Source organism: Rhodococcus quanlei (assembly GCF_055231015.1).
In genome coordinates this window covers 1-57,105 of sequence record NZ_JBUYWD010000001.1, presented here as the reverse complement: position 1 = coordinate 57,105, position 57,105 = coordinate 1, and the positions used below count along the sequence as shown (strand labels likewise).

Genomic DNA, 57,105 nt, shown 5'->3' with positions numbered 1-57,105 from the left:
TTCGAGTGCGTGGCCGCCCTTGCGGTCGGCGTTGTTGATAACAAGGTCGAGCACTGCCATGCGCTGCAATCTCGGGTCATCGGCATGAACGAGCGCCACCTCCGAACCGTCCATGTCGGTGGCCTGGAGAATTTCGAAGAATCCCGGCGGCACGTCGTCAGCCGGGCAGATGTCGACGAGATCGAGGCCCACGGCGGCCTCGGAATGGCGGTCCGGGGTGTCGACCCACTCCTGGACCATCCCGAGCCCGAACGGGCCGTCCCGGAGCACGGTACGAGGCACTACTCCCCAGCCAAGCTGCTCGGAGATCAGATATGCAGCACGCTCGCGTCCGGCCAGGGTTCCGTCCGGGAAGTCCCACAGCGGTTGCTCGCCGCGAATCGGCTTGTAGACGCACCGAAGGGTGCTCTCGTCAGTGGCGGCTTCGCACACGATGGTGGCATTGCTCGCGTGCGCGACCTGACCGATCAGGGTCAGTTCACCGTCCTCGAGTGCGTCGACCGGCAAGCCCGTCACTCCTCTTCGTCTGCGTCCGGTGCGAGGAGACCGAAACTCTGACCTCGACGATATCCGTTGGTCCGAATGCACATATGACCTTCGGGAGCCAACGGCTCGCCGCACAAGGGGCACGGTGCACGTCCGGCCGCGATGACCCGTTCCGACCGGAGCGAGAAGTCTCGCGCCTGCAGCGGGGTGAGGAACACGCGGACCGCGTCCGGCCCCTCCTCCGAGTCGTCGAGCACCACTGATTCGTCGAATTCGGTCTCGCTGACGGCCAGCAGTTCCACCACGACAGCCTCCGCGTCGGCGTCCCAGCCGAGCCCCATCGTGCCGACTCGGAACTCGGCATCGATCGGGGTGACGAGAGGACTGCTGTCGTCGAGTTCGACACCCTCGGGTGGTACGTCCGTACCGAACCGTCGGTGCACCTCCTCGAGCAGTAATCCCATGCGATCTGCGAGCACCTGCACCTGCTGTTTCTCCAACAAGACGCTCACCACACGGGCCTCGTGCACCGCCTGCAGATAGAACGACCGGTCGCCTGGCTGACCAACCGTGCCCGCAATGAATCGATCGGGGGTGCGGAAAACGTGTATCGCGCGTGACATTGCACCTCCTCAACTGAAACGGGCACCGAGGTCACCATGCTCCCCGTCCCGTGTCCATTATCCGTCAACATTCATTCGTCGATGGTCGCTACGGCCACCTGTCAATACTCACAGTCACACCTCTCCGCCGGGCACCGATTGAGGCACCACGTGTCGATCACCACTCGAGTGCTGCCCGTTCAGCCCGGAGAGATCGCCGCCGGTGTCGTTCATTCGGAGCACGAAAGGTCGGGTGTTCGTATACCGAACGACGCTGATCGACGCCGGCTCCGCGACGATCCTCTGGAACCCGTCCAGATGCGAACCCAGCGCATCCGCGAGAACCGACTTGATGACGTCGCCGTGGCTACACGCCAACCACACCACGTCCCGGCCGTGTATTTCCGCGAGCCTGGCGTCGTGCTCGCGGATCGCGGCCACCGCCCTGGCCTGAACGGTGGCCAGGCCTTCACCGCCGGGGAAGACGGCCGCCGAGGCATGTTGTTGCACCACCGTCCAGAGCGGCTCCTCGAGCAGCGATTTCAGTTCACGACCGGTCCAGTCGCCGTAGTCGACCTCGACGATTCGGTCCTCCACCGACGCCACCAGACGACGGTCAGCCGCCAATGGCTCGACCGTCTGCGCGCAGCGGAGCAACGGAGACCTCACGATCGCCTCGAGGCGCACACCGGCGAGCCGATCCACGACTCCGTGTGCTTGCTCCCAGCCTTTGTCGTCGAGACCCACACCTGGTGTACGCCCCGCGAGCGTCGCTGCGGTGTTGGCCGTGGACCGGCCGTGACGCAGAAGAACCACTGTCATTGATCCAGCCTAAACGTGAAGACGTGTCGGATGCCGTCAGGTTGCCGACACGACACCGGTGCCAAGCAGCACGAGCACGATCACGCCGATGACGATGCGGTATCCGACGAACCAGTACATCGAGTGGTTGACGACGAACTTCAGCAGCCAGGCGATCGATGCGTACCCGATCACGAAAGCAATCGCCGTCGCCACGAACAGCTGGGGACCGCTGGCGTTGAGCCCGGCTCCTGCCGGCGCGAAGGCGTCCGGAAGGCTGAACAATCCGGCGGCCGTTACGGCCGGAATCGCGAGCAAGAACGAGTAACGCGCCGCCGCTTCACGTGTCAGCCCGAGGAACAGGCCGGCACTGATGGTCCCGCCCGACCGTGAAACACCGGGAATCAGCGCAAGCGCCTGTGCAGAACCCATGATGATGCCGTCGCGTGCTTTGAGGTCTTCGATGGGCCGTGCCTTGCGTCCATAGTGTTCAGCCGCCGCGATCACGAGCGCGAAGACGATCAGCATGGTGGAAATCAGCCACAGGTTGCGGGCACCGGTACGGATCTCGTCCTTGAAGAGAAAGCCCAGGACACCGACCGGGATCGTACCGATGATCACGTACCAGCCCATGCGGTAATCGAGGTCACCTCTGTGTTCCGCGTGGAAGAGCCCACGGAACCACGCCACGACAATTCGTGCGATGTCGCGCGCAAAGTAGAGGAGCACCGCCAACTCCGTGCCGAGCTGAGTCACCGCCGTGAACGATGCCCCCGCGTCGTCACCGAAGAAGATTTCGGAAACGATCCGCAGGTGCCCGGACGACGACACCGGCAGAAATTCCGTCAACCCCTGCACCGCACCCAGCACGATCGCCTGGAGCCAGGTCATGGCCTCGCCCATCATTCACTCACCTTCGTGCCGTTCACGCCGGCGCGAAATCCGGTGTCCATTTCGGCGCGAAGGCGCCAATCATCCGCATCGAGTCCATATTTCACCGGCGCTACGGTACCGGGAACCGAAGTTCGCATCAGAACTCGGCGTGGCAGGGCAACCAGAGACACCCCGCACCACTACTGTGCCCCGTTATGGAACAGAGAACGGTGGGTGCGAGCGGGCTCCGCGTGTCGAGACTCGGGCTCGGAACACTGACCTGGGGACGAGACAGCGACGGGGACGAAGCGGCCGCACAGATCTCGGCGTTCGTCGACGCCGGTGGAACTCTCGTCGACACGTCCCCCGCCTATGGCGACAACGCGGCGCAACGCGTGCTTGCCGAACTCCTCGGTGACGTCGTGCCACGAGAAGAACTTGTCATCAGCTCGAGCGCCGGAATCCGGGCAGGCCGAATCGACTGCTCGCGTCGCGGACTGCTGGCGCAACTCGATTCCACGCTGCGCGAACTGGGCACCGACTACCTGGATGTCTGGCAAGTGGCCACCTGGGATCAGTCCACACCTGTCGACGAAGTGGCCGCCACGTTGGATTATGCCGTTTCGAGCGGACGCGTTCGGTACGTCGGTGCCCGTGGCTACCTCGGGTGGCAGCTCGCCACCGCCGCAGCTGCGGCGCGCAACAACGATCTGGTGGCCACTCAGGTCGAATACTCCCTCCTGGCGCGCGGCGTCGAAGAAGAACTCGTACCGGCGGCGGTACATCACGGGATCGGAATGTTTGCGGTACTCCCGCTGGCAGGCGGGGTACTGACCGGCAAGTACCGCAACGGTGTTCCCGCAGACTCTCGCGGCGCGGACGAGTCCTACGCGGAGGTAGTGCAGGGTTACCTGGGCGATTCCGCCACGCGCGTTGTCGACGCGGTGGTCACAGCTGCGGACGGTCTCGGAACGTCACCACTCGCTGTCGCGCTGGCCTGGGTGCGCGATCGGCCCGGGGTGTCCAGTGCGATCGTCGGCGCCCGTGATATCGCACAGTTGACAGGGGTTCTCGTTGCGGAGGAACTCGAACTTCCTCCTGCGATCGCCGCGGCGCTCGACGACGTCAGCGCCTAGCCGAGACAACAGGTTGTGTGCAGGACAGGCTAACCTGGTGCACGAGAGGGGACGCCTGCACTGTGAGGAGCACCATGACTAGCCACACCCCCGTCGCCACGCGTCGCGGCGAGGACTCCGGATTCGCCGAGCGGGTCAAGGCCGGAACCGATGCAGCACACCGCGAGACCGAGCAATCGCGTTTCGTGAGTGCGCTCCTGCGCGGCGAGCTGAGCTCCGAGGCCCACGCCGCGCTCCTGGCGCAGACCTACCTCGTGTACACGAAGCTGGAGGAGGCCGGCCGCACCCACGCAGACAATGCGCTGGTCGCACCCTTCCTCGCCGACGAACTCTTGCGCGTACCCGCCCTCGAGGCCGACCTCGAGTTCCTGCGCGGGCCGAACTGGCGTGAGACCGTCACTGCCCTGCCGTCGACCCAGAAGTACATCGAGCGTCTCGACGAGGTGGCCTTCGACTGGCCTGCCGGGTTCGTAGCGCATCATTACATTCGCTACTTGGGTGACCTGTCGGGCGGACAGATCATCCGTCGCATGCTCGAGCGCGCCTATGGGTACCGTACCGACGGTCTCCGTTTCTACATCTTCGACGGCATTCCGAAGCCGAAGCCGTTCAAGGACTCCTACCGGGCAAAGCTCGATTCTGCGCCGTTGTCCGAGCAGGACCAGCAGCGGCTCATCGACGAAGTCAACCTCGCGTACAGGCTCAACGGACAGTTGTTCGCAGACCTCGAGGCTGACATCGAGAGCTACATCGTCAAATGAAAATCCGTATCGCAGCGGTCGCAGTGGCGTCCGCAATGGCGTTGGTCGGCGTCAGCGCATGCGCTTCGAGCCAGGACACCGACGTGGGACCGTCGGCGAATGCGCGAACCGCGACGCTCGCCGACCCCAACCCGCAACCGATCACCGACAATCCCGAACCGCAGTTGCCGGTCACCGTTCGCAGCTTCGACGGCGTCGACGTCACCGTGACGGATGCAAGCCGCATCGTCGCCGCAGACCGATACGGAACCCTCACCGAAACTGTGTTCGCACTCGGGCTCGGTGACAACGTGGTCGGACGCGACATCGCATCCGATTTCCCCGCTGCCGCCGACATTCCCGTCGTCACCCCGGGTGGACAGACCCTCAACGCCGAAGCGATCCTCGATCTGGCACCGACCGTGATCCTGACGGACACGAGCATCGGCCCCAAGGGCGTTCAAGATCAACTGCGTGCCGCCGGTGTTCCCGTGGTCTTCTTCGACCCTGCACGCACCCTCGAGGGTGTGGCGCCGCAGATCACAGCGGTCGCGAACGCACTCGGTGTACCGCAGGCCGGACGTGACCTAGCAGCTCGCACCGAGGCCGAAATTGCGGCCGCACGCGAAAAGATTCCCGAGAACACCGAGCCACTGAAGGTGGCGTTCCTCTACATGCGTGGGCCCGCGTTGACGATGATGGGCGGCCCAGGATCGGGCGCCGATGCCCTGATCACCGCCCTCGGCGCAGTCGATGCGGGCACCGCGGCCGGTCTGACGCAGCCGTTCGCACCCATCACCAGCGAGGCGATGATCATGGCCGCACCGGACGTGTTCCTGATGATGACAAACGGACTCGAGTCGATCGGCGGAGTGGAAGGCCTGGCGACGATTCCCGGTATCGCCCAGACGCCGGCAGGCAAAGATCAGCGGGTCGTCGACATGGCAGACGGGGTCTTGCTGAGCTTCGGGCCCAACACGGGACGCGTCCTCACCGCTCTGGCCGAGGCGATATACCCCTCCCCAGCTACGTGAGCGCCGGGATAGATCTCGGCTCGGGCACCAAATCGACCAGCCGAACAGTCGTTGTCGTCACCGGCCTGATCATCGCAGTCGCCGTCTTCGCCGTGTTGTCCGCCTGTATCGGGCAGGTCCCGACGGGCGCGTTCGAGGTGGTCGGCAGCATCGCACACCGCCTCGGCCTCGACTTCGGCCCGATGCCGGCCCATCCGGCCGGCGACGTCACGCTGTGGGAGGTTCGTTTCCCGCGGGTCGTGTTGGCCATTCTCGTCGGCGCCGCACTCGGATGCGCCGGTGCACTCCTGCAGGGGGTATTCGCAAACCCGCTCGCCGAACCGGGTGTCATCGGTGTCTCGTCGGGCGCGGCGGTCGGTGCAAGTGCTGTGTTCGTGATCGGCGGAACATTCGCCGCAGGGTGGTCGGTGGCTGCGGCCGCCTTCGCTGCCGGTCTCGTCACCACCATCGGCGTTTATGCACTCGCCAGACACGAGGGCCGCACCGAGGTTGTCACCCTCGTGCTCACGGGCATCGCGGTGAATGCCTTCGCGGGAGGGCTGATCGCCTACTTCACCTTCGTGGCAGACCCTGCGGCCCGAGACCGAATCGTGTTCTGGCAATTGGGAAGTCTGAACGCGGCGACCTGGGATTCCGTGGCGGTAGTTGCACCCATGGCAATCGTGGGAATCGCCGCGACAATCCTCATCGCCCCGAAACTCGATCTCCTCGCGCTCGGTGAGAACGCCGCACGTCATCTTGGGCTCGACGTCGAACGACTACGCCAGATCGCCGTCCTCATCGTCGCGGTCCTGGTCTCGTCGAGCGTGGCCTTCACCGGGATCATCCTGTTCGTGGGACTCGTCGTGCCCCACCTGATGCGCATCGCCGTCGGCCCCGGTCACCGCGCACTCATCCCCGCGAGTGCACTGTGTGGAGCGTTGGTGTTGCTTCTCGCAGACCTCGGTGCGCGCACTCTCGTCGAGAACGCGGACCTTCCGTTGGGGATGCTGACCGCACTCGTCGGCGGGCCCTTCTTCTTCTGGCTCCTACGGCGCACACGGGCCAGTCAGGGCGGTTGGGCATGACCTCTGATCAACCGAAGGGCGGAACGCTACGCGACACTTTCCGGCGCATCGAACGGCTGCTGTCGCCGCGTCGTCTCGACGAGGTTCCGCCACCGACACACGGCGGCGAGGTGACCCTCCGGTCGATCGGAATCGATGTCGACCGCGGATCCCGTCGCATCCTGCGTGGCCTTTCGGTCGAGGTGCGGACCGGAGAGGTGCTCGTGCTCGTAGGACCCAACGGGGCGGGCAAGTCGACGCTGCTGTCGGCACTCTCCGGCGACCAGCACGTCAGCGCCGGACGCGTCGAACTCGCAGGACGTGCCCTACCGGAATGGTCCCATCTCGAGATGGCGCAGCGTCGATCCGTACTCCCCCAACAACACACCGTCGGGTTCTCTTTCACTGCACATCAGGTTGTGGCCATGGGACGCTCCCCCTGGAGACGAACGCCACGCGCAGAACTCGACGACACGGTGATCGACGAGGTCATGCAGATCTGCGACGTCGCGAGATTCGCCGACAGACCGTTCACCGCGCTGTCCGGTGGTGAGCGCGCGCGTGTGGCGCTGGCTCGGGTGCTGGCGCAGGAAACGGAGACCATTCTGCTCGACGAACCCACGGCAGCCCTGGACCTCGGGCACCAGGAAACGGTGATGACCGTTGCGCGCGACCGCGCCGGGCGAGGTAAGGCTGTCGTCGTCGTACTGCACGATTTGGCCCTCGCCGCCGCCTACGCCGATCGCATCGTCGTACTCGACGACGGTGTCGTCGCCGCGGACGGGCCGCCTGCCGACGTCTTGTCCGAGGAACTCCTCACTCGCGTGTACGGGCACCCTGTGGAGGTGATCGCGCATCCGCGGACCGGTGCCACGCTCGTGTTACCCAAACGAAACGGTGTCGATCACCGCGCCAACTCGTGATCGGACACCGCGTCACGGACCACGGCGCCGATGCTGCGCTCGTCGGACAGATCGATTTCGGTCACCGACCGGCGTACCGACGCGATGACGTCCTGCTGGCCCGGCACCGCCGTCGCCGGACCCTCACGATAGATTTCGACCACCACGCAGCGCCCCCGCACCCGAAACGAGTACGGGTTGCCGCCGTCGGTCATGCCGAAACCATGCGCATGTACACCTGCAGCGATGTAATCGAGGGTGAATCGCGAGCCGAAACGCTCCACGCTCTCTCCTTCCATGAGCGGCCTCGATGGCCAACTGCCGAGACCAACCTTCCGGCGTCACGCAGACCCGACACCCGAAAACCGAGGCGCCTGCTGCCGCATCCGGTCGATCAGGGATGCTATTGGAGTCGAAGACTAGACGCACTGCGCACGAATCTGTCACGAACCGGCAAAATCCGAGGGAGCACCACATGCAACGTCCGGGACTACGCGTGGCGGCTGCGCTCGTCGGCGCTGCTCTACTGCTGACAGGATGTTCTTCGGGCGACGACCAGAACGACATCTCGACGATCGAACGCGCCACTGCGGCGGACTCGCCGCCTGCATCTTCCGACCCCGCAGGAACAGTGCAATCTCTTGGTTTGTCGATCGACTCCACCACATTCGATCCGGTGACACGAACCGTGATCGTCACCGGCGACGACGGCCGGCAGGTGTTGCTGTCGAGCGCGGACGATCCCGCCGCACCGCCCCGCGTCGTCGATGTTGATACGCCAGTTCATCAGGTCGTACCCGTCGGTGACGGGACAGCACTGCTGGCCATGGACGAGCAGGTCGGATCACTCGATCTGCGTTCGGACGAAGTGACGCCGATACCCGTCGACGGCACCGTGCTCTCCGCCGCACGACTTCCGGACGGCCGAATCGCCGCCGGAACGGACGACGGTGAGATTCACATCATCGATCTGGAAGCGAATTCGACCCAGACCGTCACCGGGTTCGCGTCGGTGGATGCCCTGGCAGTCGTCGCCGACACACTGACGGCACTCGACCGAAAGCAGACATCGGTTACCGAGATCGATCTCGAAGACTCGTCACTGGGCATGGCACTGCGGGTGGGTGAGGGCGCGAGCGCATTGACCACTGATCCGTTCGGCCGGATTCTGGTCACGGACACGCCCGGAGACGAACTGTTGGTCTACAGCACCGATCCGCTGGTTCTGCGCCAACGGTTTCCCGTAGGTCCGGCGCCCGTCGGTGTTGCCTACGACGAGGTCGCGAACACCGCCTGGGTGAGTCTGACGGGCACCAACGAGGTCGTCGGGTTCGATCTGTCGACCGGCGTCGGCGTCGAAACCGCACGTTTCGCCACCGTCCACCAACCCAACTCTCTGGCGGTCGACTCCGAAACCGGCAACCTGTACGTCGGGTCCGCGACAGGCGCCGGACTGCAACGGATACCCACTCGGGCGCAACGTTGATGGCACCGCACACAGTTCGCCGATCCAGCACGTCGTATTTTGCTCGAATGGCGTAAGACCACGCACCATGTTCCGAATCCGGGATTACAGGGAGAACCACGTGTACCGACTGCTTTTGCGCTTGATGTTCCTCGTTCCGCCAGAACGCATCCACCATCTGGCGTTCACGGCTCTGCGCCTCGCCGGACGCGTGGCTCCGCTCCGCTGGCTGGCAACGAAGGTCTTGGCGGTCGACGACCCGGCCCTGAGGTCGACGGTTTTCGGTGTGGAATTTCCGGCACCCCTGGGTCTGGCGGCAGGATTCGACAAGGACGCCACGGGGGTCGATTCGTGGGGGCCGATGGGGTTCGGATTCGCGGAGGTCGGCACCGTCACCGCGCAGGCACAACCGGGGAACCCTGCACCTCGGTTGTTCCGCCTGCCCGAGGACCGCGCACTCGTCAATCGGATGGGGTTCAACAACCACGGCGCCGGTCATGCCGCCAATTTTCTGCGGCAACGCCGAAGCGGCGTACCCATCGGAGCGAACATCGGCAAGACGAAGGTCGTGGCGGTCGAGGACGCCGCCGAAGACTACCGGCAGAGCGCGAGACTACTGGGCCCCCTCGCAGATTTCGTGGTCGTGAACGTCAGCTCCCCCAATACGCCTGGTCTTCGTGATCTCCAGGCCGTGTCGTCGTTGCGGCCGCTTCTGCAGGCAGTCCTCGACACGGTGAGCGTTCCCGTACTCGTGAAGATTGCCCCAGATCTGTCCGACGAGGACATCGCTGCCGTCGCCGACCTGGCCCTCGAACTGGGATTGTCCGGAATCGTGGCCACGAACACGACAATCCGGCGGGACGGATTGAGCACCCCCCAACCCGAGGTGGCGGCGATCGGTCCGGGCGGCGTGTCCGGCGCACCGGTCGCCGACCGCTCACTCGAGGTGCTTCGACTTCTTCGTGCTCGTGTCGGTGACCGAATGACCCTTGTCTCGGTCGGAGGTATCGAAACCGTCGACCAGGCGTGGGAGCGGATCCTGGCCGGAGCCTCGCTGCTCCAGGGCTACACCGGCTTCATCTACGGCGGACCGTTCTGGACCCGCAACATTCACAAGGGGCTGGCCCGCAAGATTCGCGGCGCCGGCTACGCCTCGATCTCCGAAGCGGTGGGCAGCGGCGTCAGCGCATAGAGAAGGGGCGGGTCCGGGGCATCGGACCCGCCCTTTCCGAGACGGCTAGTGCTCGTAGGTTCCCGTGATCGTGGCGCGTGCAATGGCGTGCGAGAACAGGTTGAATCCGAGGAACCCTGGAGTCGAGTCGGTCGTCACGCCCTCGAGGATGTCGACGTCGACTGCATGGACGGCCACGATGTAGCGGTGCGGCCCGTGGCCTGGAGGCGGGGCGGCGCCGAGGAAGCGGTGTAATCCGCCGTCGTTCTTCAACGTGATGGCCGGGTGCGGAATACCCGTACCGGCATCGTCACCGGCCCCGACCACGAGCGACGTGGTCTCGGCCGGAATGTTCGCCACCGCCCAGTGCCAGAACCCCGACGCGGTCGGTGCGTCCGGGTCGAACATCGTCACGACGAAGCTCTTCGTCTCGTCCGGGAATCCCGACCACGAGAGTTGCGGAGAGTTGTCGTGACCTCCGGCACCGAAGATTCCGCTGACCTGCTCCATCTTCAGAGCCTGCCCGTCGGTGATGTCCTCCGAGGTCAGCTCGAAGGTAGGCAGTTTCGGGAGGTCTTCGTACGGATCGTGGGGCATACCGTTCCTCTCTGTCGAGATGTGTCAGCTGTGCAGTAGGAAGTGCTCGAGCACGCGTGTCCCGAACTTTAGTGCGTCGACGGGTACTCGCTCGTCGACACCGTGAAACAGGGCACTGAAGTCGAGGTCGGCCGGCAGCTGCAGCGGGGCGAACCCGAAGCCACGAATACCCAGCTTCGCGAACGCCTTGGCATCCGTACCACCCGACAGCATGTACGGAACCGTCCGTGCCGTGCTGTCGTTCGCGAGAACCGCCTCGTTCATCGCATCGACCAGGTGGCCGTCGAAGGTGGTCTCATAGGAGTCGAGTTTGGTGATCCATTCGCGAGTCACGTCCGGACCGATGAGTTCGTCCACGGTCTTCTCGAACTCGGCAAGGCGTCCGGGAAGGATGCGACAGTCGACGACGGCCTGCGCGGTCTGCGGAATGACGTTCGCCTTGTAGCCCGCATCGAGCATCGTCGGATTCACCGTGTCACGCAGCGTTGCCCCGATGATGTTGGCGATGCTCCCCAGCTTGGCCAGGGTGCCGTCGAGATCCGGTGAATCCGGGTCGAAATCGAGACCGGTCTCCTCCCCTACACCTCTCAAGAACTCCGCCACCGAATCGGGCACCACGAGTGGGAACCGATGAGTACCCAGCCGTGCGACAGCCTGGGACAGAATGGTCACCGCGTTGTCCTCGTGCAGAAACGACCCGTGTCCGGCACGTCCCTTCGCGGTGAGCCGCATCCAGCCGAGCCCCTTCTCTGCGGTCTCGACCAGATAGAGGCGGCGCTCGCTGCCATCGGGTGTGGGCACGGTGAGCGAGAACCCGCCGACCTCGCCCACTGCTTCGGTGACACCGTCGAACAGATCGGGGCGATTCTCGACCAACCAGTGGCTCCCGAATGTGCCGCCGGCTTCCTCGTCGGCCAGGAACGCGAACACGAGGTCACGAGGAGGGACCGTGCCTTCGGCTTTGAGTTGGCGGGCGAGAGCCAGAATCATGCCCACCATGTCCTTCATGTCGATGGCGCCGCGCCCCCAGACATAGCCGTCCTCCACGGCACCCGAGAACGGATGCACCTGCCAGTCGGCTGGTTCCGCCGGCACGACGTCGAGATGCCCGTGCAGCATCAGGGCTCCGCGACTGCTGTCGGCACCCTTCAGCCTCGCGAAGACGTTTCCGCGCCCGGGCGCCCCGGATTCGACGTACTCGGTTTCGTACCCGACTTCCTGCAGTCGACCAGCCACCCACTCGGCGCACTCGCGTTCGCCTTTGGTGGTCGAGAGTTCACCCGTGTTCGAGGTATCGAATCGAATCAGGGAGCTCACCAGGCTGACGATTTCGGATTCTGCGCGACTCTCGGACTCGGCGGGGCTCATGTTCGGGCTCTCTCCTGTTGATGTCACACCCACGTTCCTACCACCGCACAACAGGAAACACTCAGGTGAACGCATACTTTCCGAATTCCGTCCGCCTGCTACGGGCAGGCGATTTGGGCGGGGGCGATTCATCGGTTAGTCTTTTGCGGCACCACAGAAACGGGCACGACGTGTTCGCAGAAGCGGTGCTCCGTGCCTGTTGTGACGGAAGCGAGTCCGAGTGGCGGAATGGCAGACGCGCTAGCTTGAGGTGCTAGTGTCCTATTAACGGACGTGGGGGTTCAAGTCCCCCCTCGGACACTCTGAGTTGAGACAGACGAGAAGCCCCGGTTCCACGGAACCGGGGCTTTCTTCGTGAGAGGCAAGAGTCGCGTGGAAGAGAACACAGCCGGGCCGGATGATCAGGCTCGCAGGGCGATGGGCGACACACCCGAGACGATCGATCCGGCGGATCTCGAGATCTGCCTGAAGGTTCTCGATCAAGCGGCATCCCTCGACGACGGCGATCCCGACTCGATCACTGTGCAGCGGGCCGTCGGGCATCTGTTCAAGAAGCTCAAGAAGCGTCGACGCCTGGCCGCACGCCATGCGGTGTCCGAGGCCGACCGGAAAGTTGTCGCAGCCACTGCGACCGGCTCTCCAGACCGTATCGACGACGAAACGGCCGGCATTCTTCTCGAAGCCAAGACCGACGGCGCCGTCGGAACACTCATCCGGCCCCGGCCCTGCTACATCTGCAAGCAGCGCTATACGCAGGTGGATGCGTTCTACCACCAGCTGTGCCCGGACTGTGCCGTCATGAGTCACGGCAAACGAGATGCGCGCACCGATCTGACCGGACGTCGTGCACTGCTGACGGGTGGGCGAGCCAAGATCGGCATGTACATCGCCTTGCGCCTGTTGCGCGACGGCGCGCACACCACCATCACCACCCGATTTCCGAACGACGCCATCCGCCGCTTCTCGGCAATGGAGGACAGCGGCGAGTGGCTGCACCGGTTGCGCGTGGTCGGTATCGACCTGCGCGACCCCGCACAGGTAGTCGCTCTCGCGGATTCCGTGTCCGCGCAGGGGCCACTGGACATCCTGATCAACAATGCGGCTCAAACCGTTCGACGCTCCCCGGGCGCGTACAGCGCACTCGCAGAGGCGGAGCGGGCTCCACTGCCGTCGGGGCCGCGGCCGGACGTGCTCACCTTCGGAAAGACCAGCGACGCTCATCCAGCGGCACTTGCCGGTTCACTGTCCGACGCCTCGTCGATGGTTCACGCCACGATGACACCCGAATCGGTCACCTCACTGGCGATGGTGGCGAAATCCGCCTCCCCCGAACGCCTCGAACAAGGGCTCGCCATCGACGCCGGCGGACTGCTGCCCGATATCGCTCACACGAACAGCTGGGTACAAACGGTCGAGGAAGTCGACCCGATGGAGCTCCTCGAGGTGCAACTCTGCAATTCGGTGGCGCCGTTCATCCTCGTTTCACGGCTGCGGCCCGCTATGGCTGCCGCCGCGCCGCGGCGCAAATACGTCGTCAACGTCTCGGCTATGGAAGGCCAGTTCGGTAGGGCATACAAGGGGCCGGGCCACCCGCACACCAACATGGCCAAAGCTGCCCTGAACATGCTCACGCGCACCAGCGCCAAGGAGATGCTCGACGACGGCATCCTCATGACCGCGGTCGACACCGGCTGGATCACGGACGAGCGCCCCCACCACACCAAGATGCGTCTCGCCGACGAGGGCTTTCACGCACCCCTGGACCTCGTGGACGGCGCGGCTCGCGTGTACGACCCCATCGTGCAGGGTGAGCAGGGTGTCGACCTTCACGGATGCTTCCTGAAGGACTACAAGCCCTCGCCCTGGTGAAAGCCGTTCCGTGTTCACCGGAGTGACGGTCCACGGCTGCGCTGACCGACTAGTGTGAGGGCAAGGCGGTCGCACCACGACGACTCCCGCCACACCTACGAAGGCAGGGCAGCGCGATGCTCTATCGATTGCTCGCCGACGCGACACTGGTCGCGCATCTGCTGTTCATCGCGTACGTCGTGGTCGGCGGTTTCCTCGCGTGGCGGCTGCCGCGGACCATCTTCGTGCACGTCATTGCCGTCGCCTGGGGGTTCGGTGGCATCGTCGTCGGATATGACTGTCCACTCACGCACCTCGAAGATTGGGCTCGTCTGCAAGCCGGGCAAAAGGGTCTGCCGTCGACGGGCTTCATCGACCATTACCTGACCGGGGTCATCTATCCGGAATCCGCGATCGGACTCGTCCAGATTCTCGGAGCCACCCTGGTTCTCGCCTCGTGGCTCGGCTTCGTCTACTTGCACACGCGAACCCACCACCACCGCACGACTCGGACCCCGCACGCCCCCGCACGCCACGTATAGGGTGGGCGGAATGAGTGACAGCGAACGCGAACTCGACATCGTCGTATACGGGGCAACAGGATTCGTCGGCAAACTGCTCGCCGCGTATCTCGCCGAACACGCGCCGGCCACCACTCGCATCGCGCTCGGAGGACGCTCGCGAAGCAAGCTTGAATCGGTCCGATCCAACCTTCCGGCCGCCGCGGCATCCTGGCCGATCGTCGTCGCCGATGCAGACGACGGCGTGGCGCTCGATGCGCTCACGGCACGTACGCGGGTGGTAGCCACCACCGTGGGCCCGTATGCCAAGTACGGACACGAACTGGTGCGCGCCTGCGCCGAGGCGGGTACCGACTACGTCGACCTCAGCGGTGAAGTGCTGTTCGCTCGCGCCACCATCGACGCCCATCACGAGACCGCGCAGTCGACGGGTGCGCGCATCGTTCATTCGTGTGGATTCGACTCGGTCCCGTCGGACTTGGGCGTTCACATCCTGCACAAGGCGGTGTCGGCAGACGGTGCCGGCGAGCTCACCGATACGACGCTTGTGGTGTCGGCGCTGCGCGGCGGTGCCAGTGGCGGAACCATCGACTCTCTGCGAAATCAGATCGACGAGACACGAGACGCCCCGGATCTGCGACGCATCGCAGCCGGTCCGTACTCGCTCAGCCCCGACCGGTCCGCAGAACCCGATGTCGGTCGGCAGTCCGACATGAGCATCGTCAAGGGTGCCGACATCGCACCCGAGGTTCGCGGCTGGAAGATCCCGTTCTTCATGGGTCCGGCGAACACACGCGTCGTACGGCGAACCAATGCACTTCGCGAGTGGGCCTACGGGCGCCGATTCCGGTACCGCGAGGTGATGAGCGTGGGCTCGTCGGCTCTGTCGCCCGCGATCGCCGTTGCCGCAACGGCAGGTATCGGCATCGGCATGGTCGGCATGGCGCTTCGACCCACCCGCGCAGTCCTCGATCGACTCCTTCCCGCACCGGGCGAAGGACCGAACGAGACGGCACGCGAAAACGGGCACTTCACCATCGACGTCTACACCACCACGACGACAGGCGCGCGGTACGCATCTCGGGTGAAGGCGAGCGGAGACCCCGGCTACAAAGCAACAGCTGTCATGCTCGGTGAATCCGCGCTCACCCTGGCCTTCGATCGCGATGACTTACCGGAAGCAGCCGGAGTACTTACCCCGGCCACCGCAATGGGTGACGTTCTCGTCGACCGGTTGCGGCGGGCTGGGCTCGAGTTGTCGGCTCGCAGAATGTGAAGCACCCCACCGTGGACGGTCCCGACTGTGACCGTCCACGGGTCAGGGGCTAACCTCTAGGCCGTACCACTCGAGTTCGACACCTCACATTCGACTGCACAGGAGCCACGGTGAACCGTACGAGCCAGGAAGGCCCAGCCGCCTCCCTCGCTCTGCGTCCGTTCTGGCCGTCCCGTCGCGGACATTGCTTCGACCAGGGATGTTGCTGAACCGGCTCTGTGCCGGTTCCCCAATGCCCCTGTTCAGTCTGCAGTCGGAGTTTCGTTGCTCAAGCTATTGGTGTTCACCCTTGTCGGTGTCGGTGCTCAGCTCGTCGACGGTGCCCTCGGCATGGCGTTCGGTGTGACGGCAACCACCCTCTTGGTCTTCAGTGGTGTCGGCCCCGCGCATGCCAGCGCCGCCGTGCATTTCGCCGAGGTCGGCACCACTCTCGCATCCGGCGCATCGCATTGGCGATTCCGCAACATCGACTGGAAGTTGGTGCTCAGTCTCGGTGTGCCGGGGGCAATCGGCGCCTTTCTGGGCGCCACGGTCCTGTCCGGTTTGTCGACGGAATCTGCCGTTCCGGTCACCTCCACCATTCTGTTGGTCATCGGGATCTACGTCCTGCTGCGATTTTCGATCCGTCCTCCGGCCGTCACCTCCGCAAGGACCTCGCCGCACACCGCCAAATTCTTGTCCCCGCTCGGCCTTTTCGGCGGCTTCATCGACGCCAGCGGTGGCGGCGGCTGGGGCCCGATCACCACCAGCACCTTGTTGTCGCGTGGCAAGACCGCCCCACGAACGGTCATCGGCTCGGTCAGCGCGTCCGAGTTCCTGGTCTCGACCGCGGCGAGCGTCGGGTTCATCATCGGTCTGGGCAGCGACTTCTTCGACAACCTGACCATCATCGCCGGTTTGGCGCTCGGCGGTGTGATCGCTGCCCCGATCGCCGCATGGCTGGTCAGCCGAATCTCGGCAACAATCCTCGGAACAGCAGTCGGCGGTATCATCGTGATCACCAACGCCCAGAAGTTGTTGTCGAACGCCGAGATCACCGGAGGTCTTGCCGCCGCAACCTATGTGGTGTTGATCGCCGCCTGGATCACGCTCCTGTCCGTCGCCTGGCGGCGTTCGCGCCTGACCTCGAAAGAAGCGGCCGGCGAACTCACCTCGATCGCACCCGCCGAGGCAGACTTCGATCCCTCGAACGGTGCACCCTCGACGACGGCAGCGGCGGACGTCACGACCGTGCCCCCACAGGTCGATCCGTCGCCTCGGTGACGACCGGCACCGAGGTCACCGACACTCACGCGTCTACTCCCAGGTAACATCGACACCGATACACGGCATCGAAACAGGTGCTCCGATAGCGGAAAAGTGAGGCTATTTCATGACTGAGCGTGTTCAGGTCGGCGGACTTCAGGTCGCCAAGGTTCTCTACGACTTCGTCGGGAGCGAGGCCCTTCCCGGCACTGGTGTGGATGCCGAGGCCTTCTGGTCCGGCGCCGACAAGCTCGTGAGTGATCTCGCCCCCAAGAACCGCGACCTGCTCGCCAAGCGCGACGATCTCCAGGCGAAGATCGATGCCTGGCACCGCGACCGTGGCGGCAAGCCGATCGACATGGCGGAATACAAGGCATTCCTCTCGGAGATCGGATACCTGGTCCCCGAACCCGATTCGTTCCAGATCACCACGGCGAACGTCGACACCGAGGTCACCACCACGGCAGGACCGCAGCTCGTGGTTCCGGTTCTCAACGCCCGGTTCGCCCTCAATGCGTCGAACGCACGATGGGGTTCGCTCTACGACGCCCTGTACGGCACCGATGCCATCTCCGAAGAAGGTGGCGCGGAGAAGGGAACGAGCTACAACAAGGTCCGCGGCGACAAGGTCATCGCCTGGGCGCGTAATTTCCTCGACACGGCGGCACCGCTGGAAGCCGGTTCGCATGCCGACTCTCAGAAGTACTACATCGAGGATGCAACCCTGAAGGTTGCCCTGGCCGACGGTTCCGTCACGGGCCTCGCGCAGCCGGAGAAGTTCGTCGGATACCGCGGAGAAGCCGCAGCCCCGACCAGCGTGCTGCTGCTCAACAACGGACTGCACGCCGAGATCGATATCGATGCGAACTCCCCCGTCGGCAGCACCGACGCCGCCGGCGTCAAGGATGTCGTCCTCGAATCCGCGATCACCACGATCATGGACTTCGAAGACTCCGTCGCGGCCGTCGACGCAGACGACAAAGTCGGTGGCTACCGGAACTGGCTCGGACTCAACCGCGGTGACCTCTCCGAAGAGATCTCCAAGGGCGGAAAGTCCTTCACCCGCTCGCTCAACCCGAACCGCGCGTACACGACACCGGACGGCGGCGAGCTCAGCCTGCACGGCCGCTCACTGCTGTTCGTTCGTAACGTCGGACACCTGATGACCAACCCGGCCATCCTCGACGCCGACGGCAACGAGATTCCCGAAGGCATCCTCGATGCACTGATCACGAGTCTCGCCGCAATGCACGGCTTGAAGATCAGCGACGACAACGGTCCGCTGGACAACAGCCGCACCGGTTCGATCTACATCGTCAAGCCCAAGCAGCACGGACCCGAAGAGGTTGCGTTCACCTCCGAACTGTTCGGCCGGGTCGAGGACATCCTGGGTCTGCCCACGAACACCCTCAAGGTCGGCATCATGGACGAGGAGCGCCGCACCACCGTCAACCTCGCCGCATGCATCAAGGAGGCCAGCGAGCGGGTCGTCTTCATCAACACCGGATTCCTCGACCGCACCGGCGACGAGATCCACACCTCGATGGAGGCCGGCGCCGTCATCCGCAAGGCCGCGATGAAGCAGCAGAAGTGGATCGCCGCCTACGAGGACTGGAACGTGGACACCGGACTGGCCGCCGGACTGCAGGGCAAGGCGCAGATCGGTAAGGGCATGTGGGCGATGACCGAACTCATGGCCGACATGCTCGAGCAGAAGATCGGTCATCCCAAGGCCGGTGCCAACACGGCGTGGGTTCCCTCCCCCACCGGTGCGACCCTGCACGCGACCCACTACCACCAGGTCGACGTGTTTGCCGTGCAGAACGAGCTCGCAGGCAAGAAGCGCGCTCAGCTCGAGGACATCCTCACCATTCCTCTCGCCGCCGACACCAACTGGAGCGACGCCGAGAAGAAGGAAGAACTCGACAACAACTGCCAGTCCATTCTGGGGTACGTCGTTCGCTGGATCGACGCGGGCGTCGGCTGCTCGAAGGTTCCGGACATCCACGATGTCGCCCTGATGGAAGACCGCGCCACGCTGCGGATCTCGAGCCAACTCCTGGCGAACTGGATCCGCCACGACATCGTGACCGAGGCCGACGTCGTTGCCGCGCTCGAGCGGATGGCGCCTGTCGTCGATCGCCAGAACAGCGGTGACTCCGACTACCGCCCCATGGCCCCGGATTTCGACACCAACATCGCATTCCAGGCAGCCAAGGAATTGATCCTCGAGGGCGCGAAGCAGCCCAGCGGGTACACCGAGCCGATCCTGCACCGTCGCCGTCGCGAGTACAAGGCCGCGAACGCCTGATCGCAGGTACCGGAACACCGGTCCGCACTCGACCCCGTCACCACAGGTGGCGGGGTCGTGGCGTCGGTATGGCAGCAACCCATCACTAGACTCGTGACGTTGGAGTCGGCGGAAGCAGAAAGTGAGTCACGTGGGAGAGCATCGCGGCGAAGGCGGCGTCAGAGGAGTCAGCAAGGGCCCGTTGATCGTTCTCGTGGTGGTTGTGTTGCTGGTCGCCGCAGTGTTCGGGTGGTTTCAGCTTCGCGAACGAATCGACAAGCAGGCCGAGCAGGCCGCAGGAAGGTGCGTCGAAGGCGAGTCCGTGCTCCACGTCACCGCAGAACCGGACATCGCGCCCGTCGTGGAAACACTTGCGAAGAAGTTCTCGGACACCGACCCCGTCATCCGTGACCGCTGTGTACGCGTCGAGGTCGCGTCCGCGCAAGCTCGCGCTGTCGTGGGTGCGCTGAACGGCGATTCGAACGAGCCGTGGAACGAGCGTCTCGGTCCCCGTCCGAACCTGTGGATTCCCGGCGGGTCTTCAGCGCTCGCGGCATTGGAAGAGCCGGACGTCGTGGCCGGTGAACCACATTCGATCGCAACCACCCCGATCGTGCTCGCAGTGCCCCGCGTCGTCGCCGCGGCACTGTCCGCAAAGCCCACGAGCTGGCAGGACCTGCCCGCACTTCAGTCCACACCCACCTCTCTGGGGGATCGTGGATTACCCGGCTGGGGCTCACTGCGTCTCGCATTACCGACCGGACCGGATTCGGCACCGACCGGATTGGCAGTCCAAGCCGTCGCGGCAGCTACTGCCGGGACGCCGACTGGACCGGTCACCGCTGAGCACGTCGACGCCGCGTCCGTCCGCACAGCCGTCGCCACCCTGTCTCGCAATGCGCCGGTACTCGATCCGCCCGACGTCACCACCACCGACACCCTTGCCGACATGATCGAGCATGCCGAAGACGCGGATGCCGCGGTCCACGCGGTGCCAGCCACAGAGCAGCAGGTCTATCGCACGCTGCACGACGACGAGTTCGCTCGCGTGGACGCCTTTCTCCCCTCGGGGGCCACACCCGTGGCCGACCATCCCGCCGCGATTCTGACCGACAGCGACGAAACTCAGGCGCGGGCAGCAGCACAACTCGTCGAGTTCCTCGGTACACGCGACAATGCCCAACTCCTTGCGGATGCCGGGTTCCGCGTGCCAGGCGCCACGCTCCCTACGGACACTCCGCTCGAGTTCGAAGAGATAGGGACCCCACTCGTTCCCTCCGACGGACCTACCGCCGCCGAACTCGATCAGATCGTCGCCTCCCCTGTCGAAGATCGTACGATGACGATTCTGCTCGACGAGTCGCGATCGATGGGCGACCAGGAAGGCTCCGCTACCAGACTGGGCAACACGACCGATGCCTTGGCCGCACAGATCGATCAGACGCCGGATACCTCCAGCCTGGGGTTGTGGGAGTACAGCCAAGATCTCGGCGACGACTCCCCCTACCGGGCAGCAGTGCGCACCGGACCGCTGGGCGAGGACGGCCGACGTCAGGCGCTGATCGATTCGCTCGACGCAGCGGAACCGGCTACCGGTTCCTGGACATACTCCTCGCTGGCCGCCGCTTACCAGGATGCCGTCGAGAACTACGTTCCCGGCCGCACCAACTCGATTCTGTTGATCACCGACGGTGTCGACGATCAGGAAGGATCCACGCGCGCAGAACTGCTCACGGCGATCGCGGACTCGACCGACGAATCGGCGCCCGTCCAGATCGACGTCATCACCATCGGCGAAAACCCGACCGCGAGCACGTTCGGCGCCGTTGCCGAGCAAACCGGGGGCACCGTACGCAACGTCGAGTCATCCGACGGGCCCGCTCTCGCCGAGGCCGTCGCGGAACTTGCCTCGTCATGATCAGACTGACGATCTTCGCGGTCGCTCTCGGACTCGTCACCTGGGTGCTGCATCGACGACTGGTTCGAGCGACCGGCCTGTCTCGCCGTCCGGCGCGGGTGGCTGATTCGGCACTCGTGGTGCTGTGGCTGCTGATGTTGATCGGTGTCGGATCCGGTGAGGTATTCGACACGAGTTGGGCGAGACCGATCGGTTTCGCCGGTTGGGTGTGGTTGGCGTCGCTGCTCTACCTCTTGCCAGGCCTCCTTCTCATCGCCGTTGCATCCGGGATCGCACGTAGCGCAACGAGGCGTAGACGCGCTCGCGGGTTGGACGACGAACCCCCGAATCCCGGACGGCGACAAGCGTTGCGCATCGGGACCGGCGCCGTTCTCCTCGGTGCGCTCGCGACCGCAGGATACGGGGTCGTCGAGGCGTCGAATCCTCGGATCGTCCGGGTGCGGGTGCCGTTGGCGCGGCTACCCCGCGAATTCGACGGGGTCCGGGTCGCGCTCCTATCGGATCTGCATGTCGGTCCGGCTCGTGGCCGTGCCTTCACTCGTCAGGTCGTCGACCTGATCGAACCCGAGAATGTCGACCTGGTTGCCATCGTGGGCGACCTCGTGGACGGAACCGTGGCGAAGGTGTCTCCGGACCTCGACCCACTCGCCGATCTGCACGCGCCACTCGGGGTGTTCGGTGTGAGCGGAAACCACGAGTTCTATGCCGACAACGGTGGCCGGTGGCTGGATGTGTGGGACCGCCTCGGGATCCACACACTCAGAAACGAGCGGGTCGAACTACGTCGTGGTGACGCGGTGGTGGATCTCGCCGGCGTCCACGATTTCACCTCACCGGAGCCGTACGAAGCCGACCTGAATGCGGCGCTCGCCGGACGAGACCCGAATCGGCCCGTGATTCTGCTGGCACATCAACCGAAGCAGGTGATCGAAGCTGCCGATCACGGTGTCGATCTCCAACTGTCCGGCCACACTCATGGTGGTCAGATGTGGCCGCTCGGCTATCTCGTGCCTGCCCAGCAACCGTCCGTCACCGGTCTCGATCGATTCGGCGGCACCGCGCTGTACACGACTCGTGGAGTGGGAGCGTGGGGACCGCCCGTGCGAGTGGGCGTCCCACCGGAGGTCACGATTGTCGAACTCACTCGACAGTCGTGACCTCCGGCGCCGGACGGAGTCCCCCAGGGGTCGGCCTGAGACCGTCAGGCAAACGCCTCGATCGGCGGGCAGGAGCACACCAGGTTCCGGTCGCCGTGAGCACCGTCGATGCGGCGCACCGCCGGCCACACCTTGGGCCTGGCCTTTCCTCGCGGGTACACCGCGATCTCACGCGAGTACGGGTGATTCCACTCTGCGACGAGGCACTCCGCGGTGTGCGGCGCTCCACGTAGCGGATTGTCGTCGACCGGCCACTCTCGCGTGCCGACCCGATCGATCTCGCCGCGGATCGCGATCATCGCGTCACAGAACTCGTCGATCTCGGCGAGGTTCTCACTCTCGGTCGGCTCGACCATCAATGTGCCCGCTACGGGGAAGCTCATGGTCGGAGCATGGAAACCGTAATCTGCGAGGCGCTTCGAGACGTCGTCGACCGTCACGCCGGTTTCTTTGGTGAGCCCTCGCAGGTCGAGGATGCACTCGTGGGCGACCATACCGCCCTCTCCCGTGTACAGAACGGGAAAGTACTCGTCGAGCCGGCGGGCGATGTAGTTGGCGGACGCGATGGCTGTGAGGCTGGCACGGCGCAGACCGACGGCACCCATCATCCGAATGTACGCCCACGTGATCGGAAGGATCGATGCGCTGCCGTACGGCGCCGCAGCCACCGCGCCCGATTCTCCGAGTTCCGGTGCCATCGGGTGGCCCGGAAGGAACGGGGCCAGGTGGGAACGCACCCCGACCGGGCCGACACCCGGACCACCGCCACCGTGTGGGATGCAGAAAGTCTTGTGCAGGTTCAGATGGCTCACGTCGCCACCGAACCTGCCTGGGCGGGCCAGGCCGACCAGCGCGTTCAGGTTGGCACCGTCGACGTACACCTGACCGCCCGCATCGTGGACTGCCGCGCAGATGTCGGAAATCTCGTGTTCGTAGACACCGTGCGTGGAGGGGTAGGTGATCATGATTGCGGCGAGGCGTTCGGCATGATCAGCGATCTTCGTCTTCAGATCGTCGACGTCCACATCACCGTTCGGACGGCACTTGACGACCTCGACTCGCATCCCCACCATCACTGCGGAAGCGGCGTTGGTGCCGTGCGCGCTCGACGGAATGAGACACGTGTCGCGGTTCGTGTCGCCGCGGCTGAGGTGGTAGTTGCGAATGGCCAGCAGGCCTGCGTACTCCCCCTGACTGCCCGCGTTGGGTTGAAGGCTGACCGCGTCGTAGCCGGTGACGGACACCAACCACTCTTCGAGGTTCTTGATGATCGCCAACATGCCGGGTGTGTGCGACGACGGAGCAAAGGGGTGTAGCCGCGAGATCGACGGCCAGGTGATCGCTTCCATCTCGGCGGTGGCGTTGAGCTTCATGGTGCACGAGCCGAGCGGGATCATGCTGCGGTCGAGTGCGATGTCCTTGTCCGACAGCGCGCGCAGGTACCGGAGCATCGCTGTCTCGGTCCGATACTTGGTGAACGCCTCGTGTTGCAGGTAGTCGGTAGTGCGTAGCTGGCTGGCGGGCAGCGCGGTGGCCGCGTCGTGTGAGATCACCGATTCGGCGCCGAACGCACGAAGGACTGCCGTGAGATGGTCTTCCGTGGTGGCCTCGTCACACGAAATCGACACGTGATCGTCATCGACGAGCCACAGATTTATGCCGGCCGCTACAGCCTCTGCCACGACGGCCTCGGCTGCTCCTTCGACGCGAACGAGCACAGTGTCGAAGAAGTGCTCGTGCACGACCCGGACACCCGAAGCAGACAGTGCGTCCGCCAAGCTACGTGCCTGCTGAGCAACACGTTCCGCGATCGCCTTCAACCCTTCGGCGCCATGATAGCTCGCATACATTGCGGCCAGGATTGCGAGGAGAACCTGGGCGGTACAGATGTTCGACGTTGCCTTCTCGCGGCGAATGTGCTGCTCACGTGTTTGCAGCGCCAACCGGTAGGCCTTGCTGCCGTCGGCATCCACGGACACGCCGACGAGACGGCCGGGCAACTGGCGAGCGTGCTTGGTGTGCACGGCCAGATAGCCGGCGTGCGGTCCTCCGAAACCCATCGGCACACCGAATCGTTGGGTCGTTCCGAAGCACGCGTCGGCACCGAGTTCGCCGGGTGGCGTGAGCAGTGTGAGTGCCAGAAGGTCTGCGCCGACGGCGACCAGTGCACCGCGTTCGTGCGCCTCGGTGATCGTGTCGGCCAGGTCCACGATCCTTCCGGAAGCCCCGGGCATCTGAGCCAGAACACCGTAGAAGTCACCGTCGGGCAGACCTGCCGTGAGGTCGGTGACAACGAGTTCGATTCCGAGTGGCTCCGCCCGAGTCTCGAGGACGGCCATCGTTTGGGGATAGACATCGGCATCGACGACGAAGCGTGGGGACTTGCGCTTGTTCGCGCGACGAAGCAGTGTCATCGCCTCGGCAGCCGCGGTCCCCTCGTCGAGCATCGACGAGTTGGCGACCTCCATACCGGTCAGGTCACCGACCATGGTCTGGAAGTTCAGGAGTGCTTCGAGACGGCCTTGACTGATCTCCGGCTGGTACGGGGTGTATGCGGTGTACCAGGCCGGATTCTCGACGATGTTACGCAGAAGCACAGGAGGGGTGAGCGTGTCGAAGTAGCCGAGACCGATCATCGAGGTCGCAACCGTGTTCTGCGCTGCCAGTGCCGCGAGTTCGGCCAGGGCTTCGTGCTCCCCCACCGGCGCAGGGAGAACATCCAGTCCGTCGGCCACTCCTGATGCGGCCTCGTCGAGTATCGAGGCCGGGACGGCCTTCGACGCGAGCGCGTCCAACGAGTCGACACCGATGAGTTCCAGAATCCGCGCCAATTCGGATGGGCTCGGTCCGACATGACGATCGGCGAATGTGCGGTTTGCAGCGTCGACCACGAATGCTCCAGACGTGTGAGGAGGATCAGGACACGCACCGCGTCACGGTGCGCACCTCCCCCTCTGTCGCCTGCTCGCGAACGAGCGCCTGAGAGATTCGGTACCGAACCGGGCAGAATCGGCCGGAACAGCCCTTTCCCCGTGGGCGGATGGGTGCTCCCACCGCTTTCCAGAGGCGTCGGAGCCCGCACGGTCCTGTGTGCCTGAGAGATTGACGGGGAGGTGTTGCTCCTTCGGCGCCCAGGTGCCGTCCGCAGTCACACTGCGGTCGGCATCCGGAACTCTCCCGCACGGCGTCGACGCGAGGCCAGTCTAACCGATCTTGCGGTTGGCACGGTTCTTACGACGTGAGGCCAACTCGTCTTCGGGGCTTTCCTCCGCGTGTCCGTCGACGGCCCGTTCTGCCGGGAAGTCCGCGATGGCCCCGGTCAACTCACGCATGGCGCCGCTGACGGCGATACCGAACACGCCCTGCCCGCCCTGCAGGAGGTCAACCACCTCTTCCGGCGAGGTGCATTCGTACACGGTCGTGCCGTCCGAGAAGAGCGTGATCTTCGCCAGATCCCCGACACCACGTTTACGCAGGTGATCGACGGCGACGCGAATGTTCTGCAGCGAGATACCGGTATCGAGCAGTCGCTTCACGATCTTGAGGACGAGGATGTCCTTGAACGAATACAGCCGCTGACTACCGGAGCCGGCAGCTCCGCGAATAGACGGCACGACCAGCGAGGTGCGCGCCCAGTAGTCGAGCTGCCGGTAGCTGATGCCGGCGATCTGACATGCGCTGGGCACCCGGTAGCCGACCAGTTCGTCCGGAACGGAGTCGTCCGGAAAGAGGCCTGGCTGAATATCCCGAGAACCGGAGTCGGCTGCCCGCTCGTCGTCCGAATGCCCGGCGCCGACACCAAGTCCGAGGTTCGCCCCGCTCTCCTGCGACCGATCTCCCACTGAGTACTCCCTCTCGCATGTGGCACTGAACCCGACGATCAGTGCGTCTGTTGACGCGCGTCGCCAGAGTGACACCGAGCAAATCCGTATCGTGGATCAACCCAGCTTACGCTCGATGCTCTCCGCAGGGCATACGTTCACTGCAAAGAACGCTACGACCGGGCCGAAACCCGGTCAACGCGACGCGCCGCAAACCTCAACCTTTACTTGAGACTCTGAAAGGCGCGGTATCAGCGGCAGGAGCAATCTATCCGTCTGTGGCCTTGAAATCGTCCGGCGACACGGATTCGAGAAATTCTTTGAACTTCTCCACTTCGTCTTCGCGTTCATCAGGCATCACCAGGCCCGCTTCGACGAGCACCGATTCGTCGGCGAAAATCGGCACCCCGGTACGCAACGCAATCGCAATCGAATCGGATGGGCGGGCCGAAACGCGCATGTCACCGTCGAACACCAGATCCGCGTAGAACGTCCCCTCGTGCAGATCCACGATGCGCACCTCTTCGAGCGTGCGACCGAATGCCTCGATCAGATTCTTGATCAGATCGTGCGTAAGCGGCCGCGCAGGTTCGACACCTTGCTGTTCCAGTGCTATCGCCGTGGCCTCGGTCTGACCGATCCAGATCGGGAGGTAGCGGTCGCCCTCCGACTCACGCAGCAAGAGTACGGGCGCATTCTGAGGCTGCTCGACACGAACTCCGATCACGTGCATTTCGCTCATCGCGCTGCCTCCAACCTGCGAGCTGAGTACGGATACTGCAATCTACGAATCCGTACTTGGATTCTATGCGATATGGCCTGACCGATCGACCGCGTCAGCGATCGAGTGCACCCCGAACCGCGGACTTCACAAGGCACGTGTGCAAAGTCAGTGACAACGCCGCCAATTCGCGCACCATCTCCTCTGCCCGAGCGCGCGCACCGGCGTCACGCCCCTTCGCCACAGGTCCTGCGATTTGCGCGACCAAACCGGCCTCACGGTCGGCAGCAAGTTTGAACGCACGCAGATGCCGTACTTCGAGCCCGTACTCGGACATCGCCTTCGCCGTCCGCGCCAGAGTGACAGCATCCTCGTCGAAGAATCCGGCCGCACCGGGTACGACCAATCCTGCGCGAACGAGCTCACCGAGAAACTTCTCGTTGACACCGGCGCGCGAGAGCAGATCCTCCTTACCGACACGAACCTCACGGTCCGATCGAAAATCCTCCGGTGATACATCGCCGGGTGCGACCACGAGGGTGCGCGGTCGGCGGGGACCGTCGTCGCCGCCGACCGTGGCCACCCCGCTGTCGATCGCCTCCAATTGTTCCTTGATGACCTTGAGCGGCAGGTACTGATCCCGCTGAGCCGTCAGGACGTAGCGCAGGCGCTCGCAGTCCGGGAGCGAAAACCGCCGGTAGCCGGACGGGGTTCGCTGTGGGCTGATGAGCCCCTCCGCTTCGAGAAAGCGGATCTTCGAGATCGTCACATCAGGGAAGTCGGGACGAAGCCGGTCCAGAACCGTACCGATCGACATCCCCGGTTGCGCCTGCTGCGCCCGCACCGCTGTCATTGGCTACCCGCACCCGCCGACGACTCACCGATCTGACTTCCGCCACTTGCCGCGCGGGGGCCGGTGAGAAAGACCAAACGGAACTTGCCGATCTGCACCTCGTCGCCGTTCGCGAGTACCGCGGAATCGACCGGTTCCCGGTTCACGTAGGTACCGTTGAGGCTGCCCACATCGACCACCTGGAACTCGTCCTCGTCCTGGCGGAACTCTGCGTGTCGACGACTCACTGTCACGTCGTCGAGGAAGATGTCGCTGTCGGGGTGGCGTCCTGCCGACGTCGTCGGCTGATCGAGCAGGAATCGCGACCCCGCATTCGGTCCACGCTTGACGACCAGGAGAGCGGAACCCGCAGGCAATCCCTCCACGCCGGAAACGGGGGCTTCCGAAGCCTGTGAGCTCGTCGCGTTGTCGAGCTCGTTCAGGAAATCCGCCCGAAAGACCGAAGTGGTCTCCGCCGGCGTTTCTCCGTATCCCGCATCGTTGCCGTTCTCGCTCACCGTTGTCCTCCTCATTCCGATCGCCCAGCCACACTCGCTGGACTACGCAGTGCTCACCTACTGCATTCGCCAACTACAGCCGAACATTCTCGGCACCTACAGGCGTGTCTCCGCTTCGGTACACGAACCGACTGCGATTCGACGCCCTACTTTCGTTCTGCAAACAATCTTCCGCGGCAGAGCCCACATGGTTTACCCACGCCCGACATCGGCACATGCGTTCATCTCGACCGTACCCTGCAACCGCCCGCACGTGTAGTGAGACAGGCGAGTACGGGCCAAGTGTCGCGAATGTGGGCGCGCGCAGAGTCGATCGATTATCCCCCGACGACCTCGTTGTAGCCCGCCGCATCCAGCGTTTCGGCCAGCGCCGCGTCGAGTGCGGCCTCGTCGGGAACCTCGAGATCGACCAACCAGCCCTCGAAGTACGGTGCCGAGTTGACCAGCTCCGGGCTTCCCTCCAGATCCGCGTTTGCGGCAACGACTTTCGCCGTGAACGGCGCAAAGATGTCCGACACACTCTTCGTCGACTCCACCTCGCCGAAGGATTCTCCGGAAGTCACCTCGTCGTCGACCGCGGGAAGCTGAACGAACACGACGTCGCCGAGCTGCTCTTGCGCGAAGTCGGTGATACCAACGCGCACCGTGGTCGGGCCGGTCCGCTTCACCCACTCGTGCTCCGCCGTGTATCGCAGATCAGCGGGAATTTCGGGCTCACTCACGGGTGGCTTCCTTTCTATTGCATTCCGGAATCGGTATGCGAGGATCATTTTCCTGGCTGAGCGTATTGGCGGGGTTTCATCTCTCGCAAGGCAGAGATCGTGACTTGGTCCGATTGTTCGATGGTCAACATTCCACCACTGCGTGACACATTGTCCACGACGCCACCCGGAATGTTCAGTGCAGCTGCCAAAGTAGGTGGGTCTCCCACTGCCGACACCGAGTACGGAGCCCGGATGGTCCGACCGTCCAATTGCAGGTCATCTGCCGGTCCGGAGACCCACGAATCGACCCCTATGCGAATCGGCACACCGCCGTCACCGTGGATCTGAATCGCCTCGGCTCCTGCCGCCCGCAATTCCTGCACGAGGTCGAGCATCACCTCCGAGCCGACACCGCGGTGGGGATCGGTGATGGTCATGATCACTCCAGGTCCCGTCGCTTCGACGGTCCCCACCTGAACGGACAGGCTCCGAAGGCGGTCACGTGCCTCTGCGAGCGCCGCTTCCGAGTTTTCACCGCTGCGCAATCTCGACAAACTCTGTTCGAGGTCGGCGATCTCCTGCCGAAGACCAGCCTCGCGTTGATTGAGGGTGTCGAGCACGACCAGCAGATCGGCCGGGCTGGCCGCGTCGAGGCCCTCGCCCGAATCCGTATTCTTGACTTGGGTCACAATAGCGATTCCCAGACCCGCCAGCAGCACCGCCGCAACGATGCCGAAGATCCAGTGTGTCCGAACGGACACCGAGCCGGCCAGCTCATGCTTGTTCGCGTGCTCCTCCGATGCCGGATCGCCCTTCGATGCCGGGTCGGGTTCCCTGTCGTCCGTCATCGGCACTCACGCTCCGAACAGTCGGCGACGAAGAGCGGCGGCGTTGCCGAAAATCCTGATTCCGAGCACGACGACGATCGCCGTCGACAGCTGGGTGCCGACACCGAGTTGGTCACCGAGCCAGACGATCAGGGCGGCGACCAGCACGTTGAAGACGAACGACACGACGAACACCTTCGGATCGAAAATATCGTCCAGGTAGGCCCTCAGGCCACCGAATACCGCATCCAGCGCCGCTACCACCGCAATCGGCAGATAGGGCTGCACCAAGTCCGGTACCTGGGGGCTGAACACCACACCCAGTACGATTCCCACAGCCAAAGCCAGAACCCCGTAGATCGCGGAACCTCGCGCCAGCACTGCAGGAACACTCGCCGTACGCTTGTTCGTCATCTGTCCCCTCCTGAACCGTGCGCTACCCGCGTCTGGCGGACTCTCGCCGCGGGTAGCGACAGGTCGTCGAACACCTCTACCGAGAAGCCGATGTCGTACAGTTGCTGCACGCTCGTCATGCGTAGATAGGCATCACTCACCACGAATCGAGTCTGCATTCGTCCCTGCGGGCCTATGGCGGACACTCGGTACGGGGAGAACACCGGCTGATTGTCCACCAGCATCGCGCCACCGGCCTGCCGGACGGTCACGCCGGGCCCGATCCTGACATCGTTGATCGCCACCGCTTCGGCGCCACCGGCCCACAGGGAATTCACCACGGACTGCAGGTCTCGGTCGAGTACCACTGCCCGGCCTCCTACACTGCGCTGCGACGAATCGGTGAGATCCGGGGGCGCGACGGGATCGGTCAACGTCACCACCAGTCCCTCTCCATGCACCGGTTCCGCCCCGGCCATGGCCTCCACCTCGTGAAGGCGATCGAGCAGGCGCGCACCGTGGGCGTCACCTTCGAGGGCCGCGGCGCGCGCTGCGTCCACCTCGGTCGCGAGGAGGTCTCTGTCTGCGGTCAATTGGTCGACGCCTGTTCGGGCCTCGCCGACTTTGGCCAGCAGCTCTGCTCGCACGTGTTCGGTCCCGGGCACCCGTTCGATGGTGTGCACATACGCGGCAGTGACGACGAAGCTGATCAACGCAATCCCGGCGATCAACCACGCGGCGTTCGCTGTCGGTTCGGTACGCAGATTCCCACTCGCACGTGCCCTCGCCGCGGCCGCATATCCCGGATCGAGGTGCTCGGTCATCAACGATCGCAGCAGCGACGGTTGCGGATTGCGTGGCACCTCCTCGTCGCTGCGTTTCACCGTGCGGAACCCGTTCGACGAGCCGCCGAACCCTTGGCCGGAGGGATGGTCCGCATGACGATGAAGGCTTTGCCGAGGTAAAGAAGACCCGTCCAGACGTACAGACCGGTACCCCAGACGAGAAAGGCGAAGCCGAGTGGACGCGCCACCTCTGCAATCACCCAATCTCCCTGCGCGGCAAGGATCAGTGGCAACGCGAACATCAGCAGGAACGTCGCCGCCTTACCGAGATACATCACGTCGGGCGGAGGAAGATTGCGCCGACCGTAGATCACCAGGCTGAGCGCGAGAACAACGTCCCTGCCGATGAGAATCGCTGCAACCCACCAGGGTATGAAGTCCCGCATCACGAACGTGACGAGTGTCGTGACGACATAGAGGCGGTCCACGAACGGATCGAGCAGGGCACCGAACCGCGACATCTGTCCGAGCACACGGGCCAGTTTTCCGTCCAGCCAGTCGCTGAAGCCGCTGGCCATCAGAACCGCGAGTGCCCATCCGTCCGAATGTGTGACCACAAGGAGGTAAACGAACAACGGAACCCCGAGCAACCGAATCACGCTCAGGACGTTGGGAATCGTGAGGATCCGATCCGACCGCACGATCTCGTCGTCCAACGAATTCACCTCGTCCTATCGGTATCCGTTCACCGGCACATCGAACGACCCGTTCACCGGCACATCGAACGCCCACTCTTCCATACCGTGTACGCGATGCGCCGAATCCGGCGCTCGCTTACCCAACGCGCGCAGGTAGCGCCACGCGGGCCACCGACTTGTCACTCAAGCTACCCAGGTACAACGCACCGTCGTGCTCCCTCACCCCGGTGATCGGCGAATAGCTTCCGCGTCCGCCGCGCAGACTGCGCACGATGATCCCGGTCGCATCTATTGCCAGCACCCAACCCGCATGTTCGGGCGCTGGACGGACTGCGTCCGGAAGGTTGGCCGCGAGAACCCGCAACGCCGGGTAGGGCGCCATGAAGTCGAGAATGCGCATTCGGGGACTGTAGAGGGCCACCCAGAAGAGACCGTCCGAGGTTTGCGAGGTCATGTTGTCGGGAATTCCGGGCAAATTGTCCGCGAGTACCGACCGCTCCCCCGCGCGCGGACCGCGCAGTTCGACGCGGTTGATCCGGTACGCGCCCGTCTCCGCGACCAGAACATACGATTCGTCCGCTGCCAACCCGACACCGTTGGCGAACTGCAGCCCGTCGGCCAACAGATCCGCCTCCCCCGTCACCGGGTCGAGGCGGAGCAGGCGCCCCGTTCCACTGTGTTCCAACAGGTCGATGTGGTGATCGGCAATGGTGTACCGGGCCGAGGAATCGGTGAAGTAGATGATGCCATCGGCGCCGACAGCGGCGTTGTTGCACGCAAGCAGCGGCCGCCCCACCGCGGAATCAGCCAGTACCTCGACACGACCGGAAGCGTCCACCCGGAGGACGCCGCGCTCCGAGTCGCATACCAGAAATCGGCCGTCGTCCAGAACTTCGACTCCCAGAGGCCTTCCCTGCGTATCGGCCAATTGGGTTGGCGCTCCGTTCTTGTCGAATCGCCAGATCTTTCCGTCGTCGCCGCCGGTGATCAACCGGCCGTCGTGATCCACGGCCACATCCTCCGGCCCCTTACCCGACGGCAGGGCCCATCTCTCGGCCTGGTCGAGAACGTCGTTCTTTGCCAGAACACCCTCTTCCGTAGGACTTTCGGGCGCTTTCCAGACCACCGGGTCCACGCCGGTTCGGTCGATGAGTTCTGCCAGAGTTCGCAATACCGTCACAAGTCGTGAGGATAGCCGCGAGTGATCATTTCCATGCGAAGACAGGCTGATCGAATCCGTCCACTCTGGTGTGTTCGCCGTGGAGTGCCAGTCGCCCGAACTGATACATGATGGCACCCGTCGGTGCATGGATCAGGTGTTCTCGAAACGGCCATTGGATGACGGGTTTCGACGACTCCGGAATTTCGATGAAACGCGGTACGGCAGACAGTTCCTCCAGCGACACCGCAAACACCTCTTCGACCTCGCCTGGGTTCGGGCTTACCGAATCGACACCCACATCCGACCACACGACGAACGGGGTGATCACGAACCCCGACCGAGTGATGTAGTCATCCATCCGACCCAGCACATCCTCTGCTGCAACCCGAACGCCGAGCTCTTCTTCGAGTTCCCGCACCGCAGCCTCCGCCCCGGTCTCTCCCGAGTCGACGCTTCCTCCGGGGAGCGCGAATTGGGCAGGATGGGCACGCATCGTGCTGGTGCGCATTGTCAGAGGAATCGCCGTCCCATACACACCGTCGCCGAGGATCGCCAGCACCACCGAGGCCGCCCTATGAGCCTCGGTTTCCGCCGCCACCGGCCCGAACCGGTCCAGTGATTCCTGCAGCGCCTCTCGGTACAGACAAGCATCACCAGTCATTCTCCGAGGTTACGTCGTTGGTCCTCGCCGTCGTCCCTGATCCGAACGCCGGGGTGATTCGCTCGCACACCAACTGCCGCGAGCTCAACCGTCCGGTCGATTCGCCGCCGACGAGTATCCGCTCTCTTCGCTGTCACGATCCACTCCAGAATCAGCCGCTTCGACGAGGGGGGAAAGCGCTCGAAGTGCCCGCGCGCTGTCTCGTTTCGGTGCAACAATTCCCGTAAGTCGTCGGGTAGCTGCGAGCCGTCATCGGGGAGAACCTGCCATGTTCCCCTTTCCTTCGCCAGATCGATCAAGGCCTGACCGTGCTCGGTCATCAGATTTTGGTCGACCATCTTCGTCGCACGCGCCCGGTTCACGCTGCTCCACGTGCTACGGGGATTGCGCGGGGTGAACCGGAGGCGCGAACTGCTCGCATCGTGGGTACGGTGCAGGCCGTCGATCCATCCGAAGCACAGGGCGTGCTCGATCGCCTCGTGATAGCGCAGGCTCGGCGTTTCACTGTCCTTGTGGTGGATGATCAGCCAGATCTCCTTTTCGGATCGGCCGTGCTGTTCGAGCCAGTCACGCCAGACGGCGGCCGAGGTGGCAACGAGAGTTTTCATCTCACGCCTGCTTCCTGCCGAGGACGTCGAGGTAGTGCTGGTTGAACATGACACCGAGGATGTTTCCGAACGGATCGACAACGGCGGCTGTTACGAATCCGGGTCCGCGGGTCGTCGGCTTCTCGTGCACGGTGGCACCGAGGGAGAGCAGCCGTTCGAAGGTGGCTTCGACGTCGTCCACGTGCCAGTAGGTCACCACGCCGGACGCTTGCTCCGATGCGGCATGCGGGGCGAAGCGGCTGTCGATGATTCCGAGCTCGTGCTGGAAGTCGCCGATCCGGTATTCGATATATGCGGCCGGTCCTTCCTCGGGGCGGGTGAAGTAGGGGTCGATGCCCAGCATCTCGGTGTACCAGTCCTGGGCGGCGGCCACGTCGTCGGCGAAGAAGCTGACGGTGGTGAGTCCTCGCAACATCGGTGAATCCCTTCGCTCGTTCGGTTGATGAATCTCATCCTGACACCCAAAGTGCTCACCAACTGAGCACTTATTCGGAGAAGATGAGATTCATGCGCGCAGACCGACTCGTCGCCACCCTCCTTCTCATGCAGAACCGGGGACAGGTGACCGCTGCCGAGGTCGCCGACGAACTCGAAGTATCGGTCGCCACTGCCCGCCGCGACCTCGAAGCACTCTCCACGGCGGGCATACCCGTGTATTCACAGCCAGGACGCGGGGGCGGCTGGACGCTCATCGGTGGTGCGCGCACCGACCTGTCAGGCCTGTCCGCCGCCGAGACCCAGGCGTTGTTCCTGCTCGTCGGACCGGGCGCCGGGGTATCGAACGAGGCCAAAGCCGCGCTCCGCAAGCTCGTGCGGGCGCTGCCACAAACCTTCCGGGCCGAAGCTGAGGCCGCGGCCGACGCAACCATGACCGACCCGACCGCGTGGGGCGAGATCCACGACGAACGGCCCGCGGTGGTGGAGATGCTGCAGTCCGCCGTGGTGCGCCGACGGAAAGTGTCACTGACCTACGAGAACGCGGCCCGGTATCGATCGGAGCGAGTGGTGGACCCGTGGGGCTTAGTCGACAAGGACGGGTCTTGGTACCTGATCGCCGGCACTGACCGGGGTAGACGAACCTTCCGGGTCGATCGGATCGTCGAAGCCGACCTGAGCGATCGCCAGGCCGAACGGCCCGGCAACTTCGCACTCGCCGAAGCATGGGACGAGGTGGTCGGGAAGATGGAGGAGCGGCGCAGCGCCACATGGGCGACCGTACTCACCGAACGCCGGTTCCTGCCGATCCTGCGTGACCACTTCGGGCGTCACTGCCTCGATGACGGTGACGCAGAAGACGGTCGAGCGCGGGTCCGTGTCGCCGCGCCCACTCCATTGGACATCGCACGCACTCTGGCCGGCTGGGGTGCGCAGGTCGAGGTACTCGACCCCCACCCGGTGCGGGCGCAGTTGGCACGAATCGGTGTGGAACTCACCGACAGCTACGCCCGCAGGGCCTCGAACTCGCCACTACGGCAGCGCCGTTGACGCCTCCCACACGAATCCGTCCGGGTCGGTGAACGGTCCTGCGTCGCCGACGAGAACGATCCGGTGTGTGCCGTCGCCCTCAGCCGAGACACCGGCGTTCTTGGCAAGCGCACGACGTCCGTTGAGCGCCAACTTGATCGGCGACGACGCAATGTCGAACTCGACGTACTTGCCGCCGAAGCTCTTTCCCACGGGCAGACCGCGATCGACGTAGAAACGCTTGCTCGCCTTCACATCCTCGACCCCCAGCAGCAGCACGAGATCGTCGATCTTCGTGGTGACCTGACCACTGTCCTTCTTCGATGACGACGCGATCGTCCAGATCGTTCCGTCCGGCGCCGCCACAGAAGACCCATAGCCCCAGAAACTCTTCTTGGCAGGTTTGATGGTCGTCGCACCGGCATCGAGCGCAATGTTCGTCAGCGTGTCCACCGCGCTCGGTTGCGACACCACCACAGACAGTGTGAAACCACGGAAACCGTTGGCCGTGAAACCACGGAAACCGTTGGCCGGCTCGTCGCAGGCACGGACAACGACGTGCTCGTTCACGCCCAGCGCGACGGTGAATGCCTCTGCGGCCGCGACGTCGCCCGCCTCGAGTACTACCGATGAAAGCGCGGTCATGTCTAGTGCACCCCCTGAATGCGGAGCATGTTTCCCGCCGGATCGCGGAATGCACAATCGCGAACTCCGTAGGGCTGATCGGTCGGTTCCTGCACGACCTCGGCGTCGTTCGCCTGCAAGCGCTCGAATGCGCCGTCGACGTCTCCGGTGACCAGAAGAAGGGTTCCGAAAGTGCCCTTGGCCATCATCTCCGAGATCGTTCGCTGCTCGTCGTCGGTGAGGCCTGGGGTGGCCGCCGGCGGGTACAGCACAATCGATGTGTCGGGCTGGTCGACGGGACCGACCGTGATCCAACGCATCCCGTTGTATCCGACGTCGTTGCGAACCTCGAATCCGAGGGTGTCCCGGTAGAAACCCAAGGCTGCTTCGGGGTCGTTGTGTGGCAGGAAGCTCGAATGAATGTTGATGTTCATGACGACAACGCTAGATGCGATTACGCTGGCGGGCTTCTCGATTCCTGACCGGTCTCGTCACTTGTTTCGCAACACACGAGGGCATTCCTGCGGTGGCGTGCATCTGTTCCTTCCGGTAGGCGCTCGGCGGCATTCCGACGAGTTCGGCGAACCGCGTACTGAAGGTCCCCAGAGACGAGCAGCCCACCTCGAAACAGACTTCCGTCACAGTCAGCTCACCTCGTCGCAGGAGAGCCATCGCCCGTTCGATTCGCCGGGTCATGAGGTACGAGTAGGGCGACTCTCCGTAGGCGCGCCGGAATTCACGACTGAGGTGCCCGGCCGACATGTGCGCGCCGCGAGCCAGTTCCTCTACGTTCAGTGGCTGCGCATATTCGCGGTCGATACGGTCGCGAACCCGGCGCAGCGTTGCCAGATCACGCAGAGTGTGTCGGTCGACGGAGCCGGTGGTCACAGACGCAATCGTGCCAGACAACCACACTCGTGCGTTGAAAACGCCGCGAAACCCGAAAACTGTCACTGTCGGCGGCGTGTGCTCTCCTTGACGCAATCAGGGCGCAGAACGCACACCAGCGTAACGCAGTCGGAGAACACCGCTATCGAGCTCATCGGAAGGGAACTCTGTCATGGGCGCACCGGCATATCGGGAGATCATCAGGTTCGGACCGTCGTACTCGAACCGTTGGGGTGCACGGATCAGCAACATCTTCTGGCACACCCAGGAAGGCGATTCTTCGGCAGAAGAGTTGGCGCGATTCTGCAACAACCCGAACAACGGCGCGTCATATCACAACCTGATCCGCGACGGGATCGTCGTTGCGATTGTCGACACCGACTTCGCCTCCTGGTCGGTCCTGAGTGCGAACCCCATCTCGATCAACTACTGCTTCGCCGGATCGTATGCGTCGTGGTCTCGGGAGCAGTGGATGCGCCGGGCCGACGACATCAGAATCGCGGTATGGCTGTCCGTCGAGGACTGCCGCAAGTACCGCATCGCGGCAGACATCATCGCGGACCCGTACCGGCGCGCAGACGGCATCGCAGACCACAATTACGTCACGCAGGTTCTCGGAATCGGCTCCCACACCGACGTCGGCCCGCACTTCCCGTGGGACTTCGCCAAGCAGGTGCTGGCCGAGTACCTTCACGGTGATTCCGCCCCTCCCTCAGTGCCGAACGCGATCGACGAGATGGCAAAGCGAGCACCCTGGCTCGGCGCCAAGCTCGGCAGCGAGCAGTCATGTCCCGACGGCCGCGGCAGGTTCGCCGAGTTCGAGCACGGATACATCTACTGGACCCCGCAGACCGGTGCGCGCCCGATACCGAGCCACCTGTTCGAAACCTACGCCGAACTGGGTTGGGAAGCAGGACCCCTGGGCTACCCGATCGCGTTTCACACCGTTCTTCCCGAAGGCGATGTGCAAGCGTTCGAAGGTGGTGTCCTGTACCGCAAATACGGCGAGCCCGGCTTCTTCGTGACGGGAATGATCGGCGATCGTTGGGCTCGGTTGGGCTACGAGGAGTCGACGTTCGGATGGCCCGCCTCGAACGAGATCCACCGCCCGGATGGATCGGTCGAACAGCATTTCGAGCACGGTCGCATCATCTGGTCTCCAGACGGTGTCACCGGCCTGATAACCCTGGACGGACCGGACCGGGTAGTCCCCGACCGGCCGTAACCACCCCCTCCAGCGGATGCGGTCGCACGGGTACTGGCGACCACCCGTATTTTGTCGTGTGTGACTGTTCCTTCAGATACCCCAGCAAGCTCTTCCGCGGACTCGTCCCCAATCGCGTCGCGCGTCGGCCACTACTACCGAATGGATGACACATTCGAGGTCGGCCGCGAGAAAGTACGCGAATACGCGCGAGCCGTACAGGACTACCACCCCGCGCATTGGGACTCGAAAGCTGCGGAAGAGCTGGGGTATCCGGGGCTCGTCGCCCCGCTCACCTTCACGTCGATCCCGGCGATGGCCGCCAATCGTCACCTTTTCGAGTCGGTGATCGTCGGCTACGACACGTACGTACAGACGGAACAGGTGTTCGAGCAGCATCGTCCGATCGTCGTCGGCGACGAGCTCGTCACCGACGTGGAACTGTCCAATGTTCGGAGGATCGCGGGAAAAGACCTGATCACGGTCACCAACACCTTCACCGACGCTGCAGGCGAAACCGTCCACACGATGCACACCACGGTCGCCGGGGTTACCGCCGAGGAGGTCGACCCCGCGATCACCGGGTCGGTACGCAAGGTGATGATGCACGACGTCGCCATCCTCGGTCAGGACATTTCCGACGCGGAGTACACGCGCACAGTGCGTCCCGAAACCCCGATCCACATCGCCCGAGACACCCGGGGCGCGCCGGGCAGCCTGCCGTTCGAGGACCTGACGGTCGGCGACGAGCTGTCCCTGCACCATGCACGCCTCTCCCGCGGCGACCTGGTCAACTATGCAGGCGTCTCGGGTGACGCGAACCCGATTCACTGGGACGAGAAGATCGCGAAGCTGGCGGGTCTTCCCGACGTGATCGCCCACGGCATGCTGACGATGGGCCTCGGCGCAGGATTCGTCTCCTCGTGGTCACACGATCCGGGAGCGGCTACCCGTTTCGCCGTGCGACTCGCCTCGCCTGCGGTCGTGTCTGCCGAGGACGGCGGCGACATCGAGTACAGCGGCAAGATCAAGTCTCTCGACCCCGAGACCCGCACCGGTGTCGTTCTCGTCGTCGCGAAGTCCGGTGGACGCAAGATCTTCGGCCTCGCCACAATGACGATCCGCTTCCCCTGAACACTCCGAGAAAACGAAAAAGAGGCCCCATCCGAAATCGGATGGGGCCTCTTTTGTGTCGGGCTGACAGGATTTGAACCTGCGACCACTTGACCCCCAGTCAAGTGCGCTACCAAGCTGCGCCACAGCCCGTCCACGCCCTCGTTCGGGCGCTCGATGAGATTACATCAGTGACAGTCTGGAACGCTAATCGCCTGGTGAGATCACTTGTTACGGCGATCTCGCTTCTCCCGGACACGAACGGAGATCCGCACCGGGCTGCCGTCGAAGTTGAACTCCTCACGCAGCCGCCGCTCGAGAAAGCGGCGGTAGCCGGCCTCGAGGAAGCCGGTGGTGAACAACACGAACGTCGGCGGACGAGTACCTGCCTGGGTTGCGAACATGATCCGGGGAAGACGGCCCCCGCGCATCGGAGGTGGCGTTGCCGCTGTCACTTCCTTGAGCCAGGTGTTGAGACGACCGGTCGGGATGCGCTTGTCCCAGGAGTCGAGCGCGGTGTCCAGTGCAGGCACGAGCTTCTGCACCGCCCGACCCGTGTGCGCCGAGATGTTGACCCGCTGCGCCCACGGCACGCGTGCCAAGTCGCGATCGACTTCTCTGGCGAGCATCAGGCGCCGATCCTCGTCGACGAGATCCCACTTGTTGAATGCGATGACGAGCGCGCGGCCTGCATCGGCCACCATGCTGAGCACCCGCTGGTCCTGCTCGGCGATCGGTTCGGACGCGTCGATCAGCAAGATCGCAACCTCTGCCGCCTCGATGGCGCCCTTCGTGCGCAGCGAGGCATAGAACTCCGCTCCGCTCGAGTGCGCGACCCGCTTGCGCAGGCCTGCGGTGTCGACGAAGCGCCACACCTTGCCACCGAGCTCCACGAGCGTGTCCACAGGGTCGACAGTGGTTCCTGCGACGTTGTGCACCACGGAACGTTCGCCGCCGGACAGCTTGTTCAAGAGGCTGGACTTGCCCACGTTCGGTTTGCCGACCAGCGCTACACGACGGGGACCCCCACCGGGAATCCCTTCACGCGGTGTCTCCGGGAGCGCCGCGAGAACTTCGTCGAGCAGATCTCCCGTGCCGCGCCCGTGCGTCGCACTCACCGAGTACGGCTGGCCGAGCCCGAGCGACCACAACGCGGCCGCCTCTGATTCCGTGCGCTCGTCGTCGACCTTGTTGGCGACCAACAACACCGGCGTCTTCGAACGGCGCAGCACCTTGGCGACTGCTTCGTCGGTACCGGTCGCGCCGACCACAGCATCCACCACGAGCAGGATCGCATCAGCAGTCTGCATTGCCTGCTCGGCCTGACGCGCCACGGACTGTTGCAGCCCCTTGGCGTCAGGCTCCCAGCCACCGGTGTCCTGCACCATGAATCGGCGCCCACTCCACGTCGCCTCGTACGACACACGGTCACGGGTGACGCCGGGTATGTCCTCGACAACGGCCTCGCGTCGGCCGATGATGCGGTTCACCAACGTGGACTTGCCCACGTTCGGTCGACCGACGACCGCGAGGGTGGGCACAGCGACAGCACTTTCGCCTTCAGCGTCGTCGGTGAGGTCACCGAACTCCCATTCGGCTTCCTCGTTCCAGGTTCCATCACCTGCGAATTCGACAAACTCGTCGGTCACTGCACTGCTCCCGTTCTTTCGGATACCACCAACAGCAACCTGTCGATCACGTCATCGATTCCGATCTCGCTGGTGTCGACCAGCACAGAATCTTCCGCGGGCCGCAGCGGCGACACCGCGCGAGTCGAGTCCAGGTGGTCGCGGCGTTCGACGTCCGCGAGGACGCCCGCATAATCGTCTCCGCGCCCTTCTGCGATGTTCTGGGCGTTGCGTCTCCGCGCCCGCGCCTGCGCCGACGCCGTCAGGTAGATCTTCACGTCCGCGTCGGGCAACACGACGGTGCCGATGTCACGTCCCTCGACGACGACACGCTCGTTGCCTCGGGCGAGCCGACGTTGCGCGTCGACGAGCAGTTCCCGAACCTCCGGAACGGCAGACACGGCCGACACTGCTGCCGTCACCGCTCCTCCACGGATTTCTTCGCGAACATCCTCACCGTCGAGCAGAATCTCCTCGGCGGTCGGATCCGTCCCCACCGACCACGGCAGTGTGGCAGTGGCGGCGGCGATGGCCGATGGATCGTCGAGATTCACACCCTTACGCAGGACATACAGCGTGGCGATCCGGTACATGGCACCAGTGTCGAGATAACCGGCATCCAGACTCCCAGCAAGGCGGCGTGAGACAGACGACTTTCCCGTACCCGACGGGCCGTCCATCGCAACGGTCAAAGCGCTCACAGTCCCACCGCCCCGTACAGTCCGCCGACCTCGCCGCGACCGAGCACCCGAAGCGTTCCCGGACGCTGATCGCCGAGCGCTACCGGGCCGATGTCCGTTCGCACGAGCCGGATCACCGGGTGCCCGACCGCGTCGAACAGCCGGCGCACGATGTGCTTGCGGCCTTCGTGGAGCGTGACCCGGACCAAGGACTTGCCTTCGTTGATGTCGAGCAACGTGAACGTGTCCACCTTGGCGGGGCCGTCGTCGAGCTCGACACCGTCGCGAAGCTTCTTGCTCACACCCCGCTCGAGACCACCGGCCACCGTAGCCATGTAGGTTTTCGACACCTCGAACGACGGGTGCATCAACCGGTGAGCAAGATCACCGTCGTTGGTGAGCAGAAGTAGCCCCTCCGTGTCGGCATCGAGACGACCGACGTGGAACAAACGCTGGCCCGCGGCCACGCGTTCGGACACGATGTCACCGACGCACGGGCGACCGAGATCGTCCGACATCGTCGACTGCCATCCGCGTGGCTTGTTCAACGCCAGGTGCACCAGATCCTTCTGGATGACCACCCGCACACCGTCGACGCGAACCACCGCATTCTCGGGGTCGACGCGCAATCCCTGCTCGATCACGATGCGTCCGTCTACCTCGACCCGGCCCTGTGAGATCAGTTCTTCGGCGGCGCGGCGAGAAGCGACACCCGCCTGCGCGAGCACTTTCTGCAACCGCACTCCGTCGCCTTGGGGCGGCCCGGAACGGCGGTCCGGTTCCGCATGCTGGTGACGAGCCGGTTTGGCGTTGCTGATCTTGGGGCCGCGAACTTCCACGCGCTGCGGTTTCGCCGACTTCGGCTTGCCGCGCTTGTTCTTGGGGGCCGCTGACCTGCTGAAACGGTCGGGGGCGCCGGAACGCTCAGTGCGTTTCCCGGCTTCGGGGCGGCCTGTTCGGCGACCGGATTCGGATCGGTCGCTTCTTTTGTTGTTACGGTCCGGTGTGCCATCTCGGCGAGCGGGCTTCTTCACTTTTTCTTCGATCCCTGTCAGTCATTCGTGTCGAGCATGTCCGCACCGACGTCGCCCATCGGTGCGGATGCCGTGTTCATTCTCGCAAATCGTGGATCGGATTCCAGGCTTTCACTGAGGTCGTCGATCAGATCGACATCCGGCAACAGCGGGGCCAGAGCCGGTAGTTCACCGAGCGACGCCAACCCGAGCCGTTCCAGGAACAATTCGGTTGTCGCGTACTGCGTTGCATTCGTGTCGGGGTCGTTGCCGGCTTCGGCAATCAGTCCCCGGGCGAGCAACGTACGTACGACACCGTCCACATTGACACCTCGAACGGCACTGATCCGTGCGCGGGTCAACGGTTGACGGTAGGCCACCACGGCCAATGTTTCCAATGCGGCGCGTGTGAGCTTCGACCGCGCACCATCGAGAAGTAGCTTTTCCACGTACGGTGCGTGCACGCTTCGGGTGTAGAAGCGCCATCCGTCACCCGCGTACCGAAGATCGATTCCGCTGCCACGAGCAGTGAAGGCTTCGGACATCCGATTCATGATGGCCTCGACCCGTTCCTCGCTTGCTCCCGTCACCGAGGCGAGCTGGTCCGCACTTGCGGGGGAATCGACGACGAGCAGCAACGATTCGAGTACGGCCTCGAGTTCGTCGTCCGCCAGTTCCGCTTCGTCGAGTTCTTTCTCGTCCTCCGATGCCGACGTCATCCGTAGTCCTCCTCCATCACCGGCACCTCGATCTGATCACCGGTCCAGCTGACACGCAGGTCACCCAACGGCTCGGGCTGCTCGAACTGCACGGTTCGTTCCCGGTACAGCTCGAGCAATGCCAGAAACCTCGCGACGATATACACGGTCGTTTCGCATTCGGACACGATGTCCGAGAACGTCGCCCACTCCCCGGCGCCACGCTTCCTCAGCAGCTCGAGCACCAAGCCTGCCTGCTCCGAGACGGAGACCTTCGGGACATGCAGGTGGTCGAGACCGACGGACGGAACCGGGCGGGGTGTGAATACGGTTGCCGCGATCTCGGCGAAACGGCGGGCGTCGACCCCCAGGAAAACCTCGGGCAGCAGATCCGTGAACTGTTCTTCCACGGCCACCGATCGCGGATACCGCCGAAAGGCGGCTGCCTCGAGCTCGCCGAACATCTGCGCGACCTGTTTGTACGCCCGATACTGCAACAATCGTGCGAACAGCAGGTCTCGTGCTTCCAGCAACGCGAGATCCTCGGCATCGTCGACCTGACCTGCCGGCAACAGTCGTGCCGCTTTCAGGTCCAGAAGAGTGGCGGCAACCACCAGAAACTCGGTCGTCTGCTCCAGGCCCATCTCGGCGCCGAGTGTTCTCGTATACGCGATGAACTCGTCGGTCACCTCGTGAAGAGCGACCTCGGTGACGTCGAGTCGATGCTGACCGATGAGCGTGAGCAACAGATCGAACGGACCCTCGAAGTTCCGCAACGAGACGCGAAACCCCTGGCCAGGTTCATCGGTCGATCCCCCGCTGATGTCCTCGACCGGAGCATCGAGGGTGTCCTGCGTATCCACTGCTACCGACCGGATCGGTGAATGACCTCGCGCGCCAGCGCTCGGTAGGCCTCGGCACCGGTCGACTTCGGCGCCCAGGTGGTGATCGGTTCCCCGGCGACACTGGTCTCCGGGAATCGAACCGTCCGGTTGATGACGGTGTCGTAGACGGTGTCGCCGAATACTTCGACCACACGCGACATCACCTCGCGGGCGTGGAGCGTGCGTGAGTCGAACATCGTGACGACGATGCCGGCGAGCTCGAGCCGCGGGTTGAGGCGGTCGTGGACCTTGTCGACCGTGTCGTTGAGCAATGCCAGGCCACGCAGGCTGAAGAACTCGCATTCCATCGGAATGAGCACGGAATCGGCGCAGGCCAACGCGTTGACCGTGAGCAGACCGAGTGATGGCTGGCAATCGATGAGGATGTAGTCGTAGCGATCTAGCACGGGGTACAGCACACGACCCAGCGTCTGCTCACGCCCGACCTCGGTGACGAGTTGAATCTCGGCCGCCGACAGATCGATGTTGCTGGGCAGCAGGTCGAGCCCCTCGACGCGCGTTCGCATGAGGACGTCGTCGATGGACACACGTGGTTCGACGAGGAGGTTGTGCACGGTGAGTTCGAGATCGTGGTGAGCCACTCCCAGACCGGCGGACAACGCGCCTTGGGGATCGAGGTCCACCAACAGCACGCGACGGCCGTAGTCGGCAAGTGAAGCACCCAGGTTGATGGTCGACGTCGTCTTCCCCACGCCACCCTTCTGATTGCACATCGCAATGACCTTGGCCGGCCCGTGCGAGGACAACGGTGTCGGCTCCGGGATTTCCCGGGGAGGACGTCCCGTCGGTCCGAGGTCCGCCTCCGCGTCCGTCGCGGCGAACAGACGGGGTGCTGCGGTACCTGCGTCGACCATTTCACCCTCCGATTCCGACTGCGCTGAGCGCGATTGCGCTGACTCCGCCGCTGGCGGCTGCGGTGTCATCACGGTCCGATACTCCCCTTGTTCTCTCGTGTAGAGCAGTTCTCTCGTGTAGAGCAGTTCTCTCGTGTAGAGCAATTCTTCGTAAGCACGGCTCCGGCGACCCTCACGTCACTCGATCACGGAGCGTTAGCCGAAACGCTACCGCCTCGTGTCCCGAAATCCAGACCGGACACGCATCGACGCACGTACACCGCGTCATCGTGCACGGGGATGTGCCCCGGCCCACACCTCGCGAAGCGCTCCCACAGTGACGAGGGTATAGATCTGGGTTGTTGTCACCGATGCGTGTCCCAGCAGTTCCTGAACGACGCGGACGTCGGCACCGCCGTCGAGCAGGTGCGTAGCAAACGAGTGCCGCAAAGTGTGGGGAGACACCCCCGACTTGATGCCCGCGGATTCTGCGGCCGTCTGCAAGACCTGCCACGCGCTCTGACGTGACAACCTGCCACCGCGCGCGTTGAGAAACAGCGCCGGTGTGCCTCTCGACACCAAGCCCGGACGCCCGCGGACGAGGTAAGCATCCACAGCTTCGAGGGCAGGGCGTCCGACCGGGACGATGCGTTGCTTGCCACCCTTTCCGTGCAGCACGACCGCACGAGCGTCCATCTCGATGTCGTCGACATCGAGTCCCACGGCCTCCGAGATCCGCGCACCTGTCGAGTAGAGCAATTCCAGCAACGCCCGGTCGCGCAGTGACCGTGTCCCGTCCGACGACCCACCGGCAGCGTCGAGAAGTGCGAGTACATCGTTGAGAGGCAACGACTTCGGGAGTCGTTGAGAGGGGGCAGGTGGGTGGACTTCCCGCGCGACATCCACCGGAAGCACACCCTCGGTCGTTGCGAACCGATGCACTCCACGAACTGCGATGAGCGCACGGGCCGCCGAACTGGCAGCCAGGGGCGGCCTCTCGGCTGCGGCATCACCCTTCCTGAGGGCAACTACGAAGTCGGCGACGTCCTTCTCCGTTACCCGTACCAGATCGTCGATCCCCCGCTCCCCCAAGAATTCGACGTACCGGGCCAGATCGCGCCGGTACGAGCTGAGCGTGTTCCGGGCAGCGCCGCGTTCGACCGCCATGTGATTCAGGAACGAATCGACCTGCCGCAGGATCACCGTTCACGCTCTCCGGCTTTACGATCACCGAATCGGCTGGGCCTGTCCTGCCACGGCGCATCCGCTGCGCGCAACGAGATTCCCGACGAACGGGCGCCCGCGAGCGCCATGATCCCGGATACTGCGGTGGCGTTGCCGATGTCACCGCTCAGTGCCATGTTCAGCGCCTCATCGAATGGCACCCTGTCGATCTCGAGGTCCGCCTCTTCGTGTTCCGGTTCCTCCCGGTCGACCTCGTGCAACCCCTCCGCGAGAAAGATTCGGACCGACTCGTCCGTGAACCCGGGTGAGAGCAGCACGTCGACCAAGGTGGACCAGCGGTCCGCACCGAGACCGGTTTCCTCGGCCAACTCCCGCATCGCCGCGGTGTGCGGGTCCTCCCCCGGGACGTCGAGTAGACCGGCTGGAATCTCCCAGAGACGCCTCCCGACGGGATGCCGGTACTGGTGGATCAGAACCACCCGGTCCTGATCGTCCAGGGCGACCACGGCGACGGCGCCATGATGTTCGACGACTTCCCGCTGCGCACTCTGCCCGCCGGGCATGGATACCCGATCGATCCGGAGCGCCACGATCGCACCGTCGTACACGGTGCGAGAGTCGAGGGTCTCGAAGGCGTGCCGCACCCGATCGGTCATGGCCTAGCCGGCACTCGTCACCGCAGCATCGGCACTGTCGTCGTCGAGCGTTCCCTCGGTGTGGACGTCCACGGGCAGGCGCTCCTCCAACTTGTAGTCGAGGGCTGCGTCCACGAATGCTGCGAACAGCGGGTGGGGACGGGTCGGGCGGCTCTTCAACTCGGGGTGCGCCTGCGTCGCAACGAAGAAAGGATGCTGATCCGCCGGGTACTCGACGAACTCCACCAAATGACCGTCGGGAGACGTTCCACTGAACCGAAGTCCACTCTTCGCGATGCGATCCCGATACGAATTGTTCACTTCGTACCGGTGACGGTGACGCTCGGACACTTCGTTGCTGCCATAGGCGCGCGCCACGACGGAACCCTTCTGCAGAGTGGCCGGGTACGCACCGAGACGCATGGTTCCACCGAGATCGGCTTCACCTGCCACGACGTCTTCCTGGTCGGCCATCGTGGAAATGACCGGATGCGTCGTCTCCGGTTCGAATTCCGCCGAGTTCGCATCGTCGAGGCCCACACTGCGTGCCGCTTCGATGACCACACACTGCAAACCGAGGCACAGCCCCAACAACGGAAGCTTCCGGTGCCGCGCGTATCGAATCGCGCCGAGTTTCCCTTCGATGCCACGAATGCCGAATCCACCCGGAATCAACACGCCGTCGACATCGCCGAGCGCCGCCTGCGCACCGGCATCCGTCTCGCATTCGTCCGAGGCAACCCACACGATCTCCACCTTGGAGTGGTTGGCAAACCCACCGGCGCGCAGTGCCTCCGTGACCGACAGATATGCGTCCGGAAGGTCGACGTACTTGCCGACCAGAGCCACCCGCACGGTTTCTCTCGGCTGATGAACGCGGTCGAGCAGATCACCCCAGATCGTCCAGTCGACATCCCGGAACGGCAGACCCAACTGACGCACCACGTACGCGTCGAGGCCCTCGCCGTGCAGAACCTTCGGAATGTCGTAGATCGAGGGTGCGTCCGGGGTGGAGATGCACGCGTCGACGTCGACATCGCACATGAGGGCGATCTTCGCCTTCAGAGACTGCGGCACGTCCCGGTCGCAACGCAGGATCAGTGCGTCGGGCTGGATACCGATGTTACGCAGGGCAGCCACCGAATGCTGGGTCGGCTTGGTCTTGAGCTCGCCGGAGGGCCCGAGGTAAGGCACGAGCGACACGTGCAGAAAGAAGACGTTGTCCCGGCCGATTTCGTGACGAACCTGACGCGCAGCCTCGAGGAACGGCTGGGATTCGATGTCGCCGACGGTGCCACCGATCTCGGTGATGATCACGTCGGGACGATGCCCCTGCAGGTCCGGGCCGCTCATCGCGAGGATGCGTCCCTTGATCTCGTCGGTGATGTGCGGAATGACCTGGACGGTGTCCCCCAGATACTCGCCGCGGCGCTCCTTCGCGATGACCGTCGAATAGACCTGCCCCGTGGTCACGTTCGAATGCCCGGAGAGGTCCCGGTCCAGGAAGCGTTCGTAGTGTCCGACATCCAGATCGGTCTCGGCTCCGTCTTCCGTGACGAAGACCTCACCGTGTTGGAACGGATTCATCGTGCCGGGATCGACATTCAGGTAAGGATCCAGCTTCTGCATCGTGACACGCATCCCACGCGCCGTGAGGAGCTGCCCCAAACTCGAAGCGGTGAGGCCCTTGCCGAGCGAAGAGGCAACGCCCCCGCTGACGAAGATGTGCTTGGTAGCGGTACGCGTATGGATGCGTGAGTGTGGCAAAAGGGCTCCCGTGACGACTGTGCAGGACTTGATCTGTTCGAGCAAAGCTGGGGCCTGCCGACCCACGGGACTTCACGGTAACACCTCGGGGCGGCAAGCGTGAACAACGCGCCGAAGACGACGACAGAATCTCACTGGCCGGGTGCGGCGCCGACCGTTACTCCGGTGGTACCCGGACCGGTTCCATATCTTCCCGATCCCCCGGCCAACTGCTCCTGCAGAGCCAGCGGAACGGTGATCCTTCCTGCCGCACGGTCGATGTTGTCGATGGTCGTGAGCGCTTGCGAGATGGCGGCGTCCGCGCGAGCGACTGCGACCGCTCCGTTACCCGCCGCCGCACCGGGCCGTCCTGCCAGCACAGCCCCGGCACCCCGGGCGTCGAGCGCGCCCGCGAAACGCGCAATCACCGCCCCTCGGTTACCCGTGGCTCCCTCGGCAGCTGCCGCACCGCCGTCGCCGGTCACGACGACAACGGACTGCGCAGGAGCAACAGTCCCGTCACGATAGTCGACGAATCCCGCGCTACGTAGGGTATCCAGCGCCAGCGTCACTTCTTCCGGGGTGCTCCGAGGTTGACCCGTATCACTGTTCACCAGAAGAACAGCACCGAGCAGATCGCCCGCCAGACTGCCCTGATCGATCGCACCGGTGCGCAGCGTCACGCCGGCCGGAATCACATTGTTGACGATCGTTCTGAGCCGGTCCCCGCCTGTCGCATCGACGAAGGGTTCGGTCAGGGACAGCTGCCCGGTCACCGCCGCGCCTGCTTCTCCGAGAAGTCGGTTCACACCGTCCACGTCGCCCGGATCGGCATCCGGCGTGGTCACGACCAGGACCGAGCGTCCCGCAAGTGTGTCACGGACGATCCTCGACGACACAGCTGCATCGAACCCGTCCGCCGCGTTGAGCTGTTCGTTGAGCTGATTGTTCCGTTGGTTGGATGCCGCGAGCTGTTCGCTGAGATCGGCTCTGTCGTCGCGAATCCCAGAAATCAGGCCACTCGAGAGCAGCCCGGACCCGAGAACGATGCCGATCGCAAGAGCGAGGAAGATCGCCGCAAGGGAAATGGCGTGTTGACGCATGGAAATCACTCGAGCAGCCCCTGAACCCATACGACCAGACTGTCCCAGGTTGCCACTGCCCAGACCCATACCTCACCGCCGATGTTGGAGACGACGAGTGCGACGATCACAGCCACGAGAGCGGCCAGCACGAGAAGCGCGATGGCAGCCCCGGACACCCGGCTTCGATACAGCGTCGACACAGCTTTCGCGTCGACGAGCTTCGGACCGACCTTGAGGCGAGTCATGAAGGCAGACGGGTTACTGTCCCGTCGACCGTGATCGAAGAACTCGTCCAATGAGACCGTGCTGCCGACCGTCACGATCAGCGAGGCTCCGTGGTGATCGGCCAGCAACAGCGCGAGGTCACACGAAGATCCACTGGCCGGGAACGTCATCGCACCGATACCCAGATCCTGGATCCGCTCGAGCCCGGAAGCATGGCCGTCCGGGTCCGCAGGCAGCACCACCTCCGCACCCGATTTCAAGGTGGCACTGGTGATGTCCTCCGGATCACCCACGATCAGATCGGGCCGGTAGCCGGCAGAGCTGATCGCATCCGCCCCCGCGCCGACGCCGATGAGAACCGGTGAATATTCCTTGATGAACGGTTTGAGGTTCTTCAGGTCTGCTCGGTGGTCGGGACCGTCGGTCACCACCACCACATGACGTTCCTTCAGATCGAGGTCGATATCCGGAACACCCACACCGTCGATGAGCAGCGAACTCTCCGTGCGAATGAACTCAATGGTGTTTCCGGAGAAGGCTTCGAGGTGATCGACCAACCCGGTCTTGGCCTCGATCATCCGATCGGAGATCTCGGCCTCGGTGAGCTCCTCCCCCTTCGCCATCCGGCGGTCACCGTTGTAGATCCCGCCCTCGTTCAGCCGAATCTTGCTGCCGTCCTTGATCTTCTTGAAAACGTCCGCCCCGACGGAGTCGATCAGGACTATCCCGTTCGCGACGATGAGTTCGGGGCCCACGTTCGGGTAACGGCCCGAAATGGACTGTGCCGCATTGACGAGCGCCAGGACGCCGGCCTTGACGAGAGCGTCCGCCACTCCCCGGTCGAGGTCGGGTTCGTCGAGCACGACAATATCTCCGTCGCCCACACGACGGAGCAACTTGGCAGTGTTGCGATCCACTCTCGCGATGCCACTGATCCCGGGCAAAGCATCGGTGTTACGTGAGAGCAGCGCCGGCATCTTCATGGCAACGATGATGAACCCGAATTGTCGCCGACCTGTGGAGGCGCGCCGTCCAACACATCATTTACAGATGCAACAGTCCGTTGGGACTCAGGCGGACCGTTCACTCTTGGCGGTGGCCAACAATTCCTCCGCATGCGCGCGACCGGTCTCCGTGTCGTCCAGACCTGCGAGCATCCGCGCCAGTTCGACGACACGCTCGTCGTCGGTCAGAGTTCGCACCCCGCTGCTGACGACGCCGCCGGAATCGTCCGTCTTGTCCACCACCAGGTGTGTGTGGGCGAAGGCGGCCACCTGAGGCAGATGCGTCACCACGATCACCTGGTGCGTGCGCGCCAGACGGGCCAAACGACGTCCGATCTCCACGGCCGCGCGGCCACCGACACCGGCGTCCACCTCGTCGAAGACCATCGTCGCCGCGGTGTCGGATCCGGCCAACACCACCTCCAGAGCAAGCATCACGCGGGACAGCTCACCACCGGAGGCACTCTTACCCAGCGGCAACGACTGCGCACCGCTGTGGGCGGCGAGCCGGAACTCCACCTCGTCCACGCCCGACGCACCGGCATGCATTTCGATCCCGTCCACCGACAACGGTGCGCTGTCCTGTGACCCGGCAGAACGAGGCCGCACTGCCACGTCGAGGGCCGCCCGTCCCATGGCGAGTCCGGACAGTTCACCGCTCACCGCCTTGGCGAGCTTGGCCGCCGCCTTGACCCGCGCTGCAGTCAGCTTCGATGCGGCCTCGGCGGTGGCCGCCCCCGCCTGGCCGACCTGCTCGGTCAGCGCCGCCAACGCATCCGATGAGACGTCGATTCGAGCCAGCCGTTCTCGCGCCGACTTCGCCCATTCCAGAACACCATCGACGTCCGCGGCATATTTCCGCGTCAACGTCTTGAGCTCCGCTTGCCGTGACAACAGCGAATCGAGCGCACCTGGATCGGCGGGCAAACCCGCCAGATACGTTGCAAGATCACCGGAAACGTCCGTCACCACCGCGATGGCTTCGGCAAGACGGGGTCCGAGCCCGTCCAGATCTGGGTCCGAGGCCGATTCGATACGAGCCCGTGCCTCGGACATCAGATCGAGCGCCGCATTCGCTCCGCCGCCGTCCATATCGTCCACACCGATGATCGCCGCGTGTGCGTCCTCGGCTGCGGCCCGCAACGAATCGAGTTCGCTCAGTCGCTTCACTTCGGTGACGATCGATTGGTCCTCACCGTATTCCGGTGCCACACCGTCGATCTCGTTCAATGCAAACGAGAGTTGATCAGCTTCTCGAGCAAGTTCCCGCGTGCGGCCGGTCCGTTCGATCAATTCCGAACGGGCAGCCATCCACTCGGCCCGGTACTTCACGTAACGCGACAGCAAGGGGCCGATCGTCTTCTCGGCGAAGCGATCGAGCGCGTCGCGCTGCTGATCCGGACGCAGCAATCGCAGCTGATCGTTCTGCCCGTGCACGGTCAACAGAGGTCCGGTGAACTCGGCCAACGTTCCCGCCGGCACACTGCGACCGCCGAGGTGGGCGCGGGAGCGGCCGTCGCTTCCCACCGTACGCAGGGCAATGATGCTGCCGTCGTCGTCGCGCTCCGCGCCCGACGACTCGAGCAGTTCGGTGATCTGGCCGTCGACCGCCTCGGACACGTCGTCGGCAACGAATCGTCCCTCGACGACAGCACGCTGAGCACCGGCACGAACGCGGCCGGCATCCGCACGGGCACCGCTGAGCAGGTGCAGACTCGTCACGACCATGGTCTTACCGGCACCGGTTTCACCCGTCAGCACGGTCAGACCTTCGTGAAACTGCGCAGCCGCCTCCGAGATCACTCCGAGGTTGTCGATCCGAATCTCTGCCAGCACGTCTAGGGCTTCCTTCCTCGCCACCCGGTCACGGGCAGCTCGAACTTTCGCACCATGCGGTCCGCGAAGGGCGCAGAGTCCAGCCGCACCCAGCGCACCGGATCCGCCCCTCGTACCACTTCCATACGCGCACCCGCAGGCATCTCCAAGGTGCGGCGCCCGTCACAGAAGACCAGCCCGTCGTGACTGCCGGCAACCGTCTCGACGGCAATGACCGAGCCGGGACTCGTCACCAACGGGCGCGCGAACAGCGCATGTGCATTGCTGGGAACCACAAGCAGGGCCTCCAATTCCGGCCAGACGACCGGCCCCCCTGCGGAGAAAGCGTATGCCGTCGACCCGGTTGGGGTGGAGATCAGAACTCCGTCGCATCCGAATGCCGACACAGGCCGTCCGTCCACCTCCAGCACGACCTCCAGCACACCGAGCCGCGACCGGTTCTCGAGGCTGGCTTCGTTGAGCGCCCATCCTCTCGCGATGATCTCGTCGTCTACGCGAATCGCCACATCGAGGGTCATCCGCTCCTCGACGCGGTACTCGCGCCGAACCACCTGTCCAAGAGCCGCATCCAAATGTTCGGCCTCCGCCTCCGCGAGGAAACCGATTCGGCCGAGGTTGATACCGAGCACCGGAATCGACGCGTCGTGTGCCAACTCCGCTGCCCGCAGGAACGTGCCGTCTCCACCGAGAACCAGAACCATTTCGCAGCCACGTGCTGCGTCGGGCCCGGCCCTGACGACCGAAACATCCGGGTCCGGAGCCAGAAATCCTTCCGGCACCGACCCGGCGGCCGGTTCGAGGCGCGTGCTGTCGACCTCGTCCACGAGCACGCGCAGCCCGATCCCCGCCCTTTCGAAGATCTTGCCGACCCTGCGCGCCGTCTCGGCGATCTCCGGTCGCCCGGGATGTCCGACGAGCAGGATCTCGCGTGCACTGTTTCCGTCTACCGAAGCACCGGCCGACGTTGTCGCAGCAGTCACTGTGGCCCCTCCCGCACTGCAGTCCGGATCAGTTCCTCCACGTCCGTGTCGGTGGTTTCCGGCTCGGACCTCAACCACAGAAAGTACTCCACATTGCCCGATGGGCCCGGAAGTGGACTCGCCACCACACCCGCAGTGCGCAGACCGACAGCTGCCGCCGCCCGCGAGATCGCGAGCACGGCCTCGATCCGCAGTTCCGGATCACGAACGACGCCCCCCGAGCCGACACGATCCTTACCCACTTCGAACTGAGGCTTGACCATCGGAACGACATCACCACCCGACCGCAAACAGGCGACGAATGCCGGCAAAACCAGTTCGAGAGAGATGAACGAAAGGTCGGCGACAATCAGATCTACGTCTCCGCCGATGGCCTCCGCGTCGATCGATCGCACATTCGTACGATCGACGATCTGCACTCGGTCGTCGGACTGCAGTCGCCACACCAACTGCCCGTAGCCGACGTCCACGGCAACGACCTCACTCGCACCGTTGTGCAACAAGACGTCGGTGAAACCGCCGGTCGATGCCCCAGCATCCAGGCATCGTTTACCTGTGACCCCGAGCCCCTCGGGCGCGAAGGCCTCGAGCGCCCCGATCAGCTTGTGCGCACCACGCGACGCCCACGACACTTCGGACTCGACGTCGACGACTCGCAAAGGCGTGTTGGGCTCGATCGCAGTCGCCGGCTTCGTCGCCGTGGTTCCGGAGATGAGAACTCGCTTCTGTGCTATCAGTTCTCGCGCCTGCTCACGAGAACGAGCCAGTCCCCGCCTGACCAGTTCTGCGTCCACCCGGGCTCTACGCGCCACCTCAGACCTTGTCCACGGTGGCCAGCGCCTGCACCAGCACGTCGTGTGCCTTCTCCAGAACGAGCGCCTTGCGGGGGATTACACCTGCGCCATGCTGGTCTTCGGGAGTGGGCACAACGTCCCCGAGAGTCGACAGAAGCCCGTCGACCTCGGCGTGAATTTCTGCAGGCTGGACGGAGGCTGCTTGCTCAGAATTGTTCGTCTGCCCAGCCAGATGGGCTCCGGGGCGCGGTATCGGCGTGGTCATCGGGGACAACGCTAGCCGATCGCGAACGGATACGCATGCACGCGGTCGCGGGTCAGAGGCCCCAATTCTGGAGGATTCGATGCGCAGTCGCGTCGGACGTGACGATCCCGACGAAATCGGGGTTCGACCAGGCGGTCGCCGCAAGGGACCGCAGCAGCGCGCCGTCGTCGAGGTCCGACGCACCGACGACGGGTTCGATCCCGAGGTTCGTTCCGTCGTAGGCGACCGACCAGCCGCCGGATTTCTGCCCGATGCGGGCCTCCGCTGCCGGATGATCGAGGACGGCCAGTTCGGTTCCCAGATAGGTCGGTCGCTGAGCTCGAGGCGCCCGCAGCACGTCTTCCGCCGTACTCACACCGGTGAGAACGAGCAGAGAATCCACACCCACCGCATTGGCGCCTTCGATATCGGTGTCGAGACGGTCCCCCACAACGAGCGGACGGTCACCGCCGCTTCGCTCGAGCGCATCCCGCATGAGCGGCGCTGCGGGCTTGCCGGCAACCAACGGTTCCCGGCCCGAGGCGGTTCGAACGGCGGCAACCATCGACCCGTTTCCGAGGGTGAGCCCTCGCTCCGTGGGAAGAGTCGTGTCGACGTTCGCAGCAACCCACAGAGCTCCACCACGAACTGCGAGTGTGGCTTCCGCGAGAATCTCCCAACCGGTGGTTGTCGAATGGCCCTGGACCACCGCGACCGGACCCTCGTCGTACCTGCGAACGGGCCGCAACCCGACACGCTCGACCTCGTCACAGAGTGCTTCCGTACCGACGACCAGCACTGGATCGTTCGGTTCGAGCTTCTGCGCCAGCAGCCGCGCGGCCGCCTGCGAGCTCGTGACCACGCGAGACGCGTCCGCGTCGAAACCAAGATCCGCGAGGTGTGCGGCTACTGCCTCGGGACTGCGGCTCGCGTTGTTCGTGACGTAGTAGAGCTCCTGTCGACTTCCGGCAAGTGCCTCCGCAGCCCCGGGAAGCGCTTGCGAACCCTGATACAGCGTGCCGTCCAAGTCGAGAAGCAAGACGTCGTAGGCGTCCCTGAGCGTCGTCACTCGTCGTCGCCGGTCAGTTCCGCCACACGCTCCTCGGCGTCGGTGTCACCTTCGAGGTCGGCTGCAGCAGAGTTCAGAAACCACTTCAGGCCGTCTTCCACGCGGCCTGCCGCAACCAGAGCATCCGCGTACGCGTAGAAGAGCCGTGCGGCCGCGATCCCCGTCCTCGAAGCATCGAGATCGGACGTTTGAAGACTGACGACAGCCTGATCGAACTGGCCGAGATCCATCCTGGCGCCGGCCACGACGATACGCAGTTCCGCTGCTTCCTCACCTCCGAGCGCCCGTGCCTCGTCGCTTCGTCCGAGTTCGATGGCACGCTCGGGTCGACCCATACCTCGTTCGCAGTCGGCCATGACGGCGAGCAGCCCAGGCCCGCCGGCCATCCGGCGAGCAGCGCGCAACTCGGACAACGCTTCGGCCCATTCTCCGGCGTGGTAGGCGGTGATCCCAGCCGTTTCACGCACGACCGCAATACGTCCCGCACGCTGGCGGGCGGCCCGCGCGTGCAGCAGAGCCAACTGCGGATCGTCGTCGACCAGACGGCCGGCCATCACCAGGTGACGTGCCACAGCGGCGGCGTTGTTCTTGTCGAGGCTCAGCAGATCCCGCCGCACAGCGGGATCGAGGGCACCAGGTTCGACGTCATCGGGAAGATCGGGCTCGTCGGGCCGAGCCGGTCGACTGTCTCGGCGACCGGGAACGAATCCACCCTCGCCGCCGCGCCGATGGTTGTCACGACGCGGGCCTCCCCGCCGCTCTCCACCGGTGGACCGACGATCTCCACGACCACCGAAGTCACGGTTATCTGACGACCTGCGGTTGTCTGATCTACCGTTTTCCGACCTGCCGTAATCCGACACAGTGCTTCCTTTCAACACAAACACGAAAGGGGACCCAGTATATTGGGTCCCCTTTCGGTAACGGATGTTCGGCGGTGTCCTACTCTCCCACACCCTGTCGAGTGCAGTACCATCGGCGCAGACAGGCTTAGCTTCCGGGTTCGGAATGGGACCGGGCGTTTCCCTGTCGCTATGGCCGCCGTA

Annotated in this window: 58 protein-coding genes, 2 tRNA genes, 1 rRNA gene and 1 riboswitch (1 of these 62 only partly in view); of the genes, 18 read left to right on the top strand and 43 right to left on the bottom strand. The window is 64.3% G+C overall.

Features of this window, described 5'->3' with window-relative positions:
* From ACZI8Q_RS00305 to ACZI8Q_RS00290, 4 genes are all read right to left on the bottom strand, one after another.
* Window positions 1-516, bottom strand: partial view of an SCO1664 family protein gene (locus ACZI8Q_RS00305; protein WP_463371501.1) — the 5' portion only. It extends 288 nt beyond the left edge of the window; 516 of the gene's 804 nt are visible here — the first part of the coding sequence; it begins with the start codon at window positions 514-516; the stop codon falls past the left edge of the window.
* Window positions 513-1,109 (bottom strand): DUF3090 domain-containing protein, encoded by a 597-nt coding sequence (locus ACZI8Q_RS00300; protein ID WP_463371500.1) that lies wholly within the window; start codon window positions 1,107-1,109, stop codon window positions 513-515. The genes ACZI8Q_RS00305 and ACZI8Q_RS00300 overlap by 4 nt, the downstream gene beginning before the upstream one ends.
* A gap of 114 nt (window positions 1,110-1,223) precedes the next feature.
* Window positions 1,224-1,910 carry a histidine phosphatase family protein gene (locus ACZI8Q_RS00295; protein ID WP_463371499.1) on the bottom strand — a complete coding sequence of 229 codons (687 nt, stop codon included), beginning with the start codon at window positions 1,908-1,910 and terminating at the stop codon, window positions 1,224-1,226.
* A 36-nt stretch (window positions 1,911-1,946) separates the two neighbouring features.
* Window positions 1,947-2,792 carry an undecaprenyl-diphosphate phosphatase gene (locus ACZI8Q_RS00290; RefSeq protein ID WP_463371593.1) on the bottom strand — a complete coding sequence of 282 codons (846 nt, stop codon included), beginning with the start codon at window positions 2,790-2,792 and terminating at the stop codon, window positions 1,947-1,949.
* A 185-nt stretch (window positions 2,793-2,977) separates the two neighbouring features.
* On the opposite strand from ACZI8Q_RS00290, the gene ACZI8Q_RS00285 reads away from it, so the two are divergent.
* The 5 genes from ACZI8Q_RS00285 to ACZI8Q_RS00265 all read left to right on the top strand — a co-directional run bounded on the left by ACZI8Q_RS00285 (window position 2,978) and on the right by ACZI8Q_RS00265 (window position 7,641).
* Window positions 2,978-3,898 (top strand): aldo/keto reductase, encoded by a 921-nt coding sequence (locus tag ACZI8Q_RS00285; RefSeq protein WP_463371498.1) that lies wholly within the window; start codon window positions 2,978-2,980, stop codon window positions 3,896-3,898.
* Between the two features lie 74 nt (window positions 3,899-3,972).
* A complete protein-coding gene (locus ACZI8Q_RS00280) occupies window positions 3,973-4,659 on the top strand; it encodes a biliverdin-producing heme oxygenase (RefSeq protein WP_463371497.1) in 687 nt (228 codons plus the stop codon).
* Complete coding sequence (locus ACZI8Q_RS00275) at window positions 4,656-5,672, top strand: heme/hemin ABC transporter substrate-binding protein (RefSeq protein WP_463371496.1); 1,017 nt, start codon at window positions 4,656-4,658, stop codon at window positions 5,670-5,672. The genes ACZI8Q_RS00280 and ACZI8Q_RS00275 overlap by 4 nt, the downstream gene beginning before the upstream one ends.
* A complete protein-coding gene (locus tag ACZI8Q_RS00270; protein WP_463371495.1) occupies window positions 5,669-6,739 on the top strand; it encodes a FecCD family ABC transporter permease in 1,071 nt (356 codons plus the stop codon). Before ACZI8Q_RS00275 ends, ACZI8Q_RS00270 begins: the two co-directional genes overlap by 4 nt.
* Window positions 6,736-7,641 (top strand): heme ABC transporter ATP-binding protein, encoded by a 906-nt coding sequence (locus ACZI8Q_RS00265; RefSeq protein WP_463371494.1) that lies wholly within the window; start codon window positions 6,736-6,738, stop codon window positions 7,639-7,641. Before ACZI8Q_RS00270 ends, ACZI8Q_RS00265 begins: the two co-directional genes overlap by 4 nt.
* Here ACZI8Q_RS00265 and ACZI8Q_RS00260 read toward each other — a convergent pair.
* Window positions 7,623-7,904, bottom strand: coding sequence for a hypothetical protein (locus ACZI8Q_RS00260; protein ID WP_463371493.1), 282 nt, complete (start codon window positions 7,902-7,904; stop codon window positions 7,623-7,625). The genes ACZI8Q_RS00265 and ACZI8Q_RS00260 overlap by 19 nt on opposite strands.
* A gap of 191 nt (window positions 7,905-8,095) precedes the next feature.
* Between ACZI8Q_RS00260 and ACZI8Q_RS00255 the strand changes: the two genes are divergently transcribed.
* Entirely contained in the window at window positions 8,096-9,106 is a 1,011-nt protein-coding gene (locus ACZI8Q_RS00255) for a YncE family protein (RefSeq protein WP_463371492.1), read from the top strand.
* Between the two features lie 100 nt (window positions 9,107-9,206).
* Window positions 9,207-10,277 carry a quinone-dependent dihydroorotate dehydrogenase gene (locus ACZI8Q_RS00250; protein WP_463371491.1) on the top strand — a complete coding sequence of 357 codons (1,071 nt, stop codon included), beginning with the start codon at window positions 9,207-9,209 and terminating at the stop codon, window positions 10,275-10,277.
* A 45-nt stretch (window positions 10,278-10,322) separates the two neighbouring features.
* Here ACZI8Q_RS00250 and ACZI8Q_RS00245 read toward each other — a convergent pair whose 3' ends face one another.
* Together ACZI8Q_RS00245 and ACZI8Q_RS00240 are read right to left on the bottom strand one after the other, a co-directional pair.
* Entirely contained in the window at window positions 10,323-10,853 is a 531-nt protein-coding gene (locus ACZI8Q_RS00245; protein ID WP_463371490.1) for a YbhB/YbcL family Raf kinase inhibitor-like protein, read from the bottom strand.
* Window positions 10,854-10,877: 24 nt separating this feature from the next.
* Window positions 10,878-12,221, bottom strand: coding sequence for a M20/M25/M40 family metallo-hydrolase (locus ACZI8Q_RS00240; protein WP_463371489.1), 1,344 nt, complete (start codon window positions 12,219-12,221; stop codon window positions 10,878-10,880).
* 214 nt (window positions 12,222-12,435) lie between these two features.
* On the opposite strand from ACZI8Q_RS00240, the gene ACZI8Q_RS00235 reads away from it, so the two are divergent.
* From ACZI8Q_RS00235 to ACZI8Q_RS00200, 8 genes are all read left to right on the top strand, one after another.
* A tRNA-Leu gene (locus ACZI8Q_RS00235) sits at window positions 12,436-12,521 on the top strand.
* A gap of 117 nt (window positions 12,522-12,638) precedes the next feature.
* On the top strand, window positions 12,639-14,090 hold the full coding sequence (locus ACZI8Q_RS00230; RefSeq protein ID WP_463371592.1) for an SDR family NAD(P)-dependent oxidoreductase: 1,452 nt from the start codon (window positions 12,639-12,641) through the stop codon (window positions 14,088-14,090).
* Window positions 14,091-14,206: 116 nt separating this feature from the next.
* On the top strand, window positions 14,207-14,611 hold the full coding sequence (locus ACZI8Q_RS00225; protein WP_463371488.1) for a DUF2784 domain-containing protein: 405 nt from the start codon (window positions 14,207-14,209) through the stop codon (window positions 14,609-14,611).
* A gap of 10 nt (window positions 14,612-14,621) precedes the next feature.
* Entirely contained in the window at window positions 14,622-15,866 is a 1,245-nt protein-coding gene (locus tag ACZI8Q_RS00220) for a saccharopine dehydrogenase family protein (protein WP_463371487.1), read from the top strand.
* Window positions 15,867-16,130: 264 nt separating this feature from the next.
* Complete coding sequence (locus ACZI8Q_RS00215; protein WP_463371486.1) at window positions 16,131-17,129, top strand: sulfite exporter TauE/SafE family protein; 999 nt, start codon at window positions 16,131-16,133, stop codon at window positions 17,127-17,129.
* Window positions 17,130-17,238: 109 nt separating this feature from the next.
* Window positions 17,239-19,422: a malate synthase G gene (locus tag ACZI8Q_RS00210; RefSeq protein WP_463371485.1), complete on the top strand. Its 2,184-nt coding sequence runs from the start codon at window positions 17,239-17,241 to the stop codon at window positions 19,420-19,422.
* A gap of 130 nt (window positions 19,423-19,552) precedes the next feature.
* Window positions 19,553-21,319, top strand: a complete 1,767-nt coding sequence (locus ACZI8Q_RS00205; RefSeq protein WP_463371484.1) for a substrate-binding domain-containing protein — start codon at window positions 19,553-19,555, stop codon at window positions 21,317-21,319.
* Window positions 21,316-22,476, top strand: coding sequence for a metallophosphoesterase (locus tag ACZI8Q_RS00200; RefSeq protein WP_463371483.1), 1,161 nt, complete (start codon window positions 21,316-21,318; stop codon window positions 22,474-22,476). Before ACZI8Q_RS00205 ends, ACZI8Q_RS00200 begins: the two co-directional genes overlap by 4 nt.
* A 44-nt stretch (window positions 22,477-22,520) precedes the next feature.
* Here the strand turns inward: ACZI8Q_RS00200 and gcvP are convergent, their stop codons facing one another.
* The 14 genes from gcvP to ACZI8Q_RS00130 form a co-directional block, all read right to left on the bottom strand.
* Entirely contained in the window at window positions 22,521-25,367 is a 2,847-nt protein-coding gene (gene gcvP, locus ACZI8Q_RS00195; protein ID WP_463371482.1) for an aminomethyl-transferring glycine dehydrogenase, read from the bottom strand.
* A 180-nt stretch (window positions 25,368-25,547) separates the two neighbouring features.
* Window positions 25,548-25,666: riboswitch (glycine riboswitch) on the bottom strand.
* A gap of 13 nt (window positions 25,667-25,679) precedes the next feature.
* Complete coding sequence (locus ACZI8Q_RS00190; protein WP_463371481.1) at window positions 25,680-26,318, bottom strand: MerR family transcriptional regulator; 639 nt, start codon at window positions 26,316-26,318, stop codon at window positions 25,680-25,682.
* Between the two features lie 247 nt (window positions 26,319-26,565).
* A complete protein-coding gene (locus tag ACZI8Q_RS00185) occupies window positions 26,566-27,039 on the bottom strand; it encodes a bifunctional nuclease family protein (RefSeq protein ID WP_463371480.1) in 474 nt (157 codons plus the stop codon).
* Window positions 27,040-27,133: 94 nt separating this feature from the next.
* On the bottom strand, window positions 27,134-27,871 hold the full coding sequence (gene ftsR, locus ACZI8Q_RS00180) for a transcriptional regulator FtsR (protein WP_463371479.1): 738 nt from the start codon (window positions 27,869-27,871) through the stop codon (window positions 27,134-27,136).
* A complete protein-coding gene (gene odhI, locus ACZI8Q_RS00175; RefSeq protein ID WP_463371478.1) occupies window positions 27,868-28,368 on the bottom strand; it encodes an oxoglutarate dehydrogenase inhibitor Odhl in 501 nt (166 codons plus the stop codon). The genes ftsR and odhI overlap by 4 nt, the downstream gene beginning before the upstream one ends.
* A gap of 317 nt (window positions 28,369-28,685) precedes the next feature.
* Complete coding sequence (gene gcvH, locus ACZI8Q_RS00170; RefSeq protein WP_463371477.1) at window positions 28,686-29,138, bottom strand: glycine cleavage system protein GcvH; 453 nt, start codon at window positions 29,136-29,138, stop codon at window positions 28,686-28,688.
* On the bottom strand, window positions 29,135-29,920 hold the full coding sequence (locus tag ACZI8Q_RS00165; RefSeq protein WP_463371476.1) for a DUF881 domain-containing protein: 786 nt from the start codon (window positions 29,918-29,920) through the stop codon (window positions 29,135-29,137). The genes gcvH and ACZI8Q_RS00165 overlap by 4 nt, the downstream gene beginning before the upstream one ends.
* 6 nt (window positions 29,921-29,926) lie before the next feature.
* Window positions 29,927-30,313 (bottom strand): small basic family protein, encoded by a 387-nt coding sequence (locus ACZI8Q_RS00160; protein WP_463371475.1) that lies wholly within the window; start codon window positions 30,311-30,313, stop codon window positions 29,927-29,929.
* Window positions 30,310-31,176 carry a DUF881 domain-containing protein gene (locus ACZI8Q_RS00155; RefSeq protein ID WP_463371474.1) on the bottom strand — a complete coding sequence of 289 codons (867 nt, stop codon included), beginning with the start codon at window positions 31,174-31,176 and terminating at the stop codon, window positions 30,310-30,312. Before ACZI8Q_RS00155 ends, ACZI8Q_RS00160 begins: the two co-directional genes overlap by 4 nt.
* On the bottom strand, window positions 31,173-31,802 hold the full coding sequence (locus tag ACZI8Q_RS00150; protein ID WP_463371473.1) for a CDP-alcohol phosphatidyltransferase family protein: 630 nt from the start codon (window positions 31,800-31,802) through the stop codon (window positions 31,173-31,175). The genes ACZI8Q_RS00155 and ACZI8Q_RS00150 overlap by 4 nt, the downstream gene beginning before the upstream one ends.
* A 109-nt stretch (window positions 31,803-31,911) precedes the next feature.
* Complete coding sequence (locus ACZI8Q_RS00145) at window positions 31,912-32,955, bottom strand: SMP-30/gluconolactonase/LRE family protein (protein ID WP_463371472.1); 1,044 nt, start codon at window positions 32,953-32,955, stop codon at window positions 31,912-31,914.
* Between the two features lie 25 nt (window positions 32,956-32,980).
* The gene (locus tag ACZI8Q_RS00140) at window positions 32,981-33,598 is read right to left on the bottom strand and encodes an NUDIX hydrolase (RefSeq protein WP_463371471.1); all 618 of its coding nucleotides are present in this window, start codon (window positions 33,596-33,598) and stop codon (window positions 32,981-32,983) included.
* Complete coding sequence (locus ACZI8Q_RS00135; RefSeq protein ID WP_463371470.1) at window positions 33,595-34,206, bottom strand: YdeI/OmpD-associated family protein; 612 nt, start codon at window positions 34,204-34,206, stop codon at window positions 33,595-33,597. Before ACZI8Q_RS00135 ends, ACZI8Q_RS00140 begins: the two co-directional genes overlap by 4 nt.
* Window position 34,207: 1 nt before the next feature.
* Entirely contained in the window at window positions 34,208-34,621 is a 414-nt protein-coding gene (locus tag ACZI8Q_RS00130; protein ID WP_463371469.1) for a VOC family protein, read from the bottom strand.
* 92 nt (window positions 34,622-34,713) lie between these two features.
* Between ACZI8Q_RS00130 and ACZI8Q_RS00125 the strand changes: the two genes are divergently transcribed.
* Window positions 34,714-35,691: a helix-turn-helix transcriptional regulator gene (locus ACZI8Q_RS00125; protein ID WP_463371468.1), complete on the top strand. Its 978-nt coding sequence runs from the start codon at window positions 34,714-34,716 to the stop codon at window positions 35,689-35,691.
* Here the strand turns inward: ACZI8Q_RS00125 and ACZI8Q_RS00120 are convergent.
* Genes ACZI8Q_RS00120 through ACZI8Q_RS00110 form a run of 3 tightly spaced genes read right to left on the bottom strand, consistent with a single transcriptional unit; the run spans window position 35,674 to window position 37,182 of the window.
* Window positions 35,674-36,315: a glyoxalase gene (locus ACZI8Q_RS00120; RefSeq protein WP_463371467.1), complete on the bottom strand. Its 642-nt coding sequence runs from the start codon at window positions 36,313-36,315 to the stop codon at window positions 35,674-35,676. The two genes, ACZI8Q_RS00125 and ACZI8Q_RS00120, sit on opposite strands and share 18 nt — an antisense overlap.
* A 2-nt stretch (window positions 36,316-36,317) precedes the next feature.
* Window positions 36,318-36,728, bottom strand: a complete 411-nt coding sequence (locus ACZI8Q_RS00115; protein WP_463371466.1) for a VOC family protein — start codon at window positions 36,726-36,728, stop codon at window positions 36,318-36,320.
* A gap of 10 nt (window positions 36,729-36,738) precedes the next feature.
* Window positions 36,739-37,182, bottom strand: a complete 444-nt coding sequence (locus ACZI8Q_RS00110; protein ID WP_463371465.1) for a helix-turn-helix transcriptional regulator — start codon at window positions 37,180-37,182, stop codon at window positions 36,739-36,741.
* 172 nt (window positions 37,183-37,354) lie between these two features.
* Here ACZI8Q_RS00110 and ACZI8Q_RS00105 point away from each other — a divergent pair, with 172 nt between their 5' ends.
* Together ACZI8Q_RS00105 and ACZI8Q_RS00100 are read left to right on the top strand one after the other, a co-directional pair.
* A complete protein-coding gene (locus tag ACZI8Q_RS00105; RefSeq protein WP_463371464.1) occupies window positions 37,355-38,407 on the top strand; it encodes an N-acetylmuramoyl-L-alanine amidase in 1,053 nt (350 codons plus the stop codon).
* A 60-nt stretch (window positions 38,408-38,467) separates the two neighbouring features.
* Window positions 38,468-39,520, top strand: coding sequence for a fused (3R)-hydroxyacyl-ACP dehydratase subunits HadA/HadB (locus tag ACZI8Q_RS00100; protein ID WP_463371463.1), 1,053 nt, complete (start codon window positions 38,468-38,470; stop codon window positions 39,518-39,520).
* Window positions 39,521-39,578: 58 nt separating this feature from the next.
* Here ACZI8Q_RS00100 and ACZI8Q_RS00095 read toward each other — a convergent pair.
* The 19 genes from ACZI8Q_RS00095 to rrf all read right to left on the bottom strand — a co-directional run bounded on the left by ACZI8Q_RS00095 (window position 39,579) and on the right by rrf (window position 57,105).
* A tRNA-Pro gene (locus ACZI8Q_RS00095) sits at window positions 39,579-39,652 on the bottom strand.
* A gap of 71 nt (window positions 39,653-39,723) precedes the next feature.
* Window positions 39,724-41,148 carry a ribosome biogenesis GTPase Der gene (der, locus tag ACZI8Q_RS00090; protein WP_463371462.1) on the bottom strand — a complete coding sequence of 475 codons (1,425 nt, stop codon included), beginning with the start codon at window positions 41,146-41,148 and terminating at the stop codon, window positions 39,724-39,726.
* Window positions 41,145-41,807, bottom strand: a complete 663-nt coding sequence (gene cmk, locus ACZI8Q_RS00085) for a (d)CMP kinase (RefSeq protein ID WP_463371591.1) — start codon at window positions 41,805-41,807, stop codon at window positions 41,145-41,147. Before cmk ends, der begins: the two co-directional genes overlap by 4 nt.
* Window positions 41,808-41,824: 17 nt before the next feature.
* Window positions 41,825-42,841: a pseudouridine synthase gene (locus ACZI8Q_RS00080; protein WP_463371461.1), complete on the bottom strand. Its 1,017-nt coding sequence runs from the start codon at window positions 42,839-42,841 to the stop codon at window positions 41,825-41,827.
* 17 nt (window positions 42,842-42,858) lie between these two features.
* Window positions 42,859-43,539, bottom strand: coding sequence for an SMC-Scp complex subunit ScpB (gene scpB / locus ACZI8Q_RS00075; RefSeq protein WP_463371460.1), 681 nt, complete (start codon window positions 43,537-43,539; stop codon window positions 42,859-42,861).
* Window positions 43,536-44,342, bottom strand: coding sequence for a segregation and condensation protein A (locus ACZI8Q_RS00070; RefSeq protein WP_463371590.1), 807 nt, complete (start codon window positions 44,340-44,342; stop codon window positions 43,536-43,538). Before ACZI8Q_RS00070 ends, scpB begins: the two co-directional genes overlap by 4 nt.
* 41 nt (window positions 44,343-44,383) lie before the next feature.
* On the bottom strand, window positions 44,384-45,277 hold the full coding sequence (locus tag ACZI8Q_RS00065; RefSeq protein WP_463371459.1) for a ParA family protein: 894 nt from the start codon (window positions 45,275-45,277) through the stop codon (window positions 44,384-44,386).
* A 264-nt stretch (window positions 45,278-45,541) separates the two neighbouring features.
* A complete protein-coding gene (gene xerD / locus ACZI8Q_RS00060) occupies window positions 45,542-46,459 on the bottom strand; it encodes a site-specific tyrosine recombinase XerD (protein WP_463371458.1) in 918 nt (305 codons plus the stop codon).
* Window positions 46,456-47,097: an NUDIX domain-containing protein gene (locus ACZI8Q_RS00055; protein WP_463371457.1), complete on the bottom strand. Its 642-nt coding sequence runs from the start codon at window positions 47,095-47,097 to the stop codon at window positions 46,456-46,458. Before ACZI8Q_RS00055 ends, xerD begins: the two co-directional genes overlap by 4 nt.
* Before the next feature lie 3 nt (window positions 47,098-47,100).
* Entirely contained in the window at window positions 47,101-48,843 is a 1,743-nt protein-coding gene (locus ACZI8Q_RS00050) for a CTP synthase (protein ID WP_463371589.1), read from the bottom strand.
* 131 nt (window positions 48,844-48,974) lie between these two features.
* Window positions 48,975-49,934 (bottom strand): copper transporter, encoded by a 960-nt coding sequence (locus tag ACZI8Q_RS00045; protein ID WP_463371456.1) that lies wholly within the window; start codon window positions 49,932-49,934, stop codon window positions 48,975-48,977.
* Window positions 49,931-51,115 carry a putative cytokinetic ring protein SteA gene (steA, locus tag ACZI8Q_RS00040; RefSeq protein WP_463371455.1) on the bottom strand — a complete coding sequence of 395 codons (1,185 nt, stop codon included), beginning with the start codon at window positions 51,113-51,115 and terminating at the stop codon, window positions 49,931-49,933. The genes ACZI8Q_RS00045 and steA overlap by 4 nt, the downstream gene beginning before the upstream one ends.
* Before the next feature lie 87 nt (window positions 51,116-51,202).
* Window positions 51,203-52,972, bottom strand: coding sequence for a DNA repair protein RecN (gene recN, locus ACZI8Q_RS00035; protein ID WP_463371454.1), 1,770 nt, complete (start codon window positions 52,970-52,972; stop codon window positions 51,203-51,205).
* Between the two features lie 2 nt (window positions 52,973-52,974).
* Window positions 52,975-53,952 (bottom strand): NAD kinase, encoded by a 978-nt coding sequence (locus ACZI8Q_RS00030; protein WP_463371453.1) that lies wholly within the window; start codon window positions 53,950-53,952, stop codon window positions 52,975-52,977.
* Window positions 53,949-54,764, bottom strand: a complete 816-nt coding sequence (locus tag ACZI8Q_RS00025; RefSeq protein WP_463371452.1) for a TlyA family RNA methyltransferase — start codon at window positions 54,762-54,764, stop codon at window positions 53,949-53,951. The genes ACZI8Q_RS00030 and ACZI8Q_RS00025 overlap by 4 nt, the downstream gene beginning before the upstream one ends.
* Window position 54,765: 1 nt before the next feature.
* Complete coding sequence (locus ACZI8Q_RS00020) at window positions 54,766-55,011, bottom strand: hypothetical protein (protein ID WP_463371451.1); 246 nt, start codon at window positions 55,009-55,011, stop codon at window positions 54,766-54,768.
* Window positions 55,012-55,063: 52 nt separating this feature from the next.
* Window positions 55,064-56,059 carry an HAD-IIA family hydrolase gene (locus tag ACZI8Q_RS00015; protein ID WP_463371450.1) on the bottom strand — a complete coding sequence of 332 codons (996 nt, stop codon included), beginning with the start codon at window positions 56,057-56,059 and terminating at the stop codon, window positions 55,064-55,066.
* Complete coding sequence (locus ACZI8Q_RS00010) at window positions 56,056-56,946, bottom strand: hypothetical protein (protein WP_463371449.1); 891 nt, start codon at window positions 56,944-56,946, stop codon at window positions 56,056-56,058. Before ACZI8Q_RS00010 ends, ACZI8Q_RS00015 begins: the two co-directional genes overlap by 4 nt.
* Window positions 56,947-56,988: 42 nt before the next feature.
* Window positions 56,989-57,105 (bottom strand): 5S ribosomal RNA (rrf, locus tag ACZI8Q_RS00005).

What these genes read in the sequence shown, in the direction of transcription:
- ACZI8Q_RS00300 (WP_463371500.1), bottom strand. Translation starts at nt 1,109, where the DNA reads ATGTCACGCGCGATACACGTTTTCCGCACCCCCGATCGATTCATTGCG.
- ACZI8Q_RS00295 (WP_463371499.1), bottom strand. Translation starts at nt 1,910, where the DNA reads ATGACAGTGGTTCTTCTGCGTCACGGCCGGTCCACGGCCAACACCGCA.
- ACZI8Q_RS00290 (WP_463371593.1), bottom strand. Translation starts at nt 2,792, where the DNA reads ATGGGCGAGGCCATGACCTGGCTCCAGGCGATCGTGCTGGGTGCGGTG.
- ACZI8Q_RS00285 (WP_463371498.1), top strand. Translation starts at nt 2,978, where the DNA reads ATGGAACAGAGAACGGTGGGTGCGAGCGGGCTCCGCGTGTCGAGACTC.
- ACZI8Q_RS00280 (WP_463371497.1), top strand. Translation starts at nt 3,973, where the DNA reads ATGACTAGCCACACCCCCGTCGCCACGCGTCGCGGCGAGGACTCCGGA.
- ACZI8Q_RS00275 (WP_463371496.1), top strand. Translation starts at nt 4,656, where the DNA reads ATGAAAATCCGTATCGCAGCGGTCGCAGTGGCGTCCGCAATGGCGTTG.
- ACZI8Q_RS00265 (WP_463371494.1), top strand. Translation starts at nt 6,736, where the DNA reads ATGACCTCTGATCAACCGAAGGGCGGAACGCTACGCGACACTTTCCGG.
- ACZI8Q_RS00255 (WP_463371492.1), top strand. Translation starts at nt 8,096, where the DNA reads ATGCAACGTCCGGGACTACGCGTGGCGGCTGCGCTCGTCGGCGCTGCT.
- ACZI8Q_RS00245 (WP_463371490.1), bottom strand. Translation starts at nt 10,853, where the DNA reads ATGCCCCACGATCCGTACGAAGACCTCCCGAAACTGCCTACCTTCGAG.
- ACZI8Q_RS00240 (WP_463371489.1), bottom strand. Translation starts at nt 12,221, where the DNA reads ATGAGCCCCGCCGAGTCCGAGAGTCGCGCAGAATCCGAAATCGTCAGC.
- ACZI8Q_RS00230 (WP_463371592.1), top strand. Translation starts at nt 12,639, where the DNA reads ATGGGCGACACACCCGAGACGATCGATCCGGCGGATCTCGAGATCTGC.
- ACZI8Q_RS00225 (WP_463371488.1), top strand. Translation starts at nt 14,207, where the DNA reads ATGCTCTATCGATTGCTCGCCGACGCGACACTGGTCGCGCATCTGCTG.
- ACZI8Q_RS00220 (WP_463371487.1), top strand. Translation starts at nt 14,622, where the DNA reads ATGAGTGACAGCGAACGCGAACTCGACATCGTCGTATACGGGGCAACA.
- ACZI8Q_RS00210 (WP_463371485.1), top strand. Translation starts at nt 17,239, where the DNA reads ATGACTGAGCGTGTTCAGGTCGGCGGACTTCAGGTCGCCAAGGTTCTC.
- ACZI8Q_RS00200 (WP_463371483.1), top strand. Translation starts at nt 21,316, where the DNA reads ATGATCAGACTGACGATCTTCGCGGTCGCTCTCGGACTCGTCACCTGG.
- ACZI8Q_RS00185 (WP_463371480.1), bottom strand. Translation starts at nt 27,039, where the DNA reads ATGAGCGAAATGCACGTGATCGGAGTTCGTGTCGAGCAGCCTCAGAAT.
- ftsR (WP_463371479.1), bottom strand. Translation starts at nt 27,871, where the DNA reads ATGACAGCGGTGCGGGCGCAGCAGGCGCAACCGGGGATGTCGATCGGT.
- gcvH (WP_463371477.1), bottom strand. Translation starts at nt 29,138, where the DNA reads ATGATCCTCGCATACCGATTCCGGAATGCAATAGAAAGGAAGCCACCC.
- ACZI8Q_RS00165 (WP_463371476.1), bottom strand. Translation starts at nt 29,920, where the DNA reads ATGACGGACGACAGGGAACCCGACCCGGCATCGAAGGGCGATCCGGCA.
- ACZI8Q_RS00160 (WP_463371475.1), bottom strand. Translation starts at nt 30,313, where the DNA reads ATGACGAACAAGCGTACGGCGAGTGTTCCTGCAGTGCTGGCGCGAGGT.
- ACZI8Q_RS00140 (WP_463371471.1), bottom strand. Translation starts at nt 33,598, where the DNA reads ATGACTGGTGATGCTTGTCTGTACCGAGAGGCGCTGCAGGAATCACTG.
- ACZI8Q_RS00135 (WP_463371470.1), bottom strand. Translation starts at nt 34,206, where the DNA reads ATGAAAACTCTCGTTGCCACCTCGGCCGCCGTCTGGCGTGACTGGCTC.
- ACZI8Q_RS00130 (WP_463371469.1), bottom strand. Translation starts at nt 34,621, where the DNA reads ATGTTGCGAGGACTCACCACCGTCAGCTTCTTCGCCGACGACGTGGCC.
- ACZI8Q_RS00125 (WP_463371468.1), top strand. Translation starts at nt 34,714, where the DNA reads ATGCGCGCAGACCGACTCGTCGCCACCCTCCTTCTCATGCAGAACCGG.
- ACZI8Q_RS00120 (WP_463371467.1), bottom strand. Translation starts at nt 36,315, where the DNA reads ATGACCGCGCTTTCATCGGTAGTACTCGAGGCGGGCGACGTCGCGGCC.
- ACZI8Q_RS00115 (WP_463371466.1), bottom strand. Translation starts at nt 36,728, where the DNA reads ATGAACATCAACATTCATTCGAGCTTCCTGCCACACAACGACCCCGAA.
- ACZI8Q_RS00105 (WP_463371464.1), top strand. Translation starts at nt 37,355, where the DNA reads ATGGGCGCACCGGCATATCGGGAGATCATCAGGTTCGGACCGTCGTAC.
- cmk (WP_463371591.1), bottom strand. Translation starts at nt 41,807, where the DNA reads ATGGACGGCCCGTCGGGTACGGGAAAGTCGTCTGTCTCACGCCGCCTT.
- scpB (WP_463371460.1), bottom strand. Translation starts at nt 43,539, where the DNA reads ATGACGTCGGCATCGGAGGACGAGAAAGAACTCGACGAAGCGGAACTG.
- ACZI8Q_RS00065 (WP_463371459.1), bottom strand. Translation starts at nt 45,277, where the DNA reads ATGGTCGACGCAGGTACCGCAGCACCCCGTCTGTTCGCCGCGACGGAC.
- ACZI8Q_RS00055 (WP_463371457.1), bottom strand. Translation starts at nt 47,097, where the DNA reads ATGACCGATCGGGTGCGGCACGCCTTCGAGACCCTCGACTCTCGCACC.
- steA (WP_463371455.1), bottom strand. Translation starts at nt 51,115, where the DNA reads ATGAAGATGCCGGCGCTGCTCTCACGTAACACCGATGCTTTGCCCGGG.
- ACZI8Q_RS00020 (WP_463371451.1), bottom strand. Translation starts at nt 55,011, where the DNA reads ATGACCACGCCGATACCGCGCCCCGGAGCCCATCTGGCTGGGCAGACG.